This window comes from Streptomyces sp. NPDC002994 (assembly GCF_040611155.1).
Lineage (GTDB): Bacteria > Actinomycetota > Actinomycetes > Streptomycetales > Streptomycetaceae > Streptomyces.
The window spans coordinates 221166-278170 of record NZ_JBEXNQ010000006.1 but is presented as its reverse complement, the minus strand read 5'-3'; the positions used below and the strand labels follow the sequence as shown (position 1 = coordinate 278170).

Below are 57005 nucleotides of genomic sequence, written 5' to 3'. Positions count from 1 at the left end.
CGCGCACAAGAGCGAGCTGGGCCTGGTGAAGGTCGGCCTGACCTCCGCCAGCCAGATCCGCGACGCGTACCGCGAGCTGACGGACATCGCGCGGTACGAGGGGATCAAGCTGGACGGCGTCCTGGTGTGCCAGATGGTGGAGCGGGGCGTCGAGATGATGGTCGGCGTGACACAGGACGCCTTGTTCGGGCCGACGGTGACGGTGGGGCTGGGCGGTGTACTGGTGGAGGTGCTGCGGGACGCGTCGGTACGCGTACCCCCCTTCGGCGAGGACCAGGCGCGAGCCATGCTCGGCGAACTGCGCGGGCACGCGCTGCTGGAGGGCGTGCGCGGGGCGCCGCCGGCGGATGTGGACGCGCTGGTGGAGGTGGTGCTGCGGGTCCAGCGGATGGCCCTGGAACTGGGCGACGACCTGTCGGAACTGGACATCAACCCGTTGATGATCCTGCCGCGGGGGCAGGGGGCGGTGGCGCTGGACGCGCTGGCGGTTTGCCGGTGAAGGGTGAGTGGCACCCTCCAGCCCGTCCGACGCTTGAGGACCGGGGTCTGGGGCGGAGTCCCCACGCGGCGGAGCCGCAAAGTGTCACTGCGGGAAGGGGCGGGTCGGGGACAGCGCCGCAGGCAACGAACCGCAGCCCAACACACCACCAGGAGCGCTCACATGACGACCAACCCGCCCGTCGACACGCTCGTACCGCACGCCACCGACAACGGCGTCTCATGGATCACCCTCAACCGCCCCACCGCCATGAACGCCATCACCCACGACCAGCGCGAACGCATAATCTCCCTCCTCACCACCGCCTCCGCCGACCCCGCCGTCCGCGCCGTAGTCATCACCGCCACCGGCAAAGGCTTCTGCGCCGGCGCGGACCTGCGAGGGTCGGCCGGCAGCGGTGAGCGCGTGGCCGGGGACGTCGCCCGTACGATCCGGCTCGGCGCCCAGCGGCTCATCAGCGCGGTCCTGGACTGCGAGAAACCAGTGATCGCCGCCGTGAACGGCACCGCCGCCGGCATCGGAGCCCACCTCGCCTTCGCCTGCGACCTCGTACTGGCCGCCGAATCCGCCAAGTTCATCGAAGTCTTCGTACGACGCGGCCTGGTCCCGGACGGCGGTGGGGCGTACCTGCTCCCCCGGCTCATCGGCCCCCAGCGCGCGAAGGAGCTGATGTTCTTCGGCGACTCGGTCCCGGCTGCCGAAGCCGAGCGGCTGGGACTGGTCAACCGAGTCGTCCCGGACGCCGAGCTGACCGACACCGCCCGCGCCTGGGCCGAGCGGCTGGCGAGTGGCCCGACCCGCTCGATCACCCTGGCCAAGCAACTGGTCAACGCCTCCCTGGACGTCGACCGGGCCACCGCCTTCGCCGCCGAGGCGACCGCCCAGGAGATCAACATGACGACAGCGGACGCCAACGAGGGCGTGGCGAGCTTCGTGGAGCGGCGTACCCCCAAGTACCGAGGCCTGTAGCTCAGCTCAGTCCCGGTACACCACCAGCTCCGCCCTGCTGCCCTGCGCCCCGTCGCCCGCAGTGAAGCGCACAGTGGGCGAGTCGTAATGCCCCCCGGTCCGCAGCACCGGACCCGCCCCCGGCACGCACCCCGCGGCCCCCGCCCCGCCGCCCCGCCGCATCCGCAGCGTCAGCCGCTCGTCCGGGCCCTCGGCGGTGTGCCACGTGCCGCGCTCGCGGCAGTCGCCGCGGCGCACCGTGTACGTCCCGTCCGGGCGTACGACGAGAAACGCACCGTCACCCACGGCCGGCTCGATCCAGCTCCCGGTGAAGTCCCGGGAAGTGAAGTACGGCGGCACGTACAGCGCCTCCACAAACGGCACCACCAGCCACGACAGCCCGGCCAGCCCCACCCCCACCGCGACCGCTCCCCCACGCCGCATCCGCCCCGCCGCCGCACTCGCCGCCGCGGCCGGTACAGCGAAGGCCAGGCACAGAATCACCCAGGCCCCGCCGTACGGCATGTACGACGCCGGCCACAGCAGCGCGCCGACCGCCGCCACGGCCGGGACGTACACGACGAGCACTCCCCGGTACGGCCTACCGGACCCGGACCCGGACCCGGCGCCAGTTGTCACCACCCACAGCCCGCCGAGCACCGCCGACGTCCCCACCACCCCCGCCCACGCACCCGCGCGCAGCACAGCCGACAGCGCCGCCCAGAAGTCCCCCTCGTACGGGCTCGCACGCGGCCCGACCAGCGCCATGGCCGAGGCCAGGACCAGCATCTCCGCGATCAGCGCCGCGCCCCAAACCGCTGCCGCCCCGCGCCAATTCTTCATTCAGCACCCCTCCCGTCACCTCTGACGCCGGTGCCCCGGCAGGGGGTTGCACTCGCCCGCCCGTACCCTTCCAATCTGACGAACCGTCAGCTTCAATGGGTGGCGTGATGGGACACGCAGGGATGGCGGCCACCGCCGTCCGATACCTCAGGTCGGTCGGCGCCTCAACGGCCGCCGAGCCCTACGACGCGCTGCCGCGCCCCGACCTGCGTGCGGTCGGGGAAGACGAGCGGCTGCCGGTCGACCCGGCCGAATTCCGCTCCGTACTCGGCCACTTCGCCAGCGGCGTCGCCGTCATCACGGCACCGAGCACCAACCCCGAGGAAGACAACCGGCCCGCCGGCTTCGCCTGCCAGTCCTTCGCCTCCCTCTCCCTCAACCCGCCCCTGGTCACCTTCATGGTCGCCCGTACGTCCACGACCTGGCCGCGCATCGCCCGCGCCGGCGTCTTCTGCGTCAACATCCTCGGCGCGGACCAGGGCGACCTGTGCCGCGGTTTCGCGGTGAGCGGGGCGGACAAGTTCGCCGGCGTCGGGTACGGGCCGGCGCCCGTCACCGGGTCGCCGCTGCTCGACTCCGTACCTGCCTGGATCGACTGCCGCATCCAGGCCGTTCACACGGGCGGTGACCACCTCATCGTGGTCGGCAGGGTCGAGGCGCTGGGCGGGACGGACACGGACGACGAGGGGGAGCGGGAGCCCCTGCTGTTCCACCGGGGCAGGTTCGGCCGCTTCAGCGCTTGACCTCCCCGGCAAACGCGGGCTTCCTGCGGATCACCAGGGACATCAGCGCCGCCGCCGCGCACAGCGCTCCCGCCGCGTACCAGACGACGTCGTACGAGTCGAACACATCCCGCGCCACACCGCCCGCGAACGCGACCACCGCCGCTCCGACCTGGTGCGATGCCAGCACCCAGCCGAAGACGATCGCCGAGTCCTCGCCGTACTGCTCACGGCACAGGGCGAGGGTCGGCGGAACCGTGGCCACCCAGTCGAGCCCGTAGAAGACGATGAAGAGAATCATCGGCGGGTGGACGGTCGGAGCCATCAGCATCGGCAGGAAGAGCAGGGATACGCCCCGCAGCGCGTAGTACACGGCCAGCAGGCGGCGCGCGTCGAAGCGGTCGGTGAGCCAGCCGGAGGCGATCGTGCCGATGACGTCGAAGATGCCGATGACGGCCAGCAGTGAGGCGGCTGCCGTGATCTGCATGCCGTGGTCGTGGGCCGAGGGCACGAAGTGGGTACGGACGAGACCGTTCGTCGAGGCACCGCAGATCGCGAACGTACCCGCCAGCAGCCAGAAGGGGCCGGTCTTCGCCGCCGCGAAGAGGACCGTGACCGCCCGCTTCGCCGCGCCCGTCTGAGGCGCCGGCTTCGGGACGAACTCCCCGCCGTACGGCGCCAGTCCCACGTCCGCCGGGTGGTCGCGCAGCAGCAGCCAGACGAACGGGACGACGACCAGCGCGGCGAGCGCGACCGTGACGGACGCGGGCCGCCAGCCGTGGTTCTGGACGATCCAGGCACAGAGCGGAAGGAAGACCAGCTGGCCGGACGCGCCGGCGGCCGTGAGGACGCCGGTGACCAGGCCCCGGCGGGCGACGAACCAGCGGTTGGTGACCGTCGCCGAGAACGCCAGCGCCATCGATCCCGTGCCGAGGCCGACGAGCAGGCCCCAGTAGAGCATCAGCTGCCAGCTGGCCGTCATCCAGACGCTCAGCAGGGCGCCCGCGGCGACCATGCTCAGCGCCACGACCACCACCTTGCGCATACCGAAGCGGTCCATGAGGGCGGCGGCGAACGGCGCGGTCAGGCCGTACAGCGCCATGTCGATGGAGACGGCGAACCCGATCTCACCGCGCGACCAGCCGAACTCCCGGTGCAGCGGGTCGATCAGCAGGCCGGGCAGGGAGTTGAAGGCGGCCCCGCCGATAATCGTCACAAAGGCCACGACCGCTACGAACCACGCGCGGTGGATGCGGGGGATGCGGGGCTGACGACGGGGTCGGGTGGCTGGCCCGTCGGTGGCTGGCCCGTTGGTGCCGTGCGTGGCGGCTTCGGTTGTCTGGGTCACGTCACTCAGCTTCGAGCCCGTCGAGATCTCGGACGAGTGGCCCGGCGGCCACGGTTCGCAAGGATCGGGACACGGTCGGGACACGCTGAGCCTTCCCTGGGGCTCAGGCCACGCGCCTCAACTCCCGGATCGGCCGCGCCCCCAGCAGCACCCCGACCACCCCCAGCATGATCACCACCCCGGCCAGCAGCACCTTCTCCGCGCCCGCCATCTCCGCCACCGGACCCGCCAGCGCCCGCCCCGCCGCCATCATCAGCAGCGATCCGGACACGTCGTACGCGTGCATGCGGTTCAGCGCATCGGCCGGGACGTGCGTCTGGACCGTCGTCGACCACATCACCAGCCAGAACGCGAAGGCCGCACCGCCGGCGAACTGCCCGATTCCCAGCCCGAGTACGGGCATGCCGAGCCCCAGCACCAGCAGGTTCACCACCACCCCGAGCAGCGCCACCGCCCCCGCCGCCAGCGGCCGCCCCGGCCGCAGGCGCAGTGCCAGCAGGCCGCCCGCGACGCTGCCGGCGCCGTTGACCGCCATCAGCGCGCCGTACGTCCCCGAACCGTGGGCCTCGGTCACCAGGACCGCCGTCAAGGGCAGCATCGGGCCGGCGACGGTCAGTCCGTACACCGTCCAGATCGCGATCACGCCCCACAGCCAGCTGCGCGCCGTGAACTCGTGCCACCCGACGACCAGTTCGGCCACCAGCGACCCGCGCTTCACCGGGTCGCCGACCGGCGGCAGCCGCAGCAGGAACAGGAAGATGCCGCTCACCGCGAAGGTCGCGGCGTTCGCGGCGAAGACCGCGCCGGCCCCCACGCCCGCCCCCGCGCCACCGGAAAGGCCGACCACGAGCCCCGCGAAGGCCGGGCCCGCCATGGTCATGAGCGCCTCGCAGACACGCAGGACGGCGTTCGCCTGCTGTACGTCGTGCGCGATGCGCGGGACGATCGAAGCGACCCCGGGCTGGAAGAGCGCGGCGCCGACGCCGCTGACCGCGCTCAGCCCGTACACCACCCACACCGACGGATCGCCGGCGGCGAAGGAGACCGCGAGCACCGAGGCGCCGACCAGCCGCAGCGCGTCCGCGACGATCATCATCCGGCGGGGCGTGAAGCGGTCCGCGAGTACGCCGCCGAAGAGGACCAGCACCGCGAAGGGGCCGATCCACGAGGCGAGGGCGTAGCCGACGGACGAGCCGGGGTGGCCGGCGCCGAGCAGGCCGGCGGCGAGGGCGACGGGGACCATGCCGTCGCCGAAGACCGCGACCGTACGGGCCACGAAGAAGAGCCGGAAGTTACGGTTCCAGAGGGACGACCGGGGGACCGCTCGCGGCTCGCGTGATGCCGTCTCGGGAATGTCCTGGGCTGCTGGGCGCTTGTCCATCACAGCGAGACATGTACCAGCTTGAGGTCTATACCAGCCAGCGAATATTCCCCAGTGAACAAGACAAGCAAGCAAGGAGTACGCCGTGCCGCACCGCGTAGTCGTCCTCGCACTGGACGGGCTGCTCCCCTTCGAACTCGGCATCGCGCACCGCATCTTCGGCCTTGCGAAAGACGCGGCGGGCAGACACCTCTACGAGATCGCGACGTGTTCGGTCCGGCCGCCCGGCCCGGTCCGTACGGACGCCGACTTCTCCATCGACGTCGAGCACGGCCCCGAGGCGCTGGCCACGGCCGACACCATCGTGATCCCCGCCTCGTACGAGCTCGGACGCGTCTACGACCAGGGCGTGCTCACCGAGGACCTCAAGGCCGCTTTCGCCTTCGTACGCCCCGGCACCCGCATGGTCTCCATCTGCACCGGCGGCTACGTCCTCGCCGCGGCGGGCTACCTCGACGGCCGCCCCGCCACCACCCACTGGTCGGCGGCCGAACATTTCCAGCGCCTCTTCCCCTCCGTGCGGGTCGACGCGGACGTCCTGTTCATCGACGACGGCGACGTACTGACCTCTGCCGGGGTCGCCGCCGGGCTCGACCTGTGCCTGCACATCGTGCGGCGCGACCACGGCAGCGGGATCGCCAACGACGTGGCCCGCCGCAGCGTCGTACCGCCGCACCGGGACGGCGGCCAGGCCCAGTACGTCCACCGCCCGGTCCCGGAGCCCCAGCTGGCGACCACGACGACCGCGCGGGCGTGGGCACTGGCCCGCCTGCACGAGCCGATCCAGCTGCGGGACATGGCCGAGCAGGAATCGATGTCGGTACGGACGTTCACGCGCCGGTTCCGCGAGGAGGCCGGGATCAGCCCCGGTCAGTGGCTGGCCCAGCAGCGCGTGGAGCGGGCGCGGCACCTCCTCGAATCCAGCGACCTGTCGATCGACCAGGTCGCCCGCGATGCCGGCTTCGGTACGGCGACGTCGCTCCGCCAGCACCTACAGGCGGCTCTCGGCGTCCCGCCGACCGTCTACCGCCGCACTTTCCAGGCCACCGGCGGAAGCTCCACCGGCGGAAGCCGCAGCGGCTGAAGCCGACCGCCCCCGCCACTCCGCCAACGCACTCACCGCCGTCAGCGCGAGGGTCAGTCCGACTCCCGCCAGGATCGCCGCCGTCGGTGACGCCACCGCGAGCAGTACGCCCGACAGTGCCGCACTCGACGCGTAACCGAGGGCCGCCGCCGCGTACATCAGCGAGAACCCGGCGGCCAGGTGGCGCGCGGGCAGGGCGTCCTTCAGCGCGAGGGTACGGGTGACCTGCACCCCGGACATGAGGAGCCCCGCGGCGAGCAGCGCCGCGCCGATGGCGGCCAGGGCAGTCAGCACCGCGACCAGCGCCACGCACGTCGTCACCCCGAGCAGCAGCACCAGGCTCTGCGTGCGCACCCGCCCCGGCCAGGACCGCAGCCCGTAGACGAACGCCCCCGCGGCGGCCGCCAGCGAGTACCCGGCGAGCATGGGCCCGGCCCACCCCACGGCGTACTCCCGCTCCTCCAGCAGGGCGGGCAGGACCAGTTCGGCGAGGGCGAGCAGCCCCATGGCGGCCGACGCGGTGACGTACACCGGCCACGCGGCGCCCAGCGCCCGGAACAAGGACCCGCCACTCTTGTCCTTGCCGTCGCCACTGTCGTCCTCGGCCACCTCGCGCCACCCGGCCGGCAGCGCCCACAGTCCGGCCGCCCCCGCCGCCATGAGGACGGCGCCGAGCAGCACGGGCGCGGCCGGGTCCACGCTGAGCGCGAGCCCGGCGGCGAGACCGGGAGTGGCCGCCCACAGCCCGTACGTCAGGACGGTGTCGTAACTCATTGCCTGTGTCGCCGACTTGTCCGGTACGAGCGCCAGCATCAGCGCCCGCAGCCCGCCGGGCGCCGCCCCCGGCGCAGCTCCGGCCAGCGCCGCGAACACGCCGAGCAGCACCGGATGCCCCTCCTGGAACACCCCGAGCGCCCCGAAGGCGGCGGCCCCCAGCCCCAGCCCGACGGCCAACTGCGGCCGCGCCCGGTGTGCCTTGAGGCGCGGCCCGAGCGCCAGCGCGCCGACGACCTCACCGACGACGTAGACGGCGGCGAGCAAGGCGCCGATGCCGTAACCGCCGGGCCGTTCCCGTACCAGGAACACGAGCGCGAGCGGCGCCATGGCGACCGGAGATCTGGCCCCGATCGCGACAAGAGACCAGGTCAGGACGGGTCGGGTGGCGATCTCGCGGTAGGACATGGGCCGACGGTAGCGCGGGGCGCGTACGGGCCCAACCGATTAGAAACCGACTAGAACGTGAGACTAGAACGTGAGGCTAGAACGTGAGGCTAGAACGTGAGGCTAGAACGTGAGGCTAGAACGTGAGCACCCCGCGCGCCACGCGCCCGTGGTGCGCGTCGTCCGCCGCCTTCGCGAAGTCCTCCACCGGATACGTCTCCGTCACCAGCTCGTCGAGCAGAAGCCGGCCCTCCCGGTACAGCTCGGCGTACAGCGCGATGTCCCGCTGCGGGCGCGAAGAACCGTACCGACAGCCGAGGATCGACTTGTCCAGGTACATCGAGGAGACGAGGAACGACGCCTCGGCCGTCGCGGCCGGTACGCCGAGCAGCACCGCCTGCCCGTGCCGGTCGAGCAGGTCGATCGCCTGCCGAATCAGTGCGGTCTTGCCGACGCACTCGAAGGCGTGGTCGGCGCCGGTCGGCAGGATCTCCCGTACCGCATCCGCGTCGTCGGCCGACAGAAGGAAGTGCGTCGCGCCGAACTGCCGCGCGACCGCCTCCTTGGCCGGATTGGAATCGACGGCGACGATGGCCGACGCCCCGGCGATACGGGCGCCTTGGATGACGTTCAGCCCGATCCCGCCCGTCCCGATGACGACGACGGTGTCCCCGAGGCCGACCTTCGCCCGGTTCAGCGCGGCGCCCACGCCCGTCACGACGCCGCAGCCGATGAGTGCGGCCGAGGTCAGCGGGATGTCGTTCGGGATCTTGACGGCCTGGACGGCTTTGACGATGGTGCGCTCGGCGAAGGTGGAGGTGGACGCGAACTGGTAGAGCGGATCGCCGCCGCGGCGCGAGAAGGGCTGCCCGGGCATCCCGATCGCCTTGCGGCACATCGTCGGCCGGCCACGGCCGCACTCCGCGCAGGCCCCGCAGTTGGCGATGGTCGACAGCGACACGTGATCACCGGGCACGACATGCGTCACCCCTGCGCCGACCGCCTCGACGACTCCCGCGCCTTCGTGCCCGAGTACGACGGGGGACGGGAAGGGGATCGTCCCGTCGATGACCGACAGATCGCTGTGACACAGCCCGGCCGCGCCGACGGCGACCATGACCTCGCCGGGCCCCGGGTCACGTATCTCCAGGTCATCGACGACCTGAACCGCCTTCCCGTCAAACACAACACCTCGCATGCCGCCCCTCATGCCGACTCCCTCGGTAGGCCGAGCACGCGCTCGGCGATGATGTTGCGCTGAATTTCGTCGGAGCCGCCGTAGATGGTGTCGGCCCGGCTGAAGAGGAACAGCTTTTGCAGGGGGTCGAGTTCGTACGGCCGCTCCTCGTCCCAGTCGTACGGCCCGACCGTCGCGGCCGCGCCCCGCACCTGAACGGCGAGTTCACCGAGCCGCTGGTGCCAGCCGCCCCAGAGGAGCTTGGCGACGCTGGGGGCGCCGGGGCCGCCACCCGAAGTGCCCAGCGTGCGCAGGGCGTTGGCGCGCATGGTGTGCAGCTCGGCCCACAGCCGGACGAGCCGGGCGCGTACGACGGGATCCCCGGCGCCTCCACCCCACTCCCCCGCCTCGACGGCGAGCCGCACGACCTCCCTCAGCTCCTCAGCGAACCCGATCTGCTGCACGAGCGTGGACACTCCGCGCTCCAGCGCGAGCAGGCCCATGGCCACGCGCCAGCCGTTGCCTTCCCCGCCCACCACATCGCGGGCCAGGGCCCCGTCGAAGAACACCTCGTTGAACTCGCTGGTCCCGGTCATCTGCCGGATGGGCCGCACCTCGACACGCCCCGGCTGATCCATCGGCACGAGCAGAAACGACAGCCCGCGGTGGCGCACGGTGTGTGCGCCGGTCCTGGCCAGGACGAAGCACCAGTCGGCGTCCTGGGCGAGGGAGGTCCAGATCTTCTGTCCAGTGACGCGGTACGCGTCCCCGTCCCGTACGGCGACGGTGCGCACCCCGGCCAGGTCCGACCCGGCGCCGGGCTCGCTGTACCCCTGGCACCAGAGCTCCTCGCCGCGCGCGATCGCGGGCAGGAACCGCTGCCTCTGGGCGTCGCTCCCATAGGCGATGAGGGTGGGGGCCAGCAGGTTTTCCCCGATGTGCCCGGCTCTGGCGGGGGCGCGGGCGCGGGCGTACTCCTCGGCCCAGACGACCTGCTGGGTGAGGCCGGCCCGCCGGCTGCCGTACGCCCCGCCGTCCTCCCACCCGATGCCGATCCACCCCCCACCGCCGAGCTCCCGCTCCCAGGCCCGGCCGACGGCGTCCCCGCGATGCGCGGCGAGCCACTCGCGGGCGTCACTCCTGAACGCGTCGTCGTCGGCGCCGAAGGCGAAGTCCACGGTGGGGTCTCCTGTTCGTTGCGTTGCCGTACTCCGAAATGCGCGTCAGCCAAATCCAGCCCCTCCGGCGTTTGAGGAGCGGGGTCTGGGGCGGAGCCCCTCACGCGGCGGAGCCGCAAAGTGTCACAGCGGGAAGGGGCGGGTAGGGGAATGCCCGCGCAGCGGCCCGCCCCCGCACACCGACACCCGCACGCGCACGCCCCGCCCCGCCCCGCCCCGCGCAGCGGAACCCCCCAGCCGGGGCCGACCGCCACCCACCCGTCACGCGTTGGGCCGCGCCTTCCTGGACGCCGCCTCAGCCATCGCCTCCACCCGCGCCAGCATCGGCATCGGATCCACCCCCACCGTCCCCGGCAAAAAGTCCGCGATCCGCTCCGGCGTCCACGCCCCGCCCTCCGCGTACCCCGCCCGCAATTCCCTCGGCTGCGCCCACACCGCGATCTTCGGACCGGCGACCGTATAGACCTGCCCGGTGATCCCTTCTTCCCGCGCCCGCTCGGAGAGCAAATACACGACGAGCGCCGCCACATCCTCCGGCTCCCCGATTTCCTTCAGCTCCATCGGTACGTTCGCGGACATCCGCGTACGCGCCACCGGAGCCACCGCGTTGGCCGTAACCCCGTACTTGTGCAGCCCGAGCGCCGCGCTCCGCACGAGCGAGATGATCCCGCCCTTCGCCGCGCTGTAGTTGGCCTGGGCGACGCTCCCCTGGTGGTTGCCGCTCGTGAAACCGATCAGCGTCCCGCCCCCCTGCTTCCGCATCACCGCCGACGCCGCCCGAAAGACCGTGAACGTCCCCTTCAAGTGCGTCGCGATAACCGGATCCCACTCCCCCTCCGCCATGTTGAAAAGCATCCGCTCGCGCAGAATCCCCGCGACGCACACCACCCCATCCACCCGCCCGTACCGCGCCAGCGCCACATCGACGATCCGCTGCCCGCCCGCCATCGTCGAGACGTCGTCCGCGACAGCGACCGCATCGCCGCCCGCCGCCGCGATCTCCTTCACCACCGCCTCGGCGACTTCACTCGTCGGCTCCGAGCCCTCCATCGAGACGCCGTAGTCGTTGACGACGACGCGCGCCCCCTCGGCCGCGCAGGCCAGAGCCACCGCCCGCCCGATGCCGCGCCCGGCACCTGTCACGGCGACGACCTTGCCTGCCAAGAAGTTCCCCACGTCCGGCCCCTTCCCGAGGTTTCTGACGGACCGTTAGATTTTAGGCGCACCCAGTCGCCCGAGCACAAGCCCCGAGCACGAGGAGGCCCCATGTCACTGCCGGCCGAGTTCCACGACATCGCCAAGCGCGTGAACAACTGGGGCCGTTGGGGCGCCGAGGACGAGATCGGCACCCTCAACCTCATCACCGACGAAGTCGTACGCACCGCCGCCACCACCACCATCCGCACCGGCCGCCGCATACCCCTCGCGCTCCCCCTCGACCAGGACGGCGTACAGACAGGCCTGATCCCGGGCCGCGTCAACCCGCTCCACTCCATGGTCCAGATCAACCAGGAGCTCTTCGGCCCCGGCACCGTCGCCACCAGCGACGACGCCGTGACCATGGGACTCCAGGCAGCCACCCACTGGGACGCCCTCACCCACGCCTCGCACTCGGGGAAGATCTACAACGGCCGCCCGGCCTCCACCATCACCCCCCACACCCGGGCCCGCTTCAGCGGCATAGACAAGGCGCGGCACGTCGTCTCACGCGGCGTGCTGCTCGACGTGGCCCGCGCGCACGGAGTGGACCGGCTGGCCGGGGACCACGCGGTGACGCCGGATGACCTCGAAGCCGCCGAGGAGCTGGCGCGTACGACCGTCCGGGCCGGCGACATCGTTCTCGTACGGACCGGGCAGATCCAGGTCTACCTCGCGGGCGACAAGCACGGCTACGGCTACCCGTCCCCGGGCCTGTCCATCCGTACGCCCGAGTGGTTCCACGCCCGCGACGTCGCCGCGGTCGCGAACGACACCCTCACCTTCGAGATCTTCCCGCCGGAGATCGAGAACCTGTGGCTGCCCGTACACGCCCTCGACCTCGTCGAGATGGGCATGCTCCAGGGCCAGAACTGGAATCTGGAAGCCCTGTCCACAGCGTGTGCGGAGGAGGGGCGGTACGCCTTCCTGCTCTCCGCGATGCCGGAGCCGTTCGTCGGGGGAACGGGCACCCCGGTCGCCCCCGTAGCGATCCTCTGACCTGTGGCCTCTGCCCCCTCAGGGGTGTGAACAGCCGGGTGGCGACGCACTCCCGCACGCCCCGAGCGCGGCACAAGGGCCACCACCCGGCTCCGGCGTACAGGCCCTGCCCCCCATGCCCTCGAAGAGCTGACGCCGAACCACGACCCGCACTCGCCAAGGACAACACAGCTCAGATCCTCGGCGTCCCCTCGCAGCGAATCGCCTCGTCCAAGGGTCATCAGACCATCACGAACCGTCAACACCTGACCGGGGATTTGCTACTTATGCACTATTTGTGACAGCGCACGACGGCTCATACGCAGTCGTCTCGTACGCCCCCGATGCAACAACGGGCGCCCCCCGGTCCACCTCGCACCAGATCCGCTTGCCCGCCCCCTCGGACTGCCAGCCCCAACGGTCGGCGAGGCCGTCGACCAGCTCCAGCCCCCGCCCGTTGGTGTCGTCGCCGTCCGCGTGCCGGGGCTTCGGCGGGCGGGCACTGGCGTCGGCGACCTCGACCCGGACCGTGCCGTCGGCGGCGGTGCCGAAGAGCATGCGCAGCACGGCCGGACAGCCCGTATGCACCACCGCGTTGGTGACCAGTTCCGAGATGAGCAGGATCAAGGTCTCGGCCAGCGGTTCATCGACTCTTATCCCGGAGCCGGCAAGCCGCGAGCGGGCCCACCTCCGAGCGCGCCCCACCTCGGCGGGGTCGGCCCCTACCTCCAACTGCACCTGAAGCACCTGCACCGCTCACACCATCCGAACCGGCGGACACATCGCCTCGCGTCTCCACAGGGTCACGGAACGTGATTCCCTTATGGGACAGCATGGTTGACGTACAGTCACCGCAACAAGCGCTTCGGGCATATTCCAGCGCGAAGGAGTACGCGTGGTGCATACTGTGCGACGCACGCTGCGGGGAGTCGAACAGGGGCGCGCACAGCGCCTCCGCACGGCGCGAGCGGCGCACATCTCGCGGCCCGCAGTCGCCACCAAGGCAACGCCGGGACAGCTGCGCATCACAACCACTCGCATCCCACGGAGGGTACCGGAGCGCACCCCCGACTCCGGCCCGTGACGAGTCACGCGAAGGACACAACCCGATATCGACGGACGGTAATCGCTCACCAGTCGCAGGATTGAGTAACCGCCCGTTTACGCACGACCACAGAACGCACATCAGACCTCCCGTTCTTCTCCGTCACAGCAGCGCCGCCGCCAGCGTCTCCGTCGCGTCCCCTGCCGTCTGCCACCGCTCGGCACGCACCCACGCGCGCTTCAGATGCAGGTGTACGTCGGCCTCCCAGGTGAAGCCCATGCCTCCGTACACCTGGAGGCAGTCACGGGCGTTACGGACCGCCGCCTCGTCGGCGAGCAGCTTGGCCCCGGCGATCTCCACCGGGTCACCGGTCACCGCGGCCCCGTACACCGCGCCGCGGGCCACCTCCGCACGTACCAGCATCTGCGCGCACAGCTGCTTGACCGCCTGGAAGGCGCCGATGGGCCGACCGAACTGTTCGCGCTCGCGCGCGTATTGGACGGCTGCCTCAGTGGTACGGGCCGCGCTGCCGAGCTGTTCGGCGGCGGTAAGAAGGGCGGCCTCGGGAACGGTCCCGGGAACGCTCTCAGGAACGTTCCCGGGCACGCGCCCCGGAGCGTTCCCGGGCACGCGGTGGAGCGGCGTCAGCGGGTCCACGGAGCGTACGGGCACGGCCCCCGAAGCGTTCCCGAGAACGTGATCGGACGCGTCCAGCCACTCCACCAGTTCGCCGTCCACCCTCGTCACCACGCTCTCGCCGGTGGCCGCTCCCACAACCGTGCCGGCCGCGAGGTGCGTGGCCACTAGGGGGCCCGGGAGCAGCGCGCGGCCCGCCTCCTCGAAGGCGAGGACCGCTTCGGGCAGGCCGAGGCCCACTCCGCCGTCCTCCTCGGGCAGCCGCAGCGCGAAGAACCCGGCGTCGCCGAGCTCCCGCCACAGCTCCCGGTCCAGGGCGTCCGGGCCCCGGCCCGGCTTGTCGACCGCCGCCCGCAGCCGCTCGCGCCCGAAGCGCCTTTGGAGGAGTTCCCGTACGCCCGCCCGGAGCGCACGCTGGTCGTCGGTGAGACGGAAGTCCATCGTTACGTCAGCGCCCCTTGGGAAGGCCGAGGATGCGCTCGGCGACGATGTTCTGCTGGATCTGGGACGTGCCCGCGGTGATCGTGTACGAGAGCGACGACAACCGGTCCAGGGTCCAGTCGTGCGACAGGTCCAGGGAACCGGGGCCGAGTACCCGCGCGGCAGCGTCGTACAGCTCCTGACGGGCGTGCGAGTAGCGCAGCTTGAAGAGGGAACCGCCGTTCCCGGGAACGCTCTTTTCGCTTCCCGTGTGCTGCGCTTCGCTGACGTTCCACTGGGTGAGCCGCCACAGAGCGGTGAATTCGGCGTTCAGGCGCCCCAGGGTGCGGCGCACTTCCTGGTCGTCCCAACGGCCGTTCCCGCGAGCGGCCGCGGCGAGTGCCCGCAGCGTGCGGCGGCAGGCGACGACCTCGCCGACGAAGGCCGTGCCCCGCTCGAAGGAGAGGGTGACCATGGTGACGCGCCAGCCGTCGTTCTCGTCCCCTACGCGGTGGGTGACCGGTATGCGCACTTCGTCGAGGAACATCTCCGCGAATTCGGCCGTTCCCGTGAGCGTTCGCAACGGTCTTACGGTCACCCCCGGAGCGTTCATCGGCATGGCGAGCCAGGTGATGCCCCGGTGCTTGGGAACGTCCGCGCTCACCGCCTCGGTGCGTACCAGCAGCTCGCACCAGTCGGCGACCTCCGCGTGCGAGGTCCAGATCTTCGATCCGGTGACGATGTACGTGTCCCCGTCCCGCACCGCCCGGGTGCGCAGCGACGCGAGGTCCGAGCCGGCGTCCGGTTCGCTGAAGCCCTGGCACCAGACCTCGTCGCCGCGCAGGATCGGCGGCAGCCAGCGTGCGTGCTGTTCCCGGGTTCCTTCGGCGGCGATGGTGGGTCCCGCGTGCAGCAGGCCCACGAAGTTCGCGCCGACGTAGGGCGCCCCGGCCAGCTCGGTCTCCTCCAGGAAGATCAGATGCTGTGTGGGGGTGGCGCCGCGCCCGCCCGCGTCGGCGGGCCAGTGCAGCCCCGCGTACCCGGCGTCGTACAGCCGGCGCTGCCACGCCGTGTCGTACGCGCGCCGTCCCGGCCAGTCCAGCGGGTCGGGCCGGGGCGGCAGACCGGGCAGCGTGGCCGCCAGCCACTCGCGCAGGCGCGCCCTGAAGTCCTCTTCCTCCTCGCTGTAGGTGAGGTCCATCAGCGGGCGCGGGCGGCGGCGGGGACGCGGTCGCGGTCCAGGTCGAGGCCGAGCATGCGGATGGCGTTGCCGCGCATCAGCTTGTAGACGGTCTCGTCGTCGAGGCCCTTCACGTGATCGAGCGCGACTTCCTTCGTGTGCGGGAACGTCGAGTCGACGTGCGGATAGTCGGTCTCGAAGGTGGCGTTGTCGCGGCCGACGACGTCCAGGGAAGCGACGCCGTGCTTGTCGCGGAAGAAACAGCAGAACATCTGCCGGTAGTAGTACGTCGAAGGGGGCTCGGGGATCAGGTCCCGGACGCCGCCCCACGCGCGGTGCTCCTCCCACACGTCGTCGGCGCGCTCCAGGGCGTACGGAATCCAGCCCATCTGACCCTCGCTGTAGGCCAGCTTGAGGCGCGGGAACTTCACCAGTACGCCGCTGAAGAGGAAGTCCATCATCGAGGCCATGGCGTTGTTGAAGCTGAGGGCGGCCTGGACCGCCGGCGGGGCGTCCGGGGAAGCGGCGGGCATCTGCGAGGAGGACCCGATGTGCATGTTGACGACCGTGCCGGTCTCCTCGCAGATGGCGAAGAAGGGGTCCCAGTGGCCGGAGTGGATGGACGGCAGTCCCAGGTACGTCGGGATCTCACTGAAGGTGACCGCCCGTACGCCCCGTTCCGCGTTGCGTTTGACCTCGGCGACGGCCAGGCCGATGTCCCACAGCGGGATGATGCACAGCGGGATCAGCCGGCCCCCGCTGTCGCCGCACCACTCCTCCACCATCCAGTCGTTGTACGCGCGCACGCAGGCGAGGGCGACCTCTTTGTCGTGCGCTTCCGCGAAGGTCTGCCCGCAGAAGCGGGGGAAGGTCGGGAAGCACAGGGAGGCCTCGACATGGTTGAGGTCCATGTCGGCGAGCCTCGCCTTGGGGTCCCAGCAGCCTCGCCGCATCTCCGCGCGGGTGATGCCCTCCAGGGTCATGTCGTCGCGGTCGAAGCCGACGGCGGCGATGTTGCGCTTGTACGGGAACTTGAGGTCCTCGTAGATCCACCAGTCGGTGGGCGGGCCGTCGGGATCCATCGTGATCCGGTACTTGCCCGCCACGTAGGCGAGGTCACCGATTCCGGCGGTCAGCGGCTTGGGGCCGCGCTCGCGGTACTTCGCCGGAAGCCAGGTCTCGAAGAGGTGCGCCGGTTCGATCACATGGTCGTCGACGCTGACAATCCGAGGCAGTTCCATGGTGTGTCCTCCGGCGTTCGCGATCCCGCGTTTCTGATGACCCGTCAGATATCAGGCTAGCCCCGCGCCCCTGGACCGACAAGGCGCAGCGCCCTACGCTCTCCGGACAATCTGACTGTCCGTCAGCTTCGTCAGCTGTGAGGGGACTGCCGTGACCGACACCGCGACCGACACCGCGCACGCGCTGAGCGCCTCCCGTACGCTCTGGGAACTCGTCGACCGCCGCGCCACGCTCACACCGCGTCGGCCCGCGCTGCTCCAGGACGACGGCGTCGACGGCGTCGACCGCGCCCTCACCTTCGGCGAGCTCAGGGACCGCGCCGAGCGCGTCGCGGCGGGGCTGTACGGGCTGGGGGTGCGCCCCGGAAGTGTGGTCGCCTGGCAGCTGCCGACCAGGATCGAAACGGTGCTCCTGTCCGTGGCCCTGGCCAGGCTCGGCGCCGTACAGTCGCCGGTCATCCCGTTCTACCGGGAGCGCGAAGTCGGCTTCGCGCTGCGGGAGTCAAAGGCGGACTTCTTCGCGGTCCCGGGACAGTGGCGCGGTTTTGACCATACGGAGATGGCGCACCGGCTCGGCGCGCGGGGCGTTTTCGAGGCGTACGGGAACGTTCCGGACGGGGACCCGGGAACGCTCCCGGAGCCGCCTTCCGACGGCACCACGGTTCGCTGGATCTACTGGACCTCAGGGACGACGTCCGACCCCAAGGGCGTCCTGCACACCGACCGTTCGCTGATAGCGGGCGGCTCGTGCCTGGCGCACACTCTGCGGCTGTCCCAGGACGACATCGGCTCCATAGCGTTCCCGTACGCGCACATCGGCGGCCCGGACTATCTGGTGATGCTGCTCCTGTACGGCTTTCCCGCCGTCCTCTTCGAGCACTTCGCGATGCCCGCCGCGCTTGACGGCTACCGCAGGCACGGCGTCACGGTCGCGGGCGGGTCCACCGCCTTCTATTCGATGTTCCTGACCGAGCAGAGAAAAGACCCGTCCCACAAAATCGTCCCCACCCTGCGGCTGCTCGCAGGCGGCGGGGCGCCCAAACCGCCGGACATCTACCACGCCGTCGTACGCGAGATGGGCTGCCAGTTGACCCACGGCTACGGCATGACCGAGGTCCCGATGATCACGATGGGCGCCCCGGACGACACCGCCGACCACCTGGCGACGACGGAGGGCCGGCCGCCCGCGGGCATGGAGATACGCATCACCGCCGAGGACGGCACGCCCCTGCCGACGGGCACCGACGGGGAGGTGCGGCTGCGCGGCGAAGCCGTGTGCCGGGGCTACCTGGAACCGGCCCACGACGCTGCCGCCTTCGACCAGGACGGCTTCCTCATCACCGGTGACGTCGGGCACCTCACCGCGACCGGCCATCTGGTGCTCACCGGGCGGCTGAAGGACATCATCATCCGCAAGGGCGAGAACATCTCGGCCAAGGAGATCGAGGACCTCCTCCACCGGCACCCGGGCGTGGCAGACGCGGCCGTGGTGGGACTGCCGGACGCGGCGCGCGGCGAGCGGGTGTGCGCCGTCGTCGAACAGCCCCCTGGCGCCGCACCGCTGACCCTGGAGGAGGTCACCGCGTATCTGCGGGCGCAGGGGCTGTCCGTACACAAACTGCCCGAGCAGCTTGAAGTCGTGGACGCGCTGCCGCGCAACGAGACGCTGCGCAAGGTCCTCAAGTACAAGCTGCGTGAACGCTATTCACAGGCCCAGTAGGGCCCGTGGGCCAGTAGGCCCGGCAGGCCTACGCTTCCGGTCCGGGTGTCGTGTAGTACGCGGCGAAAGAGGTCAGGATCTCTTCCTCGCTGATCAGTCCGTCACCGTCCGCGTCGAGCGCCGCCGCGACGGCCTGCGCTCTGTCCCCCGCCACACCCAGCACGCGCAGGACCCGCCCCGCTGCCTGCGGAGTTACGCCCCCGCCGTCCGCCTCTGCCGCTACGGCGATCGCCGCGTGCAGGAACGGGCGGGCGATCTCGGCGAACCGCTGTGGGTTGTCCGCCAGCCGCTTCACCGCACCCGTGACGAACTCCTCACGGGTGACCCGCTGGTCGCCGTCCACGTCGGCGATACCGGCCATGCCCTGCCAGAAGGCCTCGGCCCCCATGTAGAGCGCCTGCCCCTTGTCGCACCGGGCCGTCGTCCCGAACTCGGCCAGCAGGGCCGCCGCGGCGGCGCTGAAGTCCTCGCGGTCGATGTATCCGTTGCCGTCCTGGTCGAAACTCGCGAAACGGGCTGCTGTCTTGCGCTCGTACTCTGCGCTGTCCATAGGGGGGAGGGTACGACGTGGGCGGGCCAACCGAAGCATTCTCAGGCGGAGAGAGCCTGCGCTTTGTCGTCCGCGGCCGTGGCCACGTCGGGATAGACCTCGAAGAGGCGGCGTACTCCGAGGGCGGCGAGCACCCGGTTGACGAGCGAACCGTCGACGGATCCGCGAGCGGGCAGTATCAGCCGCAGCTCGCCGCCGCAGGAGTGCATCAGGCGGCGGGCGGCGATCATGACGCCGACCCCGCTGGAGTCGCAGAAGAAGACCTCGGAGAGGTCGAGGACCACGCGGTGGCGGCCCTTCGCGACGGCGTCGTGAACGTGCTGGCGGACCGCGGGGGAGGTCACCAGGTCCAGCTCTCCGGAAACGTGCAGTACGGCCCAGGCGTTGTGCTCGGCCTCGATCACCTTCAGCGTCACGCGTCTGGACCTTTCGTTCTGCTGATGCGGAAGTAGTGCTTCCATCTCTCGCGGCTGCCCCGCCGCACTCCCATGAAACACACCGTCTTGGAGAGGCCGGAGGCCCGATCATTATCATCCCGGCGCCGGGGCGCGGACTCACTTACCGTAAAGGGGCATGCGTTGTCAGTGGGTCGCACTACATTCGAAGGAAGTGACGAGGGGCACACGGTGGGCAGGCGCACAGGGTTGGGGGCCGCATGGCGAAGGACGCACCACCTCGCTGGGACCGCAGGATGCAGCAGCGGCTCGCACGCGGCGAGGCGGCGGCGCTCGGTGAGCTGTACGACAGGTTCGCCTCGCTGGTGCACAGCCTGGCCCACCGGGTGCTCGACGACGACGCGGCGGCCGACCAGATCACGCGCGAGGTGTTCGGCTATGTCTGGGAGAACCCGGACGCGTACGACCCCAAGCAGGGCTCGATGAGGTCCTGGGTGGCCAAGCTCACTCACCGGCAGGCCGTGCACCGGCTCCGGCAGACCGAGGCGGCGGCGCTGCGGGACGGCGGTGGCGACGGCACATCGGAGGAGCTGGAGCAGAAGGTCCGCAGGGCGTCGGCCGCCGCCCGCGCGGACTACATCGTGACGTCGATGCCGGCGCCGCTGCGGGCCGCGCTGGAGCTCGCGTACTTCCAGCGCAGGGACTACCGGCAGACGGCGGCCGACCTGGGAGTCACCGAGGACGAGGCGCGCAGGCGGCTGCGGCTCGGGCTGCAACTGCTGTCCACGGCGAACCCGCGCTACCAGGACGGGCTCTCGTCCCCGCCCGGATACGGACAGCACCGGTGAGCGGGGGACGCGGACCGACCGGGCCGATCGGCTCGACCGGCCCCGAGGGCAGCGGTCCGGACCCTCGCGACGGACCGGAGGGACCGCATGGAGCAGGCGGGCCGCACGGACCGGACGATCCGCACGGTCCGGGCGGTCCGGGCGGTCGCGTGCCGCCGGAGGGCCGGGCTCCGCGCATACCGTCACCCAGAGCGGCGGCGGACGACCGCGAAGTGCTGGAGTCCGCTTCCCCACCGCCACCCGCCCCGGCCGTCCCGGCCGTCCCGGCCGCCCTTTCCCACAGTGTGCTCAAGTCGCTGCTGGGCGCCTGGGCCCTGGCCGCGTGCTCGTCCGACGAGACCAAGGCGGTCGAGGACCACCTCACCGAGTGCGCCCCCTGCGCGGACGAGGCGCTGCGGCTGCGGGACGCGGTCGGTCTGCTCCACGCCGAGCGCAGCCTCGACCTCGACCCGCTGCTGCGCAACCGCGTGCTCGACGGCTGCCTCGGACGCAGGCCCGCCCGCATCCCCGTCCCCGGCTGGGCCACACCGTACGACGCCGAGACGGCGCGCCTGGACGCCCTGCTGCGGGACATCGGCGACGCGGAATGGCACGCTCCGGTCCGCCTCAAGTGGTTCACGGGCGAGGAGGCGACGTACCGCAAAACCACCGTCGCCGGGGTCATCGGCCACCTGATGAGCGTCGACGGCCTGGTCGCGAAGGCGCTCGGCCTCGACGATCCGCTGGGCGCGGCAGGACCCGTAGCACCTGCGGAGCGCACCGAGTCGTACTGGCGCGGCTCCCACTTCCCGCCGACCCGCACCGTCCGCGAACCCTGGCGCGAGCAGAGCCACGCCCTGATCCGCACGGTGTCCTTCGCGGGCCGCGGGGTGGCCGAGCTCTCCGTGTCGTACGGCGACTTCTCCCTGCCCCTGCGCGACGCGCTGCTGGACCGGGCGTTCGAGTGCTGGGTGCACGCGGGGGACATCGCGGACGCGGTGGACTATCCGTACGAACCGCCGGCCGCCGCGCATCTCAACAGCATGATCGACCTGGCCGCGCGGCTGATCCCGGCCACCCTCGCGGCCCGCCGCAGGGCAGGTCTCGCGGCCCCGTCCCAGAGCCTGGTGACCGCGGGGTCGCCCGGCCGCTCGCTCCACCTGGAGATCGAGGGGGCGGGCGGCGGCGACTGGTACATCGCGCTGGACTCCCCTGCGGCGGTCGGCTCCCCCGCCCACCAGGTGGCCCATGTCGCTCTGGACGGCGTCGAATTCTGCCAGCTGGCATCGGGCCACGTACCGCCCGAAGAGGCGGCGGCGGGCCAGAACGGCGACCGGGAGGCCATCCGCGACGTGCTCTTCGCGGCGGCGTCACTGAGCCGCCTGTAGCCGCGACCGGCAGGCGCCTACGCGAAGACCACCGTGCGGCGGCCGTTGAGCAGCACGCGGTGCTCGCTGTGCCACTTCACCGCCCGCGCCAGCGCCTGGCACTCCACGTCCCGCCCGATCGCCACCAGCTGCTCCGGCGTCACGTCGTGGCCCACCCGCTCGACCTCCTGCTCGATGATCGGCCCCTCGTCGAGGTCGGCCGTCACGTAGTGCGCCGTCGCCCCGATGAGCTTCACACCGCGCGCGTGCGCCTGGTGGTACGGCTTCGCACCCTTGAAGCTCGGCAGGAAGGAGTGGTGAATGTTGATGATCCGGCCGCTCAGCTGCTTGCACAGGTCGTCCGAGAGGACCTGCATGTAGCGGGCGAGGACGACCAGCTCGACGTTCTCCGAGCGTACGAGCTCGAGGAGCTGCGCCTCCGCCTCCGCCTTGTTGTCCCGCGTCACCGGAATGTGGTGGAAGGGAATGTCGTACGAGCCGACCAGCTCGGCGAAGTCCGTGTGGTTCGAGACGACCGCCGCGATCTCCACCGGCAGGGCGCCGATCCGCGTCCTGAAGAGCAGGTCGTTCAGGCAGTGCCCGAACTTGCTGACCATGAGCACGACCCGCATCCGCTGCTCCGGGCGGTGGATCTGCCAGTCCATCCGGAAGGAGTCACCGATCGCGGCGAAGCTGGCGCGCAGCTTCTCTACGGTCACCGGGGCGTCCGCCGTGAAGTGGACCCGCATGAAGAACAGACCCGTGTCGTGGTCGCCGAACTGCTGGCTGTCCTCGATGTTGCAGCCGGTCATGAAGAGGTAACTCGACACGGCGTGCACAATGCCCTTTTTGTCCGGGCAGGAGAGGGTGAGGACGTACTGGTCCGGGGAGGACCGGTCTGACGAAGGGGCGGGGCGCGGGTCGCTCATGCCCCGAGGATTCCATATCCGGCGGGGGTCAGGCCGCTCTGGTCAGAATCCGGATGACCTCGAGCGTGCGTGGCGCCGTGTCCGGATCCTCGCCGTCGTTGGCCGCCAGCCGTACGTGCGCCTCGCGGGCCGCCCGTACCGCTTCGGGCCAGGCGTGGTGTTCGAGGTACGCCGACACGGGCGCGTCCGCACCCACCTGATGCATGATCTTCAGCACCCGCAGGACGGCGACGTCGACGAGCGACGCCTCCTGGGAGTCCCGGAATATCGTGCCGACGTACTTCTCGGCCGACCAGTTGTCCAGCCAGGTGTCCTCCACCAGCCGGTACACGGCATCTGTCACGTCTCCGTAGCCCTCGAGACCTGCCAGCCAGCACTCCTGCTGGAAGACGGGGTCGGAGAGCATGTGCAGCGCCGATCGCACGTTCGTGCGCCAGCGCCACCAGGGCATGTCATTGAGCGGCATGCCGCCCATGGTGGGGGAGCGACGGCCGCGACGGGAAGAGTTCACCGAACCTTGCACGGTTGCAGATCGTACGTTCCCTGACAGGACGGGCGTACGGCACCCCGTAATTCACCTCGATGTCACCGCGCGTTGAGACATGCTCACTCCCCCGTTACCCATGGGGCGGAAGCGTGCATGCACATGACCGGACGGCGAAGCCATTTCTCCACCCGCCCATTCCTCTCGAAGGCCGCGACGTTAATCGCCACGGCCACGGCAACGGCGGTCGGGGCGTCGCTGCTGACCGGATGCGGAATGCTCCCTGGGGCCACGGGGGGCTCCAGGGAGCCCATAACCGTCATGACGTGGGCCCCGGTGGGCACCTCGGCCACGAACATGCCGGGCATGCCCGCCATGGCGGAGGCCTACGCCCGCTGGGTCAACGCGAACGGCGGCCTCGCGGGCCACGAACTCAAGGTCCTCACCTGTAACGAGCGCAACAACACCGTCGGCGCGGCCAAGTGCGCCAAGCAGGCCGTACGCGAGAACGCCATCGCGGTCGTCGGCTCGTACAGCCAGCACGGCCGGGCCTTCATGGCGCCGCTGGAGGTCGCCGGCATTCCGTTCCTCGGCGGCTACGGTGCGTCCGACCAGGAGTTCACCAGCCCGCTGTCGTATCCAGTCAACGGCGGCCAGCCGGCTCTCCTCGCGGGCAACGGCAGGCAGCTCGCCCGCGACTGCGACCGCGTGTCCCTGGTACGCCCCGACACGGTCGCCGGTGACGGCCTGCCGATACTCCTCGGTTCCGGCCTCGCGGAGGGCGACCGTAAAGCGCCCACCGACATCCGGGCGGCGGAGGACGCGAACGACTACACCGCGTCGGCCCGGCAGGCACTCACCAGCGCGGGGGCGTTCGACGCGTACCGGAGCGGAAAGGGCTGCGTCACGGCGGTTCTCGGCGACCACACGGAGACCTTCTTCGACTCGTTCCGGAGACTGGAGTCCGAGGCCCCCAGGGAAGTCGGTGTCGCGTCGGTCCTCGGAAGCGTCGGACAGCCGCTCCTCGACCGTACGGGCGGCAAGGACGGGCCCTTCGAGGGCGCGTACGTCACGGGCTGGTACCCGGTGGCGAGCGACGCGCGCTGGAACCCGATGCGCGAGGTCATCAAGGAACACGCCTTCGCCGACAACCGCATCGACCCGGCCGAGCCCGGGGTGCAGACGACGTGGATCGCGTACACCGTGCTCAAGGCGATCATCGAGTCGCTCGCGAAGGGCGGCGGGGACGGCGACACGGACAGCGTTTCGGCGTCCGACGTGGTCGGGGCGCTCAACCGTGTCGAAGGAGTCGACACGGGCGGCCTCACACCCACCCTCAGCTGGCGTCTGGAGCACATGCTGGCTACACGGGACTTTCCGCGGATCATCAACAGGGACGTGACGTTCCAAGTGGTGCGCCGGGGGCGGCTGGTGTCCGTGAAGGAGGGCTTCGTGGACGTGGGCGACACGCTGGTACAGGCGCCTTCTGCGGGCTGATCGGGCTGCTCGGCTGAGCGCGCTGATTTCGCGGGGCGGGAGAGGGAGGGGCCGGCGCCGAGTCGGTGCCGGCCCCCCGCCCGTCCACTGCCGTCAGAGCTGCGTGGCGTCGCGCTCCGTCAGGCCGTAGCGCTTCGCGATGTCGTTCCACATGCCGACGGCTTCCTTCTTCGCCTGTGACGCCTTGCCGCTCTCGCGGTTGCCCGCCTGCTGCTGCGGCGTCTCCCGTGCGTGGCCCTTCTTGCAGCCCTTCTTGCCCGCGACCTGGTCGGCCCAGGCCGCGTAGTGGTTGTCGGCCGCTTCCGACGCCTTCCACGCGGTGGTGAGGGAGGCCGACAGCTCCGCGTGCTTCGGCAGCTTGTCGACGGTCAGGCCCTTGAGGCGGGTCACCAGTTCGTTGCGCTGCTTGGCGGCGGCTCGCAGATCGCTCGCCGCCTTCGGCAGGTTCTTGCAGGTCCTGATGGTCTGGACGGCGCTGATCACGGAGGCGCGGCTGTCGTTGCTGTCCGCGAGCAGCGCGTCGAGCGACTCGGCCTGCGGCTTGGCGGGATCCGCGGCGGCCTGCGGCGACGCGTCGCCTCCTGGCGAACTCGCCGCTGCGACCGGCTTCTTGTCATCGGTCTTCTCGTCGTCGCCACTGCTGAGCAGCGCGCCCGCGCCGAGACCCAGTACGGAGCATCCGACGACGACGGCCGCGATCAGGACCAGCGGCGAGTTGCGCCGCCGCGGGGCGGCCCCCGAGGGAGCCACGGACGTCACGGGACCCGTGGGCGCCGGGGGCCCGGCCTGGGACGCGTTACGGCGTGCGGCGCGGCCCTGGGGCGCGGCTCCGAACGGGGGCTGCTGGTACTGCTGGTGCGGGGGCTGCGCGTTCAGGGGCGGCATCTGCTGCGTGGGGTTCGCCGGCGGCGCGGCGTCGGCCCGGAAGAGGTTGTCGAACTCCGCGGGCGGCTGCCGGTCTTCGGGGGCGCCCGGGCGGATGCCGTAGGGCGCGCCGGAGGGCGCCTCAGGCGCGCCCTGGGCGTTCGTGACGGGCGGGAGGTACTGCGTGGCGTCAGCGTCGCCCGCCGGGGCTCCTGCGGGCGCGTTCTGGTGCCGGCCGAGGAACTGCGTGGAGTCCGCCGGGTTTTCGGGCGGCAGGGCGCCAGGGCCTGTCGGCGGCACGTACGGGAGGTACTGAGTCGCGTCCGCGTCGGCCGCCGGGGCTCCGGCAGGGGCCTCCGCGGGCAACGGCAGGGGCTGTGCCTGCGGCTGGGGCTGCGGAGCGCCGTACTGCTGCTGACCGGGCTGCTGAGGCGCGGGCTGGGAGCCGTACTGCTGCTGGGGCTGCTGCTGTACGGGCGGCTGCGCGCCGTACTGCGGGGCCTGCGGCTGCTGCTGCGCGCCGTACTGCTGCTGCGCCCCCGGCTGCGGCTGCGACGGCGGCAGGGCGCCGGGCTGCTGCGGCGGCAGGGGCGCTCCGGGCTGCGGCTGCGGGGCGCCGTACTGCTGCTGAGGCGGCTGCGGCGCTCCGTACTGCTGCTGCGGTGCCGGCTGCTGGGCGCCGTAGTGCTGCGTCCCGTACTGCGGGGCCTGCGGCGGCTGCGGAGCGCCGTACTGCTGCTGAGGCGGCTGCGGAGCAGCGGACTGCTGCGGCCCCCACGGCTGGCCCCACGGCTGTCCACCCGCCGGAGCCACCTGCTCCTCGGGCGCCCCGGGTATCCAGGGACCGCTGCCGTCCGCGGGCAGCACGACACCTTCGTGCGCGGGCGGCCGCGCGGCGGGAAGCCGCGACTCGTCACCCTGTCCGCTCTGCGTCACCGGGACTCCTACGTGTGGACGTATGTGTGGACCTACGGAACCGTCGGTTCACGCTACCGGGTGACACCACGCCTCTGCCACGCGCCCACGGTCCCCACACATGCCGCCCGGGGCCCGGCGGGCAGCCCTGTAACAAGAAGCGCCCTTAAGACGCTGTTAAGGGCCGCCCCGGTACGCCGCTCCGTACACCCCGTCTCCCTACGCCGCCTGGATTTCCATCCGGGCGCCGAATTCCCGTACCGCTGGTTCGTCGCGGTACGGCGTGAGTCGCTGCTGGAAGTCCTCCAGATACTCCGCTCCCCGGTTCGACCGCAAGGTACTCAGCAGCTCCACCGCGCGTGTGCCCGTGTGGCAGGCCTGCTCGACCTCGCGCTGCTGGACCTGCGCCGTGGCCAGTAGGACGAGCCCGATCGCCCGCCGCCGCGCCCGCGTGTCCGGATGGCCGTCCAGCGCGTCCTGGGCCCGCCGGGCCGCCGCTTCCCCCTGTCCCAGATCGCGGTGGCAGTGGGCGAGCTCGTCCGACAGATAGGCGTGATCGAAGTGCGCGATCCACACGGGGTCGTCGCCCGTGTCTTCCTCGGTACGCTCCAGCGCGGCCAGCGCCCTGCCCGCCATCTGGTTGCATGCCCGCGCGTCCCCCATGAGCGCGTGCCCGCGTGCCTCCGCCGCGCAGAACATCGCCTCCGCGCGGGGCGTCACCTGCCCCCGCGCACCCTCCTGGGCGGCCCGCGCCAGCTGCGCGATCTCGCGCGGGTTCCCGAGCTGGGCGGCCAGGTGGCTCATGGACGCGGCCAGTACGTACCCGCCGTAGCCGCGGTCGCCCGCCGCCTGGGCGAGCCGCAGCGCCTGGATGTAGTAGCGCTGGGCGAGCCCCGGCTGGCCTGTGTCGACGGCCATGTAGCCCGCCAGTTCCGTCAGCCGCGCCACTGCCGCGAAGAGGTCCCGGCCGACCGATTCACGGTACGAGCCGGAGAGCAGCCCGGACACGACGCTGTTGAGGTAGTGGACGACGATCGGCCTGACGTGTCCGCTGCCGAAGCGGTGGTCGAGGTCCACGAGGGCGTCCGTCGTCGCCCGTACCGCCTCCACGTCCGACGCGCCGACCCGCCCGCCGCCCGACGTTCTGGCGACCTGGGTGTCCGCTCCCGTGATCAGCCAGTCGCGGCTCGGCTCCACGAGCGCCGAGGCGGCGACCGTCGAGCCCGACAGGAAGTCGCGGCGCCCCACGTCGCTGCGCCACAGCTCGCAGACCTGCTCGATCGCACCGAGCACGGTCGGCGAGAACTGCAGGCCGATTCCGGAGGCCAGGTTCTTGCCGTTGGCCATGCCGATCTCGTCGATCGTGACCGTACGGCCGAGTTTGCGCCCGATCGCTTCCGCGATGATGCCGGGAGCCCGCCCGCGCGGCTGCTGTCCACGCAGCCAGCGGGCCACCGATGTCTTGTCGTACCGCAGGTCGAGGCCGTGTTCGGCGCCGCACATGTTGACGCGACGGGCGAGCCCGGCATTGGAGCACCCGGCTTCCTGAATGAGCGCCTGCAACCGTTCGTTCGGCTGGCGGGCGACGAGAGGCCTGGCTGCCATTGACTACCCCCTGGTGCCGCAGTGGTCCGTGATTCGTGGTCCGTTGGTCGTGAGTCGCGAGTCGTGAACTGATCACGCCGGTCACGTTGATCACTGCCCGGCAAATATGCAGAGAATGCCGAGAATGCAGAACATGCCGGAAGAGACGGTATTGACAGCCTTTTGACTGTCATTCCCGGGCATTCCCGAGCTTCCACACCACTGGCTACCCACCCGCCGACGCACAGCCGCATGCGCGCCCCCGCCCATGCACCGATGCGCCCCGCGTGCAGGATCGATGTTCCTCGGCAAGGCACCCCCACGCCCGTAACCCAAGGTGACGGCGGGAGTTGAGTTGTTCGTGGAAGAGACCATCGGAGTCACGGATGCCGCCCAGATCCCCAAGCAGCGCGGCGATCAACTGCTGGACAGCGCCGTGCGGTACGCGGAAGAACGGCACTGGGACGTGTTCCCCGGCACCTGGCTGGAGGCGGACGAGGGCGTCGAGCGCTGCTCGTGCGGCGTCCCCTCCTGCGCCTCGCCCGGCGCGCACCCCGCCACCGCCGACTGGGCGTCGCAGGCGACGGGCAGCGCGACCGCGGCGCGCCGCATGTGGTCGAAACAGTCGAGAGCGTCGATCCTGCTGCCGACGGGCCGTTCCTTCGACGCCCTGGACGTTCCCGAGTCGGCCGGCTTCCTGGCGCTGGCGCGCATGGAGCGCATGAACCTGACGCTCGGGCCGGTGACCTGCACGCCCGACCGCCGGATGCTGTTCTTCGTACTTCCCGGCGCCGGAGCCAAGGTGCCCGATCTGGTACGGAAGTTGGGCTGGACGCCGACGGCGATCGACCTGGTCACCCGGGGCGAGGGCGACTACGTCGCGGCGCCGCCGACCCGGCTCGGCGGGATGGGCGCGGTGCAATGGGCGCGCCGCCCCACCCCGGCGAACCGGTGGCTGCCCGACGTGGAGGAGCTCATCAGTCCGCTGGCGTATTCCTGCGGGCGAGAGGCAGCAGCGGCGCGCACACGCCGACCGTAGTGTGTTCCCCGTAGCGGCACGGGGACACCGAGAGGTTGTGCGACATGCCTGACAAGGCAGTGGGATCAGAAGAGGCGGGCGGAGCGCACACGGCGCCGCCCGCCGCCGTACGTGTAGAGGGCCTGTGGAAGCGCTTCGGTGAGCAGATCGCCGTCGGGGGCATCGATCTGGAGCTTCCCGCGGGCAAGTTCATCGGCCTGGTCGGGCCGAACGGCGCCGGGAAGACCACCACCCTTTCGATGGTCACCGGGCTGCTGCGCCCCGACGCGGGGACGGTCCTGGTCGGCGGGCACGACGTGTGGCAGGACCCGGTCGCGGTCAAGGCCAGGATCGGCGTACTGCCGGAAGGACTGCGGCTCTTCGAGCGGCTGTCGGGGCGTGAGCTCCTCGCGTACTCCGGGCGGCTGCGGGGGCTGCCCGGCGCCGAGGTCGACAAGCGGGCGACGCAGCTCCTCGACGTACTGGACCTGGCGGGGGCTCAGCACAAGCTCGTCGTCGACTACTCGACGGGCATGCGCAAGAAGATCGGCCTCGCCGCAGCCCTGTTGCACAACCCGGAAGTGCTGTTTCTGGACGAGCCCTTCGAGGGTGTCGATCCCGTGTCCGCGCAGACGATCCGTGGCGTGCTGGAGCGGTACACGCTGTCCGGCGCGACCGTCGTCTTCTCCAGCCATGTGATGGAGCTCGTCGAGTCACTGTGCGACTGGGTCGCGGTGATGGCGGTCGGCCGTATTCGCGCCCAGGGAACGCTCGCGGAGGTACGCGGCGACGCGCCCACTCTCCAGAACGCCTTCCTCGAGCTGGTCGGTGCGAACAGCCGGGACAGTGGGGAGAGTCTGGACTGGCTCGGCGGCGGCGCCCGATGAGCGCGGGCGTCACGACCGTTCCCGGGAGCGACGCTTCCGCTGTTCCCGGGATCACGTCCGTCTTCGTACGGCTCAAGCTGTCACTGCTGCGCAATGGGCTGCGGCAGTCGTCCGGCCGCAGGACGGCGTACATCCTCTCCGGTGTGCTCGCGCTGCTCTTCGCGGCGCTTCAGCTGATCGGTCTTGTCGTGCTTCGCGGGAACGAACACGCGACGACCGTGGTGGTGCTGCTGACGGCCATTCTCGGGCTCGGCTGGACCGTGATGCCGCTGTTCTTCCCCAGCGGCGACGAGACGCTCGACCCGACCCGCCTGGTCATGCTGCCGTTGCGGCCGCGCCCGCTGATCCGGGCACTGCTGACGGCGTCGCTCGTCGGGATCGGACCGCTGTTCACGTTCTGCCTGGCCCTGGGGTCGGTGATCGCCGTGGCGCACGGCGCGGCGGCCGCGGCGGTCGGCGTCCTCGCCGTGGCACTGACGCTGCTGCTGTGCCTGGCGCTGGCGCGGGCCGTGGCTGCGGCGAACATCCGGCTGCTGACGAGCCGTAAGGGCCGGGATCTGGCCGTGCTGAGCGGCCTGGTGATCGCCGTCGGCTTCCAGGTGGTCAACTTCGGCGCCCAGCGGCTCAGCACCGCCGGCGGCCTCTCGCGGCTCGACCCGGTCGCGGACGTACTGAGCTGGGTGCCGCCCGCGTCGGCGATAGGCGCGGTGGACGCGGTGAGCGACGGGGCGTACGGCCGTGGAGCGGCACAGTTGCTGCTGGCCGTGGTGGCGCTGGCGGGGCTGCTGTGGTCCTGGGAGCGCAGTCTGGTGAAACTGATGACGTCACCGGACGGCTCGACACTCCAGGCCGCGGAGCCGGCCCGCAAGGAGTCGTCGCCGGGACTCGGCGGCCGGTGGCTGCCCGGCGGGCGTACGGGCACGGTGATCGAGCGCAGTCTGCGGTACGTGTGGCGGGATCCCAAGACCAAGGCCGCCTGGGTGACTTCGCTGGTGATCGGTCTGATCGTGCCGGTGTTCAACGCGCTCCAGGGAACGGGCACGATCTACTTCGCGTGCTTCGCGGCCGGGATGCTCGGCATCCAGATGTACAACCAGTTCGGCCAGGACACCTCGGCCTTCTGGATGGTCGCCATGACGATCTCCACGCCGCGGGACGCGTACGAGGAGTTGCGGGCCCGGGCCCTGGCGCTGTTGGTGGTCACGCTCCCGTACTCGACGCTGGTCACCGTGGTCACGGCGGCGCTGGTGGGCGACTGGCGGGCCCTTCCCGAGGCCCTCGGCCTGTCGTTCGCGCTGCTCGGCGCGATGCTGGCGACGGGGGCGGTGGCTTCGGTGCGCTTCCCGTACTCGATCCCGCAGGGCAGCACACACAAGAACGTCGCGCCGGGCCAGGCGGGTCTCGCCTGGATCTCCATCGTCGGCGGCATGATCGCGGCGGCGCTGCTGTGCGCGCCGCTGATCGCGCTGACGATCTGGCTTCATGTGGCCGACGCACAGGACTGGTTGTGGCTGGTGCTACCACTGGGCACGGCGTACGGCGCGCTGATCTCCTGGGCGGGCGTGCGCTGGTCGGCACCGCAGGCAGCGGCGCGACTCCCGGAGATCCTGACGGCGGTAAGCAAAGGCTGACCCTGGCACGCCGCTTGTGCACCTTTTCAGCCCCTCAGGCGCTTGAGGAGCGGGGTCTGGGGCGGAGCCCCAGTTGCGGGGAGGGGCGGGTAGGGGAACGCCCCGCGCAGCGGCTGCCCCGCCGGCACCAACGGCCGTCAGGGGTGGCCCAGGGGCGGAACGACCGGCTCCTCCGCGGTCTCCTCCAGGAACGACTCGATCGCGGTGCGCCAGCCCTCCGGCTGGTCGTAATGGACAAGGTGGCCCGCGTCGACCACCTCCGCGTACCGCCCGCGCGGCAGCACTCTGACCATCTCCTGCGCCTCCGCTCGCCCCAGTTCGCCGTCGAGGCCGCGCACCACCAGGGCCGGGCACTGGACCAGTGCCAACTCCTCCCAGTGGGCGTCGTACACCCATGTCTCGCGGGAAGTGAGCATCTGGCGGCGGGAGAAGAGCGGGCGCCAGCCGTCGGCCCGTTCGGCCATGACCTCGGCGAAGAACTCGCCGCGGGCCGGGCTCGGCCGCTCCACCCAGGGGTCGTCCTCGCCGAACCACTTGCGTACGTCGGCGAGCGTCGCGAACGGGACGGGCCACGACTTGAACCAGTCGTCCCACTCACGCTGAGACGCGGCACCGAGCGCACCCGCCCGCATGTCGCAGATGACGACCGCGCGGACGAGATCGGGGCGCTTGGCGGCGAGCTGCCAGGCAGTCAGAGCGCCCATGGAGTGGCCGATGAGCGTGACGGGCGCGAGACCCAGCTGCTCGACCGCGGCTTCGGCGTCGGCGACGTACGCCTCGCGGGTGTACGGGCCGTCGGCCGGCTTGTCGCTGCGGCCGTGGCCGCGCTGGTCGAGGGCGACCGCGTGGTAGCGCTCGGAGAGCCAGCGCGCCGTGCCCGCCCAGTGCGAGGCCCGGCCCATCAGGCCGTGGAGCAATAAGACCCCGGGGGCGCGGTCGGTTTCCCCGCTCCCCTTGGGCAGGTCGGCGAACTCCCAGGCCGCGAGGCGTACGCCGTCGGCTCCGGTCACGTCAATGCGCCGCACCATATGTCCTGGCACCCCCTTCGTCCCCCGGGTGGTCCGTCCATGAGTGGTCGAGTCGAGCCAGACTATCGAACCTGTATTCGAAAACGCGCTTGCGGCGCGCAACACCCCTCTTTCGAGTGACCACGCTCAAGGATTGACTCCCGCCGCCGAGGGGAGATCTTCAGCGGGAGGCGGGCCGCTCGGGGAAGACGGACCGCGGGGGCTGACCCTGGGAGCTCGGGGCTCCGGGTCAGCGCAGGGGAGGACCGGCTCCGGCGCCTCAGGGCGCCGGAGCCGTCCCCTTCACAACGAACAGAACGAACAGGACGACCCCCCAGGCCGTACCAGCGCGACGGGCGCATCCCCTGCCCCCTCCCCGACCGAACCGGCAGACCGGTCGGCGGCCCTCACGTCAAGTGCTTCGGTCACAGCCTGGCACGGGATCCGCCCGGTCGCTGGGATTCCGGAGGATCGCCGGACCGGCCCCAACGACGTTGGGGCCGGGGGCCGTTGCCGCCGGAGCGCCGGTGTCAGCGCTTGGCGACGAAAACGTGCGAGGCCACCTCGGCACCGAGCTCCGCGGCCTCGCCACTGCTGCCGACAAGTACCCCACCGGGCGACTCCGTCACACTCACGACCGACCCGGGCTGCACGCCCGCGCGTCGCAGCGTGTACATCAGCTGGGCATCCGTCTGGATCGGCTCCCCGATCCGGCGTACGACGACGGTCTTGCCCTCCGGGCCGGGTGCCAGGTCGTTCAGGCTGACCATGTTGTCGTCCAGGAACGGGTCCGCCTCAGCCTTCTCGCCAAGCTCCTCCAGGCCGGGGATCGGGTTGCCGTACGGAGACTCCGTCGGGTGACGCAGCAGCTCCAGGACGCGCCGCTCCACCGCCTCACTCATCACGTGCTCCCACCGGCATGCCTCCGCGTGGACCTGCTCCCACTCCAGGCCGATCACGTCGACGAGCAGACACTCGGCGAGCCGGTGCTTGCGCATCACGCGGGTGGCGAGCTTGCGGCCCTCGTCGGTCAGCTCCAGGTGACGGTCGCCCGCCACTGTCACCAGCCCGTCGCGCTCCATACGCGCCACGGTCTGGCTCACTGTTGGTCCGCTCTGGTCGAGCCGCTCGGCGATACGGGCGCGCATGGGGACGACGCCTTCTTCCTCGAGCTCGAGGATGGTGCGGAGATACATCTCCGTTGTGTCGATCAGTCCGGACATACGTGCCCCTCGATTACTCGTGCGCTGGCCCTGACCCAATTCTGACGCATAGCGCTGACAACCGTGCCGCGCCGACCGGAAGCCGTATTGACACGGCACTGGTCCAGACCGCAACGTGATCCGCGCCACCGTCGCACGACACTCGCACGATGTACCGCTGGAAAGGGCCCTGCGCGATGAGCGAAAGCAAACTGGCCGGTCAGTTCTTCGACGCCGCGATCGGGCTGCTGCACCGCGTCCGCGACGAGGAGGCCCGGAACATCGCAGCCGCCGGCGCAGCCATCGCCGACGCGGTGGCTGCGGGAGGGCGGCTCTTCGCCTTCGGCGCCGGCCACTCCTCGCTGGCCGCCCAGGACGTCGTCTACCGGGCCGGCGGCCTCGCCCTGATGAACCTGCTCGCCGTTCCCGGGACCGTCGGCGTGGACGTCATGCCCGCCACGCTGGGCTCCGCCCTGGAACGCGTCGACGGGCTCGCGGCAGCCGTGCTGGACAGCAGCCCCGCCAAGCCGGGCGACGTACTGGTGATCATTTCGCTGTCGGGGCGCAACGCGCTGCCGGTGGAAATGGCGATGAACGCGCGGGCGCTCGGCCTGAAGGTCATCGGCGTGACCTCGGTGGCGTACACGCGAGAGACCAAGTCCCGGCACGTCTCGGGAACGTACCTGAAGGACCACTGCGACATCGTCCTCGACAGCAAGATCGCGGTCGGCGACGCGGAACTCACGGCGCCGGGCATCGAGGCGCCCTTCGCGCCCGCGTCGACTGTCGTGACGAGCGCTCTGGTGCAGGCCGTCATGGCGACCGCTGCGGGCGACCTGGCGGAGCGCGGCATCGAACCTCCATTGCTGCGCTCGGGCAACGTCGACGGCGGCCACGAATGGAACGGCCGCGTGATGACGGAGTACCGCGACCGGATCTTCTACCGGCACTGATCGCGTCGTCACCGTGCGTTCCCCGGAGCGCACGCCCTACGTTCCCGGGAACGTCACCCGTACGGTCAACCCGCCACCCGGGTTCGCCACGGCCGCCGTCAGCGCGCCGTGGGCGCGCGCAATGGACGCCACGATGGACAGCCCCAGCCCCGCGCCCTCACCCGGCGCATGGTGGCGCTCCCGCGCCCGGCGGAACGGCTCGAAAAGGCGGGGCACCGTAGCGGGCAGGACGAGGGGGCCCGTGTTGGAGACTTCCAGGCCGTCAGGGGACACACGGAGCCGCACCCGGCCCCCCGGGTGGTTGTGGCGGATCGCGTTGGCGGCGAGGTTGTGAACGAGGTGTTCGAGCAGGACCGCGTCTCCCCGTACCGTCAGCGGCTGCGCCGAAGCCTCCACCGTGACGCCCCGGCGCCGGGCATCCTCGGTCAGCCCCGTCGCCACCGTGCGGGCGATCGCGTCCAGCGCGGCGGGTTCACGGCGCTGGATCCCCTGGTCGGAGACCGCGAGAAGCAGCAGGCCCTCGATGAGCTGCTCGCTCTCCCCCGCCGTCTCGATCAGCTTCTCCCGGATACGGGCGACCTTCTCCGGCGACGGTTCGCCGGCCAGTCCGATCTCTGCCGCTGCCCGCTGCACGGCGAGGGACGTCCGCAGTTCGTGGGCGGCGTTGGCGGCGAAGCGCTGCTGGGCGGAGACGAGTTGCTCTATCCGGTCGAGCATTCCGTCGAACGTGTCGGCGAGTTCCTTGAGTTCGCCCGGCGGCGCCTTGAGGGCGAGCCGTTCGTGGAGGTTCTCGCCCGACAGCCGGCGCGCCCGCGCGGTGATCACCCCGACCGGGCGCAGCACCCTGCCCGCCATCCACCAGGCCAGGGCCACGGAGGCGGCCGAAAAGAAGGCGAGCGCCACGCCGGACACCGTCAGCAGGCTCTCCAGGGCGGCGTCCTCGGCCGCGTTGCTGATCCGCCGGGTCGCCGCGTACTCCGCCGCCACCCCCGGGCCGAGATCGACGGGGGTGCCCGGTTCCGCCCGCCGGGCGGGGGCCGCCTCCCGCCAGTCCGGGCCCGGGTCCGTGCCCGGGACGGCGAGGTCGGCGTACGGCACGGTCGTGGTGACCGCCGTGCTGATGCTGGAGTGCAGTGCGTCCCGTACGAGGAGGTGGACGAAGCCGATCAGCAGCACACCGGCCAGCACGAGCAGGCCGCCGTAGAGCGCCGTCAGACGCCCGCGCTCACTCGTCATGCCGCACCGCCGACCCGGTAGCCCGCACCCGGGACCGTCTCGATCACCTGCGGCTCACCCAGCTTCGCGCGCAGTTTGCTGAGGGTGACGCGGACCGCGTTGGTGCGGTAGCTGGTGTCCTCCTCCCACACCTGCTCGATCAGGTCGTCGCCGCTGACCACCGCCCCGTCGGCGCGCATCAAGGTCTCCAGTACGGCGAATTCCTTGCGCGAGAGCGCGAGGTAGCGGCCGTCCCTGCTGACCTGCCGCCGGGCGGTGTCCAGGACCAGTCCCGCGCGTTCGAGGACCGGGGGCAGCGCGGGCCGGGCGCGCCGGCCGAGCGCCAGGATGCGGGCGAGCAGTTCGTCGTACGCGAACGGTTTGGTGAGGTAGTCGTCGGCGCCGAGGCCCAGGCCGTCGACCCGGTCCCGTACCGTCCCCGAAGCCGTCAGCATCAGGATGCGGGTCAGCAGCCGCTGCTCGACGACCTTGCGGCACACGTCGTCGCCGTGCAGCCCCGGCAGATCGCGGTCCAGGACCAGTACGTCGTACTCGCCAAGACCGAGCTTGCGCAGGGCCGTCAGGCCGTCGGGCGCCACGTCCACCGCGATCGCGTCGCGGCGCAAGCCCTCGGCGATCATCTCGGCCAGAAATGCCTCGTCCTCCACCAGCAGCACACGCATGCGCTCTGTGTACCTGAAGGGGACCTTTCGGCGATGTAAGCGTCTGGCCTGAGAGAAACGAAATGCCGTTCCTTGGAACGCTCGCGGTGTCCCCTTCAGAAGGAGAAGAACCATGAGCACCAGGACACCTGCCCGTTCCCGTACGCGCTCGGCGGCCTTCGCTTCAGGATTCGCCGCGCTCGCCCTCTTCGCCTCGGCCTGCTCCGGCGGCAGCAGTAATGACACGTCGAAGGACTCCGGTACGAACGCGGGCAAGGCCAGCGACGACGCGGCCAAGCACCGCAAGTGTCTGCGCGACAACGGGCTCGACGTCCCCGACCCCAAGCCGGGCGAGGACGAGCGCGGCATGACGATCAGCGGCGACGGGTTGAGCAAGGAAGCCATGGAGAAGGCGCTGAAGGCATGCGCCGGGAAGGGCGGCCCCGGCTCGGCGGGTGCGGGGATCACCCAGGCCGACAAGGACAAGATGGTCAAGCACGCCCAGTGCATGCGCAAGAACGGTTACAACATGCCCGACCCGAAGTTCGACGGCGGGATGACGGAAGCGCTGCCGATGCCGAAGGGCGTCGAGAAGGAGAAGTTCGAGAAGGCCAACAAGGCCTGCGAAAGCGTCATGCGATGAAGCGGCGCAGGACACTCATCGCCGCGGTGGTGGTGCTCGCCGTGGCCGGCGGCGGAGTCGCCGCGACCGCCCTGAGCGCCCCGGGCAGGAGCGAACCCCCGCAGGACTCCGCCCTGCCGCCCGCTACCGCTCCCGTCGAGCGCGGCGACCTCAGTAACAGCACCCAGGTCGAGGGAACGCTCGGTTACGCCAGGGAACGCAAACTCAACGCGGGCGTCACGGGAACGCTCACTTGGGCCGCCGGCACCGGTTCCGCGGTGAAGCGGGACGGCAGGCTGTACGAGATCGACGGCAAGCCCGTCCGCCTGATGTACGGCGCCGGACCGATGTACCGGACGCTGAAGACCGGCGACGAGGGCAGGGACGTCGAACAGCTGGAACAGAACCTCGCCGCCCTCGGCTACACGGGCTTCACCGTCGACGACGAGTACACGTCGCTGACCGCGGCCGCTGTCAAGCGCTGGCAGAAGGCTCACGAGCTCAAGCAGACCGGCCGCGTCGGTCCCGAGCACGTCGCCTTCGCGCCGGGTCCGGTACGTATCAAGAGCGCGGAGTCGGCTGTCGGAGACCAGGCGGCACCGGGCCGGCCCGTTTTCACCACCACGAGCTCGGAGAGGGTCGTCACGTTCAAGTTGGACGTCACCGACGGAAAGCTCGCCAAAGCCGGCACCAAGGTCACCGTCGGCCTGCCGGACGGCTCCAGCGCTCAGGGTGAGGTCTCCTCGGTCGGCAAGACCGCCAAGCCGGGCGACGACCCGCAGGACACAACGCCCAAGATCGACGTGACCGTTTCCTTCGACGCACCGGAGAAGGTCAGCGGCTTCGACCAGTCCCCGGTCACCGTCAACCTCACCGGAGACACCCGCGAAGGCGTTCTGTCCGTTCCCGTGAACGCACTTCTCGCACTGCCCGGCGGCGGCTTCGGCGTCGAGGTCGTCGAGAACGGCAAGTCGCGCGAGGTGAAGGTCGAACTCGGCATGTTCGGGCAGGGCCGGGTAGAGGTCAGCGGCGGCGGACTGCGCGACGGCATGATGGTCGGGGTGCCCAAGATATGAGCGCCGTCGTCGACCTGAGAGAAGTCACCAAGGAGTACCCCGGCGGTGTCGCCGCCCTGCGCGGCGTCGACCTCGCTGTCGAGGAGGGCGAACTGCTGGGCATCGTGGGCCCGTCCGGCTCCGGCAAGTCCACCCTGCTGCACATCGTCGGCACCCTGGACCGGCCGACCGCCGGAACGGTCGCCATCGCAGGACACGATGTCGCCACACTCACCGACCGCGAACTGTCCGCGCTGCGCGCCCAGCACGTCGGCTTCGTCTTCCAGGCGTTCCACCTGGTGCCCGGCATCAGCGCCCGCGACAACGTGGCGGAGGGGCTGCTCTACTCCGGCCTTTCCCCCGCACAGCGGCGTCGGCGGGCCGCGGACGCGCTGGAGCGGGTGGGGCTGGCGGACCGGATGGGGCACAGGCCGCACGAGTTGTCCGGTGGGCAGAAACAGCGGGTGGCGATAGCGCGTGCAGTCGTCGGCGAGCCGGATCTGCTGCTCGCCGACGAGCCCACCGGAGCACTGGACTCCGCTTCCGGGGAAGCGGTGATGGCGCTGCTCCACGACCTCAACAAGGAGGGCGCGACGATCGCGGTCATCACTCACGACACGGAGATCGCCGAGCGGCTGCCCCGCCAGGTACGCATCCGCGACGGCCGGGTCGTGGCGGACCTGAGGAGCGACAACTGATGGCCCGCACACATGTCCGTACACGACTCAGAGCAGCCCGGCTCGGTCCCCGCGACGTCCTGCATGTCGGCTCGGCCGGGCTGCGCAGCCGCCCTGTGCGCGTCGTCCTGTCCGCACTGGGCATCGCTATCGGAATCGCCACCATGATCGCGGTGGTCGGCGTCTCCGCGTCCAGCCAGGCTCAGCTGATGCGCGAACTCGACAGGCTGGGAACCAACATGCTGGTGGCGACCCCCGGCGAACCGGTGTTCTCCGGTGAGGACGTCAAGCTGCCCAAGGACGCGGTCGGCATGGTGGGACGCATCGACGGGGTCGAGGAGGCAGCCGCGACCGGCGACATCAAGGAAGCGGTGCGGCGCAGCGAGAAGATCTCCGAGGACGAGACAGGCGGCATCGCGGTCAAGGCCGCGACGGAGGAGTTGCTGAAGGTGCTGCGCGGTGAGGTCGCCGCCGGCACATGGCTCAACCAGGCCAGCGGCCGCTATCCCTCGGTCGTACTCGGCCACGTCTCCGCCCAGCGGCTCGGCATCACCGCACCGGGTCAGCAGGTCTACATCGGCGACCGGTACTTCACCGTCGTCGGCATCCTCGGCCCCTTGCCGCTCTCTCCCGAGATCGAACGCTCCGCACTGGTCGGCTGGCAGGGTGCGCAGAAGCTGCTCGGCTTCGACGGCCACCCGACGTCGGTGTACGAACGCTCGTCGGACTCCTCCGTACACGAGGTGCGTAAGCTGATCGCCTCCACCGTCGACCCGCGGAATCCCCAGAACGTACAGGTGACCGACCCGTCGTCGGCTCTGCAGGCGAAAGCCGCCACCAAGGGCGCGTTCAGCAGTCTGCTCCTCGGACTCGGGGGGATCGCGCTGCTGGTGGGCGGCGTCGGGGTCGCCAACACCATGATCATTTCGGTGCTGGAGCGACGTTACGAGATCGGGCTCCGCCGCTCCCTGGGTGCGACCCGCGGCCAGATCCGCATCCAGTTCGTCACCGAGTCGCTGATGCTCTCGGGCCTGGGCGGCCTGGCCGGGGTCGCGATGGGCGCCGCCGCGACGGGGATCTACGCGTACTCCGGCGGCCTGCCGTGGGTCGTGCCCCCATGGGCGGTCGGCGGCGGATTCGGGGCGACGCTGGTCATCGGCACGATCGCCGGCCTGTACCCGGCCGTACGAGCGGCACGGCTCTCCCCGACGCTGGCGCTGCACGCGGCGTAGGACGGCCCGTTCCCGGGTTCGCTTCTTACGTCTTACGTCGCTCTCAGCACCTGCGCCAAGTCGATCGCCGCCGCCACCCGCACGGCGATGTTCTCCGCGTACGTCGCGTCCGGGCGCTCGAAGGCACTGCGGCTCGGACCGCGCAGGAAGGTGGCCACGCCCAGCGTCCGGCCGCGGCTGCGCAGCACCGTGCACAAGGCGTGCACGGTGTCCTTCGGCCACTGGCGCCGCTCCGCCCAGTCCTGCGGTCCCCCGCTCGCCCGTACCGAGCCGAGACGGTCGAGGGACTGGAGCGCCGGATGACCGGGCGGATACGGGACGGGGATGCCGGCTCCGCCGGTCACCGGGAGACAGGGCCCCGGGGCACCCGACGGCGTGGCCGCCGCCCGGACCAGGCGGGCCGGGTGATCCCCCGCCGTCAGGTCCACCAGCGCGTGGTCGGCGAATCCGGCGAGGGCGAAGTCCAGGTACGACAACGCCGCTTCCATCGGGTCCTCGCACTCGGCGGCCGCGCGCCCGGCGCGGTGCAGTTGGTTGCCGCGGAAGCGCAGCTGCGAGGCTTCCTGTTCCGCGGTCTTCGCCTCGGTGATGTCCTGGAACAGCCAGCCGACGCCCAGCGGGACCGGTTCCTCCGCGAGCGGCGAGGCCAGCCGCAGGAAGCCGCTGCGCCAGCACCGCCGCCGCTCGCCCTTCCCGCCCGCCTCCACCCTGCGCAGCGTCACCCACAGCTCGGCGGGGGCCGGCGGCGCCCCCTCCGCCAGTACGTGCTGCAGAGCGCCCTCCAGCTCTTCCACGCCCTGGACGATGAGCTCCCCGAGGGGACGGCCCAGGAGCGCCGTACGCCCCACTCCGAGAGCGCGCGCCGCGTGCACGTTGACGACAGTGGGACGCAGGTCCACGTCCACCAGAACGACGCCCCAGGACGCGTCGTCGAAGAGCGCCTCGCTCAGCGCGATCGCCCGTTCCAGGTCGATCTGCGCGTGCACCTCACTGAACGCGCAGTAGACCCCGGCGGGCTTGCCCTCCGCACCGCGCACTCCCGCCGACTGTGTACGTACGAGAACGCGCCCACCGTCCTTCCGCAGAAGCGCGAATTCGTGCACCTGACGGCCCGGAGCGTGCATCGCCGACATCAGCCGTCCCTGCACCTCGTCCGCGTCCGCCGCCCTCGCCGCCCACCCCGCGAGACCGGCCCGCCCGACCGCCTCGTCCGCCGTCCACCCGAGGATCCGCTCGGCCTCGCGGTTCCAGTGGGTGATCACCCCGTCCGCGTCGAAGGCACAGAGCGCCGCGTCCATGCCGTCGAGAAGCGCGGCAAGAAGATCGTCGGAACCGGGTCCTGGCTCGTCGGGACCGTACGCGTCGGTGGTCTCGCCAATCCGGGAAGCACTCACCTGGCACCCCCTGCAGGTGTTCGCCTTTGCTGCACTGCTGTCTGCCGCACTGCTGTCTGCTGAACTCGGGATCATTCAACTGGAACGTGACGCAGCACACACCACGTTTCGAAGAAGTCAGAGGTCCTTGTGGAGAGAGAGGCACCCCTCTCATGCGTTCGTAGTCTCGAAGCGGATCACACGCACGGGTGATATCGACCGGCCTCCGGCTCGCAGCGGCGGCCCTCGCATTAACGTCCGAAGCACACGTGAAGGGAGGCCACTCGCTCCCCGGACGGAAGGTTCAGAGAGTGGCCAGCTCGAGCCATCGCGATCAGTCGATCAAGAAGAGGTGCCTTCGATGGCTACGTTTCCTGCAGGCGAGCAGACCCACCAGGCTGTGCTTCCTCAGCAGCCTGCGCTGGAATCCGTGGGAGCAGACACCCCTGGGAGCAGGGACGAAACGGCTCATGGACACCGCACCATTGCGCGCGGCACCGGCAGGGAACATGGGCGAGGGGAGACCGGTAGGGAGGGCACCACACCCCATCGGCGTCACGCCGAACAGGCAGAGACCGGGAACGGTGACGTTCCCACCAGGTACCAAGGCGGTGTGGGGGCCGGCAGGGTATTCGTTCTCGGGAAGGACGGAGGCCCTTTGATGCCGTGCCACCCCGCCCGCGCACGGGAACTCCTTGCCAAGGACCGCGCCGTAGTCATCCGGCAGGCTCCCTTCACCATCCGGCTGAAGGACCGCACCTTCGCAGACTCGGAGGTCGAGGGCGTACAACTGCGCATCGACCCCGGCTCCAAGGGAACAGGCATCGCTGTCACCGATGTGAAAAGGGAATCCGCCAAGGACGGCGCCAAAGTCGCCGTGCGACGAGGCTTGATTTCGATCGAGCTCCAGCACCGGGGCGACCAGATCCATCAGAGCATGCGCCAGCGAGCGGGCTACCGCCGCAGACGGCGCTCGGCGAACCTCCGCCACCGCGCTCCCCGCTTCGACAACCGCACGCGCCCGAACGCCTGGTTACCACCGTCACTGCAACACCGCGTCGATACGACCCTGTCGACTGTCCGTCGGCTGTGCACATGGGCACCAGTCACCGAAATCCATATCGAGCGCGTCGCGTTCGACACCCACGCCCTGAGCGCGGGCAGGACCCTCACCGCTTCCGAGTACCAGAACGGAACCCTCGCCGGGACCGAGGTCCGGGAGTACCTCCTTACCAAGTGGGACCGCGCCTGCGCCTATTGCGGGGCCACCGGGGTGCCGCTGAATATCGACCACATCCACCCGCGCAGCCGTGGCGGCTCCAGCCGCGTCTCGAACCTGACCCTTGCCTGCATTCCTTGCAATCAGGCCAAGGGCACGACAGCGGTAGAAGACTTCCTGGCGCGCCGACCCGATCGCCTCGCCACGATCCTCCGGGACGCCAAGAGCCCTCTGCTCGACGCCGCAGTCATGAACGCGACCCGCTGGCGACTCGCCGAGACTTTGGACTCTTTGGGCCGTCCGGTGAGCGCATGGTCGGGCGGACGCACGAAGTGGAACCGCACTGCCATGGGGCTGGGCAAGAGCCACTCTCTCGACGCCCTTGCCGTCGGCCACCTCGATCACGAGAACGGAGACCGCGTCGTCCGCGTTGCCGAGCGGGTCTGCGTCATCAGAGCGACAGGTCGTGGTACGTACGCCCGCACGACCCCGGACCGGTTCGGCTTTCCCCGCCTACGGCGAACCCGTGCCAAGCAGCACTACGGCTACGTCACCGGTGACCTCGTACGCGCCCAGGTCCCTCGCGGCAAGTGGATAGGGGCGTGGGTCGGCCGTATCGCCGTCCGCGCCAACGGCCAGCACCGCCTCACCACACCGACGGGTCGCTTCGACGTCTCCCACAGAAATCTACGGCTTCTGCAAAGGGCCGACGGCTACGTCTACGCCACCAGGCAGGAGAACCCCGGTGGACGGGAGCCTCAGAAAATCGCTTGAGCAGCGCCAAAGCGGCTCCTAGTGTGTGGCCCACACTGGAAGGGAGGTGATCGGGAAGTGAATTCTTTCCGGACTCGTGAGGTGACTGCGGGCTGACGGCCCGTCGTCGCACTTAGTGCAGGCCGACAGATCGTCGGCCGAAATCCCAGCAGTCACTGACCCGCGGGCTCGCCGGTAAGTCCGGCCGGCTTCTCTTCGGAGGGACCAGAGCCCGCGGGTTTCTGCGTTGCACAGGCCCCTGGGGTGACAGGCCTTACGGGCAGAGGCGTTCCACTCGCCACGTGCCGTCCTCGGTGACGTACCGCAGGCGGTCGTGCAGGCGGTTCGCGTGGCCCTGCCAGAACTCGACCGTCTCGGGAACGATCCGGTAGCCGCCCCAGTCCGGTGGCACCGGTACGCGTTCGGGTTCCGGGTAGCGCGCGGCCAGCTCGTCGTAGCGGGCGAGCAGCTCCTCGCGGGACGCGACCACGGATGACTGCGCGCTCGCCCAGGCCCCGAGCTGTGAGCCGTGCGGGCGCGTTCTGAAGTACGCCGCTGTCTCGTCGCGGCCGATCCGCTCCGCCGTACCGGTGACTACCACCTGGCGCGCGACCTGGTGCCACGGGAAGAGCAGCGAGACGTACGGATTGGAAGCGATCTCCTGGCCCTTGCGGGAGGCGTAGTTCGTGAAGAAGACGAAGCCCCGGCTGTCGTACTGCTTGAGCAGCACGGTGCGGGACGAGGGCCGGCCGTCGGGGGTGGCCGTGGAGACGATCATGGCGTTCGGCTCGTGGAGGCCTCCTGTGGCGATCTCCCTGAACCAGCGGTCGAACTGACCCATCGGCTCGTCGGCGAGCTGGGCCTCGGTGAAGGCTTCGCTGCGGTAGTGCTCACGCATGGCGGCGGGATCGAAATCTCGGTTCGGCACGGTGCCATCCTGCCGCAGCGGCCCATTGTGCCCGGCACCCGGTGCCATCAACCCTCTGCGCGGGAAATGGGGCAGTGTGCCGGTAATCACGCTTCCCCGCATCGGCGGAACCCGCCAAAATGTGGGCGCCGGGCACTGTGGCCTCCATACAGCAGGGGCTATCGTGCCTGCTTCCGAAGCGGTTGGGTGACCACCGGCCGCGCGGGGAATCACCGGGGTGACCCATGGCACTTAAAACCTGCCCGCATGCCCCCTGGTCACAAGCCGCTTTGTCGCCTGTCGAACACGTCATGAGGAGCCGCCTGATGTCCGACTTCGTACCCGGACTCGAAGGAGTCGTAGCGTTCGAAACGGAGATCGCAGAACCGGACAAGGAGGGCGGTGCGCTCCGTTACCGGGGAGTCGACATCGAAGACCTCGTCGGGCACGTGTCCTTCGGGAACGTGTGGGGCCTGCTGGTCGACGGCGCGTTCAACCCCGGGCTGCCCGCCGCCGAGCCGTTTCCGATCCCCGTCCACTCCGGTGACATCCGCGTCGACGTGCAGTCCGCGCTGGCGATGCTCGCCCCCGTGTGGGGGCTGAAACCGCTGCTCGACATCGACGAGCAGACCGCGCGCGACGATCTGGCGCGCGCCGCCGTGATGGCACTGTCGTACGTCGCCCAGTCGGCGCGCGGGCAGGGTCTGCCGATGGTTCCGCAGAAGGAGATCGACAAGGCGGAGACCGTTGTGGAGCGCTTCATGAAGCGCTGGCGCGGTGAGCCCGACCCCAAGCACGTCAAGGCCGTCGACGCGTACTGGACGTCGGCCGCCGAGCACGGCATGAACGCCTCCACGTTCACGGCGCGTGTGATCGCGTCGACCGGCGCGGACGTGGCCGCCGCCCTGTCGGGCGCGGTCGGTGCCATGTCGGGACCGCTCCACGGTGGCGCGCCCTCGCGCGTCCTCGGCATGATCGAGGAAATCGAGCGCACCGGTGACGCGAGCGCGTACGTGAAGCAGGCTCTCGACAAGGGCGAGCGTCTGATGGGCTTCGGCCACCGGGTGTACCGCGCCGAGGACCCGCGGGCGCGCGTTCTGCGGCGTACGGCGAAGGAACTCGCCGCGCCGCGCTTCGAGGTCGCCGAGGCGCTGGAGAAGGCCGCTCTCGAGGAGCTGCACGCGCGGCGGCCCGACCGGGTGCTCGCGACGAACGTCGAATTCTGGGCAGCGATCGTGCTGGACTTCGCGGAGGTCCCGGCGCATATGTTCACTTCGATGTTCACGTGTGCGCGTACGGCGGGCTGGAGCGCCCACATCTTGGAGCAGAAGCGCACGGGGCGCCTGGTGCGGCCTTCCGCGCGGTACGTCGGTCCCGCGTCGCGCAATCCGCACCAGGTCACCGGCTTCGACGACATCGCGCGCTGAGGTCCGCAGGCCCGCTCGCCGAGGTCTGTTGAGGGGCCGGTCCGCCGGCCCCTCAGTCCAGTGCGTCGTCGAGCAGCGCGGCCCACTGGGCGACGACTCGGTCGCGGCGCGACGCGTCGTCGGTGAGGAGGTTGGCGAGGCCGAGGCCGCGGGCCATGTCGAGGAGGCCCTGGACGGTCTCGCGTACGCCGGGTACCGATTCGTCGGCGCCGAGGAGGTCCACGGCGATGCGGTGGGTCTCGCGGCCGACGCGGGCTTCGAGCTCGGTGACGCGGGCGCCCAGCTGGTCCTCGTTGGAGGCGGCGACCCACAGGTGCAGGGCGGCCCGGAAGAGCGGTCCCGTGTAGAGATCGACGAGGGCGCTGACGACGGCCGCGCGGTTGGTGGCGCCGTGTGGGAACAGTGCGCGCAGTGCCGTGGAGCGTTCTTCGGCGACGTACTCGACGGCCGCCGTGAAGAGGTCTTCCCGGGTCGGGAAGTGGTGCTGGGCGGCGCCCCGTGAGACGCCGGCCCGTTCGGCGACGACGGACACCGTGGAGCCTGCCCAGCCGCGCTCGGCCAGGCAGGACACGGCGGCCTCCAGCAGGCGCTGCCTGGTGGCCCTGGAGCGGTCCTGCTTGGGGGCTTTGCCGGTGGCCGGGGGCGCGCCTGCGGCTGGTGTCGGGGTCACAGCACCCATGCGGGGTCCCGTCGTTCGAGGAATGCCGTCACGCCTTCGGCCGCCTCCCGTGAGGCGAAGAGGTGCGCGGACCGCTCGACGAGCGTGTCCGTGTCCCGGTCGAAAGCTGCCAGCACTGTAGCCGTGACCAGGCGCTTGGACTCGGCCAGGCCTTGCGGGGACGCTCTGCGCAGCCCGTCGAGCACGGGCGCGAGCGCCTCGTCCACGTCACGGTCGCCGGACGCGACGGTGATCAGCCCGATACGGGCCGCCTCAGCCGCGTCGAACCGTTCCCCGGTGAGGTAGTAGCGGGCGGCGGCGCGCGGGTCCAGGCGCGGCAGCAGGGGCATGGAGATGACTGCGGGGGCCAGCCCGAGGCGGGACTCGGTGAACGCGAAGCTCGCGCCGGGCCCCGCCGCCGAGATGTCGCACGCCCCGAGCAGGCCGAGGCCGCCGGCCCGCACGTGTCCCCGCACCCGCGCCACGACCGGCTTGGGCAGTTCGACGACGGCTCGCAGGAGGGCGAGGAAGGCCGCCGGGTCCGGCGGGGACTTGAGGTCTGCTCCCGCGCAGAAGGTGGTCCCTGTGTGGGTGAGTTGTACGGCCCGTACGGAGGGGTCCTTCGCGCACGCGGACAGGGCGTCGCCCAGCTCACCGACGAGCCGCGCGGACAGCGCGTTGCGGTTCGCCGGGGAGTCGAGGGTCAGGGTGGTGATCCCGCGTTCGTGTGCGGTCGGTACCAGGGTCATGCGTGTTCCCCTTCACGGTCGCGCAGTGCGCGCAGTTCGCGCCTGAGGATCTTTCCGGAGGCCGCCCTGGGGACGCTTGCGATGAAGGCGACGCGGCGGACCTTCTTGTACGGGGCGACGCGCTCGGCGACGTACGCCATCACGTCGTCCTCGGTGAGGCGCGCGGACGGCTGCGGGACGACGTACGCCATGGGTACTTCGTTGCGGTCCTCGTCGTACACGCCGATGACTGCCGCGTCCGCGATGGCTTCGTGGGTGAGCAGGAGCGCTTCGAGTTCGGCCGGTGCGACCTGGAAGCCCTTGTACTTGATGAGTTCCTTCACCCGGTCGACGACGAACAGCCAGCCGTCCGCGTCGGCCCTTCCGACGTCACCGGTGTGCACCCATCCGTCGGCGTCGATCATCGCGGCGGTGGCGTCGGGACGGCCGAGGTAGCCCTTCATCACCTGGGGGCCGCGGATCGCGATTTCGCCCTCCTCTCCGACGCCCACGTCCTTGGTGGGGTCGTCGAGGGAGAGGATGCGCATTTCCGTTCCCGGGAGCAGCTTTCCGACCGTTCCCGGGGGCGGGTTCGGTGCGTTCCGGGGAACAACGTGTGTGCCGGGCGACAGTTCCGTCATGCCGTACGCCTGGAGGACGGGTGGCAGGCCGAGGCGGTGCGAGCAGGCCTCGGCGAGAGCGGCGTCGAGCGGGGCGGCGGCGCTGACGATGTACTGCAGGCCGGACAGGTCGTACTTCGAGACGGCGGGGTGCTTGGCGAGGGCCAGGACGATCGGCGGGGCGACGTACAGGCCGTTGATGCGGTGTTTCTCGATCGCGCCGAGGAACTGCTCGAGATCGAAGCGCGGAAGTACGACGACCGTCGCACCATTGCGCAGGGGTGCGTTCATGAGAGCGGTCAAACCGTAGATGTGGAAGAAGGGAAGGACCGCCAGGATGCGGTCGCCGGGGCCCATGGGGATGAAGGGGTCCAGCTGCGCCAGGTTGGTGGCGATGCTGCGGTGCGTCAGCATCACGCCCTTGGGAACGCCCGTGGTGCCCGACGAATACGGGAGGGCCGCGATGTCCTCGGACGGGTCGATGGTGAGCTGCGGTTCGGGGGCGGTCGAGGCGAGCATGTCGAGGATGGAGCGGTGTCCCTCGGCGCTGTCGCAGACGAAGATTTCCTCGATCCCGCCGACGAGTTCGGCGGCCCTGCGCGCCACGCCCAGGAGCGGCGAGATGGTGACGATCCAGCGGGCGGAGGAGTCGGCGAGCTGCTTGGCCAACTCCTCCGCCGTGGACAGCGGGTGGATGGTCGTGACGGAGGCTCCGGCGCGCGTGGCGGCGTAGAAGACCACCGGGTAGGCGATGGTGTTGGGGCTGTGCAGGGCGAGTACGTCGCCCTGCCGCAGGCCCGCCTCGGCGAGTGCGGCGGCGATACGCCGGTGGAAGACGTCCAGTTGGCTGTACGTGATCGTGTCGCCGTTCGTCCCGTCGATCAGGGCGGGCGTTTCGCCGTACTCGGCGGCCCTGCCGAGCACCGCCTCGTGGATGGGAAGTTCGACGGGCTCTACGGGTGTGTACTCGCTCTGGAACGCCATGGCAGTCCCCTCCGCGGTATGGGTGGTGGCCAGAATCGCGCGTACTAGTACGACTTGGGGAGACCCAGGGACTGGTGAGAGACGAAGTTCAGGATCATTTCGCGGCTGACGGGCGCGATACGGGCCACCCGGGCGGCGGTGATGAGCGACGCGAGGCCGTATTCGCGGGTGAGTCCGTTGCCGCCGAGGGTGTGGACGGCCTGGTCGACGGCCTTCACGCATGCCTCGGCGGCGGCGTACTTCGCCATGTTGGCGGCCTCGCCCGCGCCGAGGTCGTCACCCTCGTCGTAGAGGCGGGCCGCCTTCTGCATCATCAGGCGGGCCAGTTCGAGTTCGATGTGGGCCTGCGCGAGGGGATGGGCGATGGCCTGGTGGGCGCCGATGGGGGCCTTCCAGACGGTGCGGTCCTTGGCGTACTCGACGGCCCTGTTGACGGCGTAGCGGCCCATGCCGAGGGCGAAGGCGGCGGTCATGACGCGCTCGGGGTTGAGGCCGGCGAAGAGCTGGAGGAGGCCGGCGTCCTCGTCGCCGACGAGGGCTTCGGCGGGCAGCCGCACATCGTCCAGGACCAGCTCGAACTGCTTCTCGGGCGCCTGGAGTTCCATGTCGATCTGCGAGCGCCCGAAGCCCGGTGTGTCGCGGGGGACGATGAACAGGCACGGCTTGAGGCGGCCCGTCTTCGCGTCCTCCGTACGGCCGACGATGAGGGTCGCGTCGGCGATGTCGACGCCGGAGACGAAGACCTTGCGCCCCGTGAGCAGCCAGTCGGCGCCGTCGCGGCGGGCCGTGGTGGTGATCCGGTGGGAGTTCGATCCGGCGTCGGGCTCGGTGATGCCGAAGGCCATGGTCAGGCTTCCGTCGGCGAGGCCCGGTAGCCAGGCGGCCTTCTGTCCGTCCGTACCGAAGCGCGCGATGACGGTGCCGCAGATGGCGGGCGAGACGACCATCATGAGGAGCGGGCAGCCGGCCGCGCCCAGCTCCTCCAGCACGATGGACAGTTCCGCTATCCCGCCGCCTCCTCCGCCGTATTCCTCGGGAAGGTTCACACCCAGGTAGCCGAGCTTGGCGGCCTCCGCCCAGAGCGTGTCGGGATGCCGTTCTTCGCGTACGACGGTGGTCATGTAGTCGCGTCCGTAGCGCTTCCCGAGAGCGGCGACGGCCGCTCGGAGCGCCTGGTGTTCTTCGGTCTCTGCAACGGCGGTGCTCATGACTGCTGTTCCTCCTGAGACTCTTCGCCAGACCCTTCGGCCTGTACGACGGCGAGCAGGGCACCGACCTCGACCTGGCGGCCGGGGGCGGCGTGGAGCGCGGTGAGCGTGCCGGAGGCGGGAGAGGAGATACGGTGCTCCATCTTCATGGCCTCCAGCCAGAGCAGGGGCTGTCCGGCGGTGACGTGCGCGCCCTCCGCGAGCCCTTCGGCGACGCGGACGACGGTTCCGGGCATGGGTGCGAGCAGGGATCCCGGTTCGGTGCCGGCTGTGGGATCGGGGAAGCGGGGCAGGGCGGTGAGAGTGCGCGAACCGCCCGTGGACGTGTCCACGTACGTACGTCCAGTGGCGTGCGCGGCGATCTGGAAGTGCCTTAGCACGCCGTCGATTTCGAGCGTCACGTGATCGGTGCGTACGTCGTGCACGCGAACGCCCGGGGTGCCTTCCGCGGTGAAGCCGTTTCGGGTGGCCCGGTAGCGGATCTCGTGCTCCGTCCCGTCGGGCTCGGCCCGATAGGTCTTCACCTGCGGCTGGGACGCCACGTTGCGCCAGGCGCCGAGGCGGGCCGTGGTCGTCGTTCCCGTGTCCTGCCGCGCGGCGGCGTCGGCGAGGGCCGCGGCGAGCGCGGCGTGCGCGCCTTGCGGAGAGTCCGCGGACGCCTCTGTGAGCGCGTCCAGGTGCCGGTCGTAGAACCCTGTGTCGAGCCGCCCCGCCGCGAAGTCGGGGTGACGGAGCGAGCGTACGAGCAGGTCCCGGTTGGTCACCGGTCCGTGGATACGGGCGCGCTCGAGGGCGTGGGCGAGCTTGCGTACGGCTTCGGCGCGGGTGGGCGCGTGGGCGATCACTTTGGCCAGCATCGGGTCGTAGTGCACTCCTACGGCGTCCCCGGCGGCGTACCCGCTGTCGAGCCTCAGACCGGGGCTCTCCGCGACGCTCAGGGCGTGCAGGAGGCCGGTCTGGGGCTGCCAGTCGCGGGACGGGTCCTCGGCGTAGAGGCGGGCTTCCACCGCGTGGCCTGAAGGGGCTGGTGGTTCCGGCGGTAGGGCCTCGCCCTCGGCGACGCGCAGCTGGAGCGCCACCAGGTCGATGCCGTACACCGCTTCCGTCACGGGATGCTCGACCTGGAGGCGGGTGTTCATCTCCAGGAAGTACGGGCGGCCCTCGGCCGAGACCAGGAACTCGACCGTTCCCGCGCCCCGGTAGTCCACCGCCTTTGCCGCCGCCACGGCGGCGTCGTGCAGCGTCGTACGAAGGGTGTCGTCCAAGCCGGGTGCGGGGGCCTCTTCCACGACCTTCTGGTGCCGGCGCTGGAGCGAGCAGTCGCGGGTGCCGAGCGCCCACACCGTGCCGTGCGCGTCGGCCATCACCTGGACCTCGACGTGGCGGCCGCGTTCGACGTACGGCTCGGCGAACACCTCCCCGTCGCCGAAAGCGGACCGCGCTTCCGCGGTGGCCGCTGTCAGCTCACCGGGGAGCGCCGCGAGATCGCGTACGACGCGCATGCCCCTGCCGCCGCCGCCCGCCGCCGCCTTGAGGAGGAGAGGGAGGTCCGCGTCGGTGGCCTTGTCAGGGGCGACGGGGGTCAGGAGGGGCACGCCGGAGGCCGCCATGAGTTCCTTGGCACGCGTCTTGGAGGCCATGGCGTCGATCGCCGCTGGCGGCGGGCCGATCCACACCAGACCGGCGTCCAGTACGGCGCGGGCGAACTCGGCGTTCTCGGAGAGGAATCCGTACCCGGGGTGCACCGCGTCGGCACCTGCCGCCAGGGCGGCCTTCACGACGAGGTCGCCGCGCAGGTACGTGTCGGCCGGGGCCGTTCCCGGGAGGCGTACCGCAGCGTCCGCGGAACGCGCGTGGAGCGCACCCGTGTCCGCGTCGGAGTACACGGCGACCGTGGTGATGCCCAGGTGTGCGCACGTACGGAAGATGCGGCAGGCGATCTCGCCGCGGTTGGCCACGAGGACTGAGGAAATCGTCGAACTCATCGGGAGGCCCTTCACATCCGGAAGACGCCGAAGCCGCCGCGCGCGCCCTCGACCGGTGCCGTGTGGATCGCGGACAGGCACAGACCCAGCACGGTCCTGGTGTCGCGCGGGTCGATGACCCCGTCGTCGTACAGCCGCCCCGACAGGAACATCGGCAGGGACTCCGACTCGATCTGCTGCTCGACCATGGCGCGCAGGGCGGCATCGGCCTCGTCGTCATACGGCTGCCCCTTCGCGGCAGCGGATGCGCGGGCGACGATCGAGAGGACACCGGCCAGTTGCTGCGGGCCCATTACGGCGGACTTGGAGCTCGGCCAGGCGAAGAGGAAACGGGGGTCGTAGGCGCGGCCGCACATGCCGTAGTGACCGGCTCCGTAGGACGCGCCCATGAGGATGGAGAGGTGCGGGACTTTGGAGTTCGACACCGCGTTGATCATCATCGCGCCGTGCTTGATGATGCCGCCCTGCTCGTACTCCTTGCCGACCATGTAGCCGGTGGTGTTGTGCAGGAAGAGGAGCGGGATGTCGCGCTGGTTCGCCAGCTGGATGAACTGGGCGGCCTTCTGCGACTCCGCGCTGAACAGCACGCCCTGTGCGTTGGCGAGGATGCCTACGGGGTGGCCGTGGAGGCGGGCCCATCCGGTGACCAGGCTGGGGCCGTACAGCGGCTTGAACTCGTCGAAGTCGGACGCGTCGACGATGCGGGCGATCACTTCGCGGGGGTCGAAGGGGACCTTGAGGTCGCCGGGGACTATGCCGGCGAGCTCGTCCTCGTCGTACTTGGGCGGTTCGGTGGGGGTGGGCGCGTCGGCCTGCGCCTTGCGCCAGTTGAGGCGGGCCACCACGCGGCGGGCCTGGCGCAGGGCGTCGTGCTCGTCCAGGGCGAAGTAGTCGGCCAGGCCGGACGTACGGGCGTGCATTTCGGCGCCGCCGAGGGATTCGTCGTCCGACTCCTCGCCGGTGGCCATTTTGACGAGGGGCGGGCCGCCGAGGAAGACCTTCGACTGCTTTTTGATCATGATGGTGTGGTCGGACATTCCGGGGACGTACGCCCCGCCGGCGGTGGAGTTGCCGAAGACGACCGCGATGGTGGGGATCCCGGCTGCGGAGAGACGGGTAATGTCGCGGAAGAGCGCCCCGCCGGGGATGAAGATCTCTTTCTGGGAGGGGAGGTCCGCGCCGCCGGACTCTACGAGGCTGATGCAGGGGAGGCGGTTGGCGTAGGCGATCTCGTTGGCGCGGAGTGCTTTTTTGAGGGTCCAGGGGTTGGAGGCGCCGCCGCGGACTGTGGGGTCGGTGGCGGTGATCAGGCATTCGACGCCCTCTACGACGCCGATGCCGGTGACCATGGACGCGCCTACCGCATAGTCGGTTCCCCATGCGGCGAGGGGTGACAGTTCCAGGAACGGAGTGTCGGGGTCGAGCAGCAGCTCGATGCGCTCGCGGGCGAGCAGTTTGCCGCGCTTGCGGTGGCGGGCTACGTACTTTTCGCCGCCGCCGGCGAGGGCTTTGGCGTGCTCGGCGTCGAGGTCGGCCAGTTTGGCGAGCATGGCGGCGCGGTTGGCGGCGTAGTCGGGGGCGTGAGGGTCGAGTGCGGTGGGGAGCACTGTCACTGGGCCACCGCCGTGGGGGTGGGGGTGGGTGCCTGCGGCGCTATTCCCCTACCCGCCCCTTCCCGAACTGGGGCTCCGCCCCAGACCCCGGTCCTCAAACGCCGGACGGGCTGGACATGCGCGGGGTGGGAAATCAAGCCCGTCCGGCGATTGAGGACACGCCCGTAGGGCGTCTGGGGGTACGGGGGCGCAGCCCCGGGTTCGGGGAGGGGCGGGTAGGGGGACCGTTTCGCCGTCACAGGAGTACCTCCGGGATGTCGATGTGCCGGGAGCGCAGCCACTCGCCCAGGGCCTTCGCCTGGGGATCGAAGCGGGACTGGGACGCGACGCCCTCGCCCAGCAGACCCTCGACGACGAAATTCAGCGCGCGCAGGTTTGGCAGGACGTGCCGCGTCACGGGTAGAAGGGCCGTCTCCGGGAGGAGCTCTCGGAAGCGGTCCACCGTGAGTGCGTGCGCGAGCCACCGCCACTCCTCGTCCGACCGCACCCATACGCCTACGTTCGCGTCCCCGCCCTTGTCCCCGCTGCGCGCGCCCGCGACAGCACCGAGCGGGGCCCTGCGTGTCGGACCCGTCAGCGCGGGCGGCAGCTCAGCGGCGCTCACCGGCTCAAGTGCTCGCGTGCGTACGGGGTGCCGCACCTTCACCCTCTCTCCCCCCGGCAGCACGGCGACGTGCTCCACGGCCTCCGGGTCGACGTACACCGCCTCGAAGACTCCGTACGGCGCGCCCTTCCCGGGTGGCGCCGTCACGTGGAAGCCCGGGTAGCTGCCGAGCGCGAGCTCGATCGCCGCTCCACTGATCACGCGGCCGACGTTCGCCGGATCGGGGTCCCGCACGACCAGCCGCAGCAGCGCGCTCGCGCGTTCCTGCGTGTCCGCGTCCGGCCGGTCCGTGCGCACGAGTTCCCAGCGGACCTCCGCCGGGCGGCGCTTGGCCGCCGACAGGGCTTCCTCCACCTGGGCGCGCACCAGCGCGGCCTTCGCCTCGATGTCCAGGCCGGTCAGTACGAACCCGACCTCGTTGCGCCAGCCGCCGACCCGGGTCAGCCCCGCCTTGAGGGTGGGTGGTGGGGCCTCTCCGCGTACGCCCGAGATCCCCACCCGGTCGGGGCCCTCCTGCGAGAGGCGGACGGTGTCCAGGCGCGCGGTGACGTCGGGACCGGCGTACCGGGGTGCGCCCGTTTCGTAGAGGAGCTGCGCGGTGACCGTTCCCGTGTCGACGTAACCGGCCGTTCCCTGGTGCTTCGTTATGACGGAAGAGCCGTCGGAATGGATCTCCGCGAGGGGGAAACCGGGGCGCCCTGTGTCGCGTTCGGCGAGGAACGCGAACGCGTAGTTGCCGGCCGTCGCCTGCGTTCCGCACTCCAGCACATGCCCCGCCACCACCGCACCCGCCAAACGGTCGTACTCCTCGGGACCCCACCCGAACCACCACGCCGCCGGTCCCGTGACGAGTGCCGCGTCCGTGACGCGCCCCGTCACCACCACGTCCGCGCCCGCTCCCAGGCACGTCGCGATGCCGCCCCCGCCCAGGTAGGCGTTCGCGGTGAGCGCTCCCTGGGGCAGCGGCAGGCTGTCGCCCTCCACGTGGGCGACGCGCACGGGTACGCCGATCCGGTCGGCGAGTTCCCGTACGGCGTCGGCGAGCGCTCCCGGGTTCAGTCCGCCCGCGTTCGCGACGATCCGCACCCCGCGCTCGTGCGCGTGGCCGAGGTTCTCCTCCAGTTGCCGCAGGAAGGTCTTCGCGTATCCGAGCCGTGGGTCCTTCAGGCGGTCGCGTCCGAGGATCAGCATGGTCAGTTCGGCGAGATAGTCCCCGGTGAGTACGTCGAGTTCGCCGCCGGTGAGCATCTCCCTCATGGCGTCGAAACGGTCCCCGTAGAAGCCCGAAGCGTTCCCGATGCGCAGTGGCCGGCGACCGGGCGGCGAAGTCACCTCGCTCCCCCGTCCCGCTTCGGCTCGCGCCCCGCCCCCGCCGGCCCGGCGAAGGCCTGCGCGATGTCGAGCCACCGGTCGGCGTCGGCGCCCTCGGCGCGTACGGCGAGATCGTCACGGTGAGCCCGCTGCGTCACCAGGAGGCAGAAGTCGAGCGCCGGCCCGGTCACCCGCTGCCGGGCGTCCTCGGGCCCGTACGCCCACAGCCCGGACTCGCCGCCATAGGCCTGCCCGTCCGGCGGGGTCAGCTCCACCCGGAACTCCTCGGCGGGTGGCGTCAGCCCCCGCACCGCGAAGGCGTAGCCGCGCGCCCGCACCCCGATCCGGGCCACGTGCCGCAGCCGCGCCGTGGGTGCTCGTCGTACGCCCAGCGCGTCCGCGATGTCCTGGCCGTGCGCCCAGGTCTCCATCAGCCGCCCGGTCGCCATCGAAGCGGCGCCCATCGGCGGCCCGTACCAGGGGAACTTCACCCCGTCCGGCGCCGCCCGCAGCGCGCGCTGAAGCTGCTCGCGCCCGTCCCGCCACCAGGCCAGCAGCTCGTCGACGGGCAGCGCGGCCCCCGCCTCGGCGCCCTCGTCGACGAAGCGCTCGGGCGCGGCCAGCGCCTCCCGCGCCTCCGCCGCGAAGCCCTCCGGGTCGGTGACGGACAGCAGCGCCGCCGTGTCCGTCCAGGCGAGGTGGGCGATCTGGTGGGCGACGGTCCAGCGTGGCGCGGGCGTGGCGAGCGACCATTGCTTCTCGCTCAGGGCCCCGACCAGCTGGTCGAGTTCGTCCCCTTCGGCACGGAGATCGTCGAGCACGGCTGCCGGATCGGACACGGTGCGCTCCCCTCGCGGTAGGGTGGTGTGTCCGGAGCATGGCAGCCCCTCCAGAAACAAGCAAGCGTGCTTGCATTATTTGTCGCGCGGGATTGTCCCGAGCTCACGCCACCGGCTTCGACCGCTCCCGGCGCCCCTGCCGCGACTGACTCCGTACCGCACCCATGCTCGCGCCGATGACCAGCGCGATCGCCAACGCGTCGGTCGTGGACAGCGCTTGGTGCAGCACCAGGAACCCGGCCACCGCCGCAATGGCCGGCTCCAGGCTCATCAGTACGGCGAAGGTCGCGGCCGGCAGCCGGCGCAGCGCCAGCAGCTCCAGCGTGTACGGCAGTACGGACGACATGAGCGCGACCGCCACACCCAGCGCCACCGTGCGCGGCTCCAGCAGCCCGCTGCCCGCCTCCGCGAGCCCGATGGGCAGGCTGATCAGCGCCGCGACCGC

51 protein-coding genes (2 of these 51 cut by a window edge) are annotated in these 57005 nt (G+C 70.8%); 19 read left to right on the top strand and 32 right to left on the bottom strand.

All coding sequences use genetic code 11. From position 1 onward, the window contains the following. Positions 1-499: the final stretch of an acetate--CoA ligase family protein gene (locus ABZX79_RS10380; RefSeq protein WP_355254200.1), read on the top strand. Its footprint begins 1736 nt before the window's first position; 499 of the gene's 2235 nt are visible here — the last part of the coding sequence; its start codon lies beyond the left edge, outside the window; it ends in the stop codon at positions 497-499. 162 nt (positions 500-661) lie between these two features. Continuing rightward, positions 662-1468: an enoyl-CoA hydratase-related protein gene (locus ABZX79_RS10375; RefSeq protein ID WP_355254198.1), complete on the top strand. Its 807-nt coding sequence runs from the start codon at positions 662-664 to the stop codon at positions 1466-1468. Between the two features lie 6 nt (positions 1469-1474). On the opposite strand, the gene ABZX79_RS10370 is transcribed toward ABZX79_RS10375, so the two are convergent. Beyond that, positions 1475-2290: a hypothetical protein gene (locus ABZX79_RS10370; RefSeq protein WP_355254196.1), complete on the bottom strand. Its 816-nt coding sequence runs from the start codon at positions 2288-2290 to the stop codon at positions 1475-1477. 122 nt (positions 2291-2412) lie between these two features. Here ABZX79_RS10370 and ABZX79_RS10365 point away from each other — a divergent pair, with 122 nt between their 5' ends. Further along, positions 2413-3033 carry a flavin reductase family protein gene (locus ABZX79_RS10365; RefSeq protein WP_355254314.1) on the top strand — a complete coding sequence of 207 codons (621 nt, stop codon included), beginning with the start codon at positions 2413-2415 and terminating at the stop codon, positions 3031-3033. Here ABZX79_RS10365 and ABZX79_RS10360 read toward each other — a convergent pair. Continuing rightward, complete coding sequence (locus ABZX79_RS10360) at positions 3023-4273, bottom strand: MFS transporter (RefSeq protein WP_355254312.1); 1251 nt, start codon at positions 4271-4273, stop codon at positions 3023-3025. The genes ABZX79_RS10365 and ABZX79_RS10360 overlap by 11 nt on opposite strands. 190 nt (positions 4274-4463) lie before the next feature. Beyond that, positions 4464-5741: an MFS transporter gene (locus ABZX79_RS10355; RefSeq protein ID WP_355254194.1), complete on the bottom strand. Its 1278-nt coding sequence runs from the start codon at positions 5739-5741 to the stop codon at positions 4464-4466. Between the two features lie 85 nt (positions 5742-5826). Between ABZX79_RS10355 and ABZX79_RS10350 the strand changes: the two genes are divergently transcribed. After that, positions 5827-6825 (top strand): helix-turn-helix domain-containing protein, encoded by a 999-nt coding sequence (locus ABZX79_RS10350; protein ID WP_355254192.1) that lies wholly within the window; start codon positions 5827-5829, stop codon positions 6823-6825. Here ABZX79_RS10350 and ABZX79_RS10345 read toward each other — a convergent pair. From ABZX79_RS10345 to ABZX79_RS10330, 4 genes are all read right to left on the bottom strand, one after another. Then, entirely contained in the window at positions 6733-8007 is a 1275-nt protein-coding gene (locus ABZX79_RS10345; RefSeq protein WP_355254190.1) for an MFS transporter, read from the bottom strand. The two genes, ABZX79_RS10350 and ABZX79_RS10345, sit on opposite strands and share 93 nt — an antisense overlap. Before the next feature lie 115 nt (positions 8008-8122). Beyond that, positions 8123-9184: a Zn-dependent alcohol dehydrogenase gene (locus ABZX79_RS10340; protein ID WP_355254188.1), complete on the bottom strand. Its 1062-nt coding sequence runs from the start codon at positions 9182-9184 to the stop codon at positions 8123-8125. Positions 9185-9192: 8 nt separating this feature from the next. Beyond that, positions 9193-10341, bottom strand: coding sequence for an acyl-CoA dehydrogenase family protein (locus ABZX79_RS10335; protein WP_355254186.1), 1149 nt, complete (start codon positions 10339-10341; stop codon positions 9193-9195). A gap of 261 nt (positions 10342-10602) precedes the next feature. Further along, a complete protein-coding gene (locus ABZX79_RS10330) occupies positions 10603-11517 on the bottom strand; it encodes an SDR family oxidoreductase (RefSeq protein WP_355254184.1) in 915 nt (304 codons plus the stop codon). A gap of 90 nt (positions 11518-11607) precedes the next feature. Here ABZX79_RS10330 and ABZX79_RS10325 point away from each other — a divergent pair, with 90 nt between their 5' ends. Next, a complete protein-coding gene (locus ABZX79_RS10325; RefSeq protein ID WP_355254182.1) occupies positions 11608-12537 on the top strand; it encodes a cyclase family protein in 930 nt (309 codons plus the stop codon). 264 nt (positions 12538-12801) lie between these two features. Here the strand turns inward: ABZX79_RS10325 and ABZX79_RS10320 are convergent, their stop codons facing one another. The 4 genes from ABZX79_RS10320 to ABZX79_RS10305 form a co-directional block, all read right to left on the bottom strand. After that, entirely contained in the window at positions 12802-13269 is a 468-nt protein-coding gene (locus ABZX79_RS10320) for an ATP-binding protein (RefSeq protein WP_355254180.1), read from the bottom strand. 454 nt (positions 13270-13723) lie between these two features. Further along, complete coding sequence (locus ABZX79_RS10315) at positions 13724-14638, bottom strand: acyl-CoA dehydrogenase family protein (protein WP_355254178.1); 915 nt, start codon at positions 14636-14638, stop codon at positions 13724-13726. Positions 14639-14645: 7 nt separating this feature from the next. Then, positions 14646-15818 (bottom strand): acyl-CoA dehydrogenase family protein, encoded by a 1173-nt coding sequence (locus ABZX79_RS10310; protein WP_355254176.1) that lies wholly within the window; start codon positions 15816-15818, stop codon positions 14646-14648. Further along, complete coding sequence (locus ABZX79_RS10305; protein ID WP_355254174.1) at positions 15818-17038, bottom strand: amidohydrolase family protein; 1221 nt, start codon at positions 17036-17038, stop codon at positions 15818-15820. The genes ABZX79_RS10310 and ABZX79_RS10305 overlap by 1 nt, the downstream gene beginning before the upstream one ends. 151 nt (positions 17039-17189) lie before the next feature. Between ABZX79_RS10305 and ABZX79_RS10300 the strand changes: the two genes are divergently transcribed. Further along, positions 17190-18758 carry an AMP-binding protein gene (locus tag ABZX79_RS10300; RefSeq protein WP_355254172.1) on the top strand — a complete coding sequence of 523 codons (1569 nt, stop codon included), beginning with the start codon at positions 17190-17192 and terminating at the stop codon, positions 18756-18758. Between the two features lie 28 nt (positions 18759-18786). Here the strand turns inward: ABZX79_RS10300 and ABZX79_RS10295 are convergent, their stop codons facing one another. After that, positions 18787-19308, bottom strand: coding sequence for an EF-hand domain-containing protein (locus ABZX79_RS10295; protein WP_355254170.1), 522 nt, complete (start codon positions 19306-19308; stop codon positions 18787-18789). A gap of 41 nt (positions 19309-19349) precedes the next feature. Further along, positions 19350-19724: an STAS domain-containing protein gene (locus ABZX79_RS10290; RefSeq protein WP_355254168.1), complete on the bottom strand. Its 375-nt coding sequence runs from the start codon at positions 19722-19724 to the stop codon at positions 19350-19352. Positions 19725-19963: 239 nt separating this feature from the next. Between ABZX79_RS10290 and ABZX79_RS10285 the strand changes: the two genes are divergently transcribed. Further along, positions 19964-20551: a sigma-70 family RNA polymerase sigma factor gene (locus ABZX79_RS10285; protein WP_355254166.1), complete on the top strand. Its 588-nt coding sequence runs from the start codon at positions 19964-19966 to the stop codon at positions 20549-20551. A 149-nt stretch (positions 20552-20700) separates the two neighbouring features. Further along, positions 20701-21918 carry a maleylpyruvate isomerase N-terminal domain-containing protein gene (locus tag ABZX79_RS10280; protein WP_355254164.1) on the top strand — a complete coding sequence of 406 codons (1218 nt, stop codon included), beginning with the start codon at positions 20701-20703 and terminating at the stop codon, positions 21916-21918. Positions 21919-21935: 17 nt separating this feature from the next. On the opposite strand, the gene purU is transcribed toward ABZX79_RS10280, so the two are convergent. After that, positions 21936-22826 (bottom strand): formyltetrahydrofolate deformylase, encoded by an 891-nt coding sequence (gene purU / locus ABZX79_RS10275; RefSeq protein WP_355254162.1) that lies wholly within the window; start codon positions 22824-22826, stop codon positions 21936-21938. A gap of 28 nt (positions 22827-22854) precedes the next feature. Beyond that, positions 22855-23301, bottom strand: coding sequence for a hypothetical protein (locus ABZX79_RS10270; RefSeq protein WP_355254310.1), 447 nt, complete (start codon positions 23299-23301; stop codon positions 22855-22857). Positions 23302-23472: 171 nt separating this feature from the next. Here ABZX79_RS10270 and ABZX79_RS10265 point away from each other — a divergent pair, with 171 nt between their 5' ends. Beyond that, a complete protein-coding gene (locus ABZX79_RS10265) occupies positions 23473-24807 on the top strand; it encodes an ABC transporter substrate-binding protein (protein WP_355254308.1) in 1335 nt (444 codons plus the stop codon). Positions 24808-24900: 93 nt separating this feature from the next. Here the strand turns inward: ABZX79_RS10265 and ABZX79_RS10260 are convergent, their stop codons facing one another. Both ABZX79_RS10260 and ABZX79_RS10255 read right to left on the bottom strand, forming a co-directional pair. Further along, a complete protein-coding gene (locus tag ABZX79_RS10260) occupies positions 24901-26607 on the bottom strand; it encodes a hypothetical protein (protein ID WP_355254160.1) in 1707 nt (568 codons plus the stop codon). A 198-nt stretch (positions 26608-26805) separates the two neighbouring features. Further along, on the bottom strand, positions 26806-28191 hold the full coding sequence (locus tag ABZX79_RS10255; RefSeq protein WP_355254158.1) for a transcriptional regulator: 1386 nt from the start codon (positions 28189-28191) through the stop codon (positions 26806-26808). 340 nt (positions 28192-28531) lie between these two features. Between ABZX79_RS10255 and ABZX79_RS10250 the strand changes: the two genes are divergently transcribed. The 3 genes from ABZX79_RS10250 to ABZX79_RS10240 are packed head-to-tail and all read left to right on the top strand — an operon-like array spanning position 28532 to position 31706. Further along, a complete protein-coding gene (locus ABZX79_RS10250; protein WP_355254156.1) occupies positions 28532-29209 on the top strand; it encodes a bifunctional DNA primase/polymerase in 678 nt (225 codons plus the stop codon). A gap of 44 nt (positions 29210-29253) precedes the next feature. Further along, the gene (locus ABZX79_RS10245; RefSeq protein WP_355254154.1) at positions 29254-30075 is read left to right on the top strand and encodes an ABC transporter ATP-binding protein; all 822 of its coding nucleotides are present in this window, start codon (positions 29254-29256) and stop codon (positions 30073-30075) included. Then, positions 30072-31706 carry a transporter gene (locus ABZX79_RS10240; protein WP_355254152.1) on the top strand — a complete coding sequence of 545 codons (1635 nt, stop codon included), beginning with the start codon at positions 30072-30074 and terminating at the stop codon, positions 31704-31706. Before ABZX79_RS10245 ends, ABZX79_RS10240 begins: the two co-directional genes overlap by 4 nt. Before the next feature lie 137 nt (positions 31707-31843). Here ABZX79_RS10240 and ABZX79_RS10235 read toward each other — a convergent pair whose 3' ends face one another. Both ABZX79_RS10235 and ABZX79_RS10230 read right to left on the bottom strand, forming a co-directional pair. Beyond that, complete coding sequence (locus ABZX79_RS10235; RefSeq protein WP_355254150.1) at positions 31844-32734, bottom strand: alpha/beta hydrolase; 891 nt, start codon at positions 32732-32734, stop codon at positions 31844-31846. Positions 32735-33243: 509 nt separating this feature from the next. Then, positions 33244-33936 (bottom strand): metal-dependent transcriptional regulator, encoded by a 693-nt coding sequence (locus tag ABZX79_RS10230; protein WP_069928273.1) that lies wholly within the window; start codon positions 33934-33936, stop codon positions 33244-33246. Positions 33937-34112: 176 nt separating this feature from the next. Here ABZX79_RS10230 and ABZX79_RS10225 point away from each other — a divergent pair, with 176 nt between their 5' ends. Beyond that, positions 34113-34868, top strand: a complete 756-nt coding sequence (locus ABZX79_RS10225) for an SIS domain-containing protein (protein WP_355254147.1) — start codon at positions 34113-34115, stop codon at positions 34866-34868. 36 nt (positions 34869-34904) lie between these two features. On the opposite strand, the gene ABZX79_RS10220 is transcribed toward ABZX79_RS10225, so the two are convergent. Further along, complete coding sequence (locus ABZX79_RS10220; RefSeq protein WP_355254145.1) at positions 34905-36104, bottom strand: ATP-binding protein; 1200 nt, start codon at positions 36102-36104, stop codon at positions 34905-34907. Continuing rightward, positions 36101-36766: a response regulator transcription factor gene (locus ABZX79_RS10215; RefSeq protein WP_355254143.1), complete on the bottom strand. Its 666-nt coding sequence runs from the start codon at positions 36764-36766 to the stop codon at positions 36101-36103. The genes ABZX79_RS10220 and ABZX79_RS10215 overlap by 4 nt, the downstream gene beginning before the upstream one ends. A gap of 112 nt (positions 36767-36878) precedes the next feature. Between ABZX79_RS10215 and ABZX79_RS10210 the strand changes: the two genes are divergently transcribed. From ABZX79_RS10210 to ABZX79_RS10195, 4 genes are read left to right on the top strand one after another with little or no spacing between them, the layout of a single operon-like run. Beyond that, positions 36879-37388 (top strand): hypothetical protein, encoded by a 510-nt coding sequence (locus tag ABZX79_RS10210; protein WP_355254141.1) that lies wholly within the window; start codon positions 36879-36881, stop codon positions 37386-37388. After that, positions 37385-38443, top strand: a complete 1059-nt coding sequence (locus tag ABZX79_RS10205) for a peptidoglycan-binding protein (protein WP_355254139.1) — start codon at positions 37385-37387, stop codon at positions 38441-38443. Before ABZX79_RS10210 ends, ABZX79_RS10205 begins: the two co-directional genes overlap by 4 nt. Further along, on the top strand, positions 38440-39120 hold the full coding sequence (locus ABZX79_RS10200; protein ID WP_355254137.1) for an ABC transporter ATP-binding protein: 681 nt from the start codon (positions 38440-38442) through the stop codon (positions 39118-39120). Before ABZX79_RS10205 ends, ABZX79_RS10200 begins: the two co-directional genes overlap by 4 nt. Then, positions 39120-40331 carry an ABC transporter permease gene (locus tag ABZX79_RS10195; protein WP_355254135.1) on the top strand — a complete coding sequence of 404 codons (1212 nt, stop codon included), beginning with the start codon at positions 39120-39122 and terminating at the stop codon, positions 40329-40331. The genes ABZX79_RS10200 and ABZX79_RS10195 overlap by 1 nt, the downstream gene beginning before the upstream one ends. Positions 40332-40363: 32 nt before the next feature. Here ABZX79_RS10195 and ABZX79_RS10190 read toward each other — a convergent pair whose 3' ends face one another. Continuing rightward, on the bottom strand, positions 40364-41725 hold the full coding sequence (locus ABZX79_RS10190; RefSeq protein WP_355254133.1) for a PAS domain-containing protein: 1362 nt from the start codon (positions 41723-41725) through the stop codon (positions 40364-40366). A 592-nt stretch (positions 41726-42317) separates the two neighbouring features. On the opposite strand from ABZX79_RS10190, the gene iscB reads away from it, so the two are divergent. Beyond that, complete coding sequence (iscB, locus tag ABZX79_RS10185; protein ID WP_355254131.1) at positions 42318-43697, top strand: RNA-guided endonuclease IscB; 1380 nt, start codon at positions 42318-42320, stop codon at positions 43695-43697. A 253-nt stretch (positions 43698-43950) separates the two neighbouring features. Here iscB and pdxH read toward each other — a convergent pair whose 3' ends face one another. Continuing rightward, on the bottom strand, positions 43951-44574 hold the full coding sequence (gene pdxH, locus ABZX79_RS10180) for a pyridoxamine 5'-phosphate oxidase (RefSeq protein WP_355254306.1): 624 nt from the start codon (positions 44572-44574) through the stop codon (positions 43951-43953). A 335-nt stretch (positions 44575-44909) separates the two neighbouring features. On the opposite strand from pdxH, the gene ABZX79_RS10175 reads away from it, so the two are divergent. Further along, positions 44910-46010 (top strand): citrate synthase 2, encoded by a 1101-nt coding sequence (locus ABZX79_RS10175; protein WP_355254129.1) that lies wholly within the window; start codon positions 44910-44912, stop codon positions 46008-46010. Positions 46011-46062: 52 nt separating this feature from the next. On the opposite strand, the gene ABZX79_RS10170 is transcribed toward ABZX79_RS10175, so the two are convergent. The 9 genes from ABZX79_RS10170 to ABZX79_RS10130 all read right to left on the bottom strand — a co-directional run. Continuing rightward, on the bottom strand, positions 46063-46689 hold the full coding sequence (locus tag ABZX79_RS10170; protein ID WP_355254127.1) for a TetR/AcrR family transcriptional regulator: 627 nt from the start codon (positions 46687-46689) through the stop codon (positions 46063-46065). Further along, the gene (locus ABZX79_RS10165) at positions 46677-47417 is read right to left on the bottom strand and encodes an enoyl-CoA hydratase family protein (protein WP_355254125.1); all 741 of its coding nucleotides are present in this window, start codon (positions 47415-47417) and stop codon (positions 46677-46679) included. The genes ABZX79_RS10170 and ABZX79_RS10165 overlap by 13 nt, the downstream gene beginning before the upstream one ends. Next, entirely contained in the window at positions 47414-49000 is a 1587-nt protein-coding gene (locus tag ABZX79_RS10160) for a 4-coumarate--CoA ligase family protein (protein WP_355254123.1), read from the bottom strand. Before ABZX79_RS10160 ends, ABZX79_RS10165 begins: the two co-directional genes overlap by 4 nt. A 44-nt stretch (positions 49001-49044) precedes the next feature. Further along, positions 49045-50208, bottom strand: coding sequence for an acyl-CoA dehydrogenase family protein (locus ABZX79_RS10155; protein WP_355254121.1), 1164 nt, complete (start codon positions 50206-50208; stop codon positions 49045-49047). Next, positions 50205-52193, bottom strand: a complete 1989-nt coding sequence (locus ABZX79_RS10150) for a biotin carboxylase N-terminal domain-containing protein (protein WP_355254119.1) — start codon at positions 52191-52193, stop codon at positions 50205-50207. Before ABZX79_RS10150 ends, ABZX79_RS10155 begins: the two co-directional genes overlap by 4 nt. Before the next feature lie 11 nt (positions 52194-52204). Then, entirely contained in the window at positions 52205-53806 is a 1602-nt protein-coding gene (locus ABZX79_RS10145; RefSeq protein ID WP_355254117.1) for a carboxyl transferase domain-containing protein, read from the bottom strand. Positions 53807-54041: 235 nt separating this feature from the next. Further along, a complete protein-coding gene (locus ABZX79_RS10140) occupies positions 54042-55742 on the bottom strand; it encodes an acyclic terpene utilization AtuA family protein (RefSeq protein ID WP_355254115.1) in 1701 nt (566 codons plus the stop codon). Beyond that, positions 55739-56560 (bottom strand): TIGR03084 family metal-binding protein, encoded by an 822-nt coding sequence (locus ABZX79_RS10135; RefSeq protein WP_355254113.1) that lies wholly within the window; start codon positions 56558-56560, stop codon positions 55739-55741. The genes ABZX79_RS10140 and ABZX79_RS10135 overlap by 4 nt, the downstream gene beginning before the upstream one ends. A gap of 103 nt (positions 56561-56663) precedes the next feature. Next, on the bottom strand, positions 56664-57005 hold the 3' end of the coding sequence (locus tag ABZX79_RS10130) for an EamA family transporter (protein WP_355254111.1). Its footprint extends 639 nt past the window's final position; only the last 342 of its 981 coding nucleotides appear in the window; its start codon lies off the right edge, out of view; it ends in the stop codon at positions 56664-56666.

Coding starts and splice junctions, on each gene's coding strand:
- ABZX79_RS10375 (WP_355254198.1), top strand. CDS start 662: ATGACGACCAACCCGCCCGTCGACACGCTCGTACCGCACGCCACCGAC.
- ABZX79_RS10370 (WP_355254196.1), bottom strand. CDS start 2,290: ATGAAGAATTGGCGCGGGGCGGCAGCGGTTTGGGGCGCGGCGCTGATC.
- ABZX79_RS10365 (WP_355254314.1), top strand. CDS start 2,413: ATGGCGGCCACCGCCGTCCGATACCTCAGGTCGGTCGGCGCCTCAACG.
- ABZX79_RS10355 (WP_355254194.1), bottom strand. CDS start 5,741: ATGGACAAGCGCCCAGCAGCCCAGGACATTCCCGAGACGGCATCACGC.
- ABZX79_RS10345 (WP_355254190.1), bottom strand. CDS start 8,007: ATGTCCTACCGCGAGATCGCCACCCGACCCGTCCTGACCTGGTCTCTT.
- ABZX79_RS10340 (WP_355254188.1), bottom strand. CDS start 9,184: ATGCGAGGTGTTGTGTTTGACGGGAAGGCGGTTCAGGTCGTCGATGAC.
- ABZX79_RS10325 (WP_355254182.1), top strand. CDS start 11,608: ATGTCACTGCCGGCCGAGTTCCACGACATCGCCAAGCGCGTGAACAAC.
- ABZX79_RS10315 (WP_355254178.1), bottom strand. CDS start 14,638: ATGGACTTCCGTCTCACCGACGACCAGCGTGCGCTCCGGGCGGGCGTA.
- ABZX79_RS10310 (WP_355254176.1), bottom strand. CDS start 15,818: ATGGACCTCACCTACAGCGAGGAGGAAGAGGACTTCAGGGCGCGCCTG.
- ABZX79_RS10305 (WP_355254174.1), bottom strand. CDS start 17,038: ATGGAACTGCCTCGGATTGTCAGCGTCGACGACCATGTGATCGAACCG.
- ABZX79_RS10295 (WP_355254170.1), bottom strand. CDS start 19,308: ATGGACAGCGCAGAGTACGAGCGCAAGACAGCAGCCCGTTTCGCGAGT.
- ABZX79_RS10285 (WP_355254166.1), top strand. CDS start 19,964: ATGGCGAAGGACGCACCACCTCGCTGGGACCGCAGGATGCAGCAGCGG.
- purU (WP_355254162.1), bottom strand. CDS start 22,826: ATGAGCGACCCGCGCCCCGCCCCTTCGTCAGACCGGTCCTCCCCGGAC.
- ABZX79_RS10270 (WP_355254310.1), bottom strand. CDS start 23,301: ATGGGCGGCATGCCGCTCAATGACATGCCCTGGTGGCGCTGGCGCACG.
- ABZX79_RS10265 (WP_355254308.1), top strand. CDS start 23,473: ATGACCGGACGGCGAAGCCATTTCTCCACCCGCCCATTCCTCTCGAAG.
- ABZX79_RS10255 (WP_355254158.1), bottom strand. CDS start 28,191: ATGGCAGCCAGGCCTCTCGTCGCCCGCCAGCCGAACGAACGGTTGCAG.
- ABZX79_RS10245 (WP_355254154.1), top strand. CDS start 29,254: ATGCCTGACAAGGCAGTGGGATCAGAAGAGGCGGGCGGAGCGCACACG.
- ABZX79_RS10240 (WP_355254152.1), top strand. CDS start 30,072: ATGAGCGCGGGCGTCACGACCGTTCCCGGGAGCGACGCTTCCGCTGTT.
- ABZX79_RS10235 (WP_355254150.1), bottom strand. CDS start 32,734: ATGGTGCGGCGCATTGACGTGACCGGAGCCGACGGCGTACGCCTCGCG.
- ABZX79_RS10230 (WP_069928273.1), bottom strand. CDS start 33,936: ATGTCCGGACTGATCGACACAACGGAGATGTATCTCCGCACCATCCTC.
- ABZX79_RS10225 (WP_355254147.1), top strand. CDS start 34,113: ATGAGCGAAAGCAAACTGGCCGGTCAGTTCTTCGACGCCGCGATCGGG.
- ABZX79_RS10220 (WP_355254145.1), bottom strand. CDS start 36,104: ATGACGAGTGAGCGCGGGCGTCTGACGGCGCTCTACGGCGGCCTGCTC.
- ABZX79_RS10215 (WP_355254143.1), bottom strand. CDS start 36,766: ATGCGTGTGCTGCTGGTGGAGGACGAGGCATTTCTGGCCGAGATGATC.
- ABZX79_RS10210 (WP_355254141.1), top strand. CDS start 36,879: ATGAGCACCAGGACACCTGCCCGTTCCCGTACGCGCTCGGCGGCCTTC.
- ABZX79_RS10205 (WP_355254139.1), top strand. CDS start 37,385: ATGAAGCGGCGCAGGACACTCATCGCCGCGGTGGTGGTGCTCGCCGTG.
- ABZX79_RS10200 (WP_355254137.1), top strand. CDS start 38,440: ATGAGCGCCGTCGTCGACCTGAGAGAAGTCACCAAGGAGTACCCCGGC.
- ABZX79_RS10195 (WP_355254135.1), top strand. CDS start 39,120: ATGGCCCGCACACATGTCCGTACACGACTCAGAGCAGCCCGGCTCGGT.
- pdxH (WP_355254306.1), bottom strand. CDS start 44,574: ATGCGTGAGCACTACCGCAGCGAAGCCTTCACCGAGGCCCAGCTCGCC.
- ABZX79_RS10175 (WP_355254129.1), top strand. CDS start 44,910: ATGTCCGACTTCGTACCCGGACTCGAAGGAGTCGTAGCGTTCGAAACG.
- ABZX79_RS10170 (WP_355254127.1), bottom strand. CDS start 46,689: ATGGGTGCTGTGACCCCGACACCAGCCGCAGGCGCGCCCCCGGCCACC.
- ABZX79_RS10165 (WP_355254125.1), bottom strand. CDS start 47,417: ATGACCCTGGTACCGACCGCACACGAACGCGGGATCACCACCCTGACC.
- ABZX79_RS10160 (WP_355254123.1), bottom strand. CDS start 49,000: ATGGCGTTCCAGAGCGAGTACACACCCGTAGAGCCCGTCGAACTTCCC.
- ABZX79_RS10155 (WP_355254121.1), bottom strand. CDS start 50,208: ATGAGCACCGCCGTTGCAGAGACCGAAGAACACCAGGCGCTCCGAGCG.
- ABZX79_RS10150 (WP_355254119.1), bottom strand. CDS start 52,193: ATGAGTTCGACGATTTCCTCAGTCCTCGTGGCCAACCGCGGCGAGATC.